This window comes from Candidatus Anaeroferrophillus wilburensis (assembly GCA_016934315.1).
In the GTDB taxonomy this organism is placed as follows: Bacteria; Desulfobacterota; Anaeroferrophillalia; order Anaeroferrophillales; family Anaeroferrophillaceae; genus Anaeroferrophillus; species Anaeroferrophillus wilburensis.
This window is the reverse complement of sequence record JAFGSY010000014.1, coordinates 1-57,671: the sequence shown is the minus strand read 5'-3', so window position 1 is coordinate 57,671 and position 57,671 is coordinate 1. Positions and strand designations below refer to the sequence as shown.

At 53.6% G+C, this 57,671-nt stretch carries 49 protein-coding genes and 1 riboswitch (1 of these 50 running past the window's edge); of the genes, 18 read left to right on the top strand and 31 right to left on the bottom strand.

The features are described from left to right. From JXO50_03775 to JXO50_03745, 7 genes are all read left to right on the top strand, one after another. Positions 1–827: the 3' portion of a DUF3365 domain-containing protein gene (locus JXO50_03775; protein ID MBN2332207.1), read on the top strand. Its footprint begins 814 nt before the window's first position; only the last 827 of its 1,641 coding nucleotides appear in the window; the start codon falls outside the window, past its left edge; it ends in the stop codon at positions 825–827. Then, positions 824–1,528: a response regulator transcription factor gene (locus JXO50_03770; protein MBN2332206.1), complete on the top strand. Its 705-nt coding sequence runs from the start codon at positions 824–826 to the stop codon at positions 1,526–1,528. The genes JXO50_03775 and JXO50_03770 overlap by 4 nt, the downstream gene beginning before the upstream one ends. Before the next feature lie 30 nt (positions 1,529–1,558). Beyond that, positions 1,559–2,245, top strand: a complete 687-nt coding sequence (locus JXO50_03765) for a Crp/Fnr family transcriptional regulator (protein ID MBN2332205.1) — start codon at positions 1,559–1,561, stop codon at positions 2,243–2,245. Positions 2,246–2,432: 187 nt separating this feature from the next. Beyond that, on the top strand, positions 2,433–3,788 hold the full coding sequence (locus JXO50_03760) for a cytochrome ubiquinol oxidase subunit I (GenBank protein MBN2332204.1): 1,356 nt from the start codon (positions 2,433–2,435) through the stop codon (positions 3,786–3,788). A gap of 58 nt (positions 3,789–3,846) precedes the next feature. Further along, entirely contained in the window at positions 3,847–4,956 is a 1,110-nt protein-coding gene (locus tag JXO50_03755) for a hypothetical protein (GenBank protein ID MBN2332203.1), read from the top strand. Positions 4,957–5,152: 196 nt separating this feature from the next. After that, positions 5,153–5,869: a peroxiredoxin gene (locus tag JXO50_03750; protein MBN2332202.1), complete on the top strand. Its 717-nt coding sequence runs from the start codon at positions 5,153–5,155 to the stop codon at positions 5,867–5,869. Positions 5,870–5,916: 47 nt separating this feature from the next. Continuing rightward, positions 5,917–6,366, top strand: a complete 450-nt coding sequence (locus JXO50_03745; GenBank protein MBN2332201.1) for a flavodoxin domain-containing protein — start codon at positions 5,917–5,919, stop codon at positions 6,364–6,366. 108 nt (positions 6,367–6,474) lie between these two features. Here JXO50_03745 and JXO50_03740 read toward each other — a convergent pair whose 3' ends face one another. The 10 genes from JXO50_03740 to JXO50_03695 form a co-directional block, all read right to left on the bottom strand. Further along, the gene (locus JXO50_03740; protein MBN2332200.1) at positions 6,475–6,903 is read right to left on the bottom strand and encodes a hypothetical protein; all 429 of its coding nucleotides are present in this window, start codon (positions 6,901–6,903) and stop codon (positions 6,475–6,477) included. 302 nt (positions 6,904–7,205) lie between these two features. Further along, positions 7,206–7,592: a hypothetical protein gene (locus tag JXO50_03735; GenBank protein MBN2332199.1), complete on the bottom strand. Its 387-nt coding sequence runs from the start codon at positions 7,590–7,592 to the stop codon at positions 7,206–7,208. Between the two features lie 132 nt (positions 7,593–7,724). Next, positions 7,725–7,925, bottom strand: coding sequence for a DUF2997 domain-containing protein (locus tag JXO50_03730; GenBank protein ID MBN2332198.1), 201 nt, complete (start codon positions 7,923–7,925; stop codon positions 7,725–7,727). Positions 7,926–7,957: 32 nt separating this feature from the next. Next, positions 7,958–8,335 (bottom strand): DUF1257 domain-containing protein, encoded by a 378-nt coding sequence (locus tag JXO50_03725; protein ID MBN2332197.1) that lies wholly within the window; start codon positions 8,333–8,335, stop codon positions 7,958–7,960. Between the two features lie 62 nt (positions 8,336–8,397). Next, entirely contained in the window at positions 8,398–9,885 is a 1,488-nt protein-coding gene (locus tag JXO50_03720) for an AAA family ATPase (GenBank protein MBN2332196.1), read from the bottom strand. A 13-nt stretch (positions 9,886–9,898) separates the two neighbouring features. Then, complete coding sequence (locus JXO50_03715; GenBank protein ID MBN2332195.1) at positions 9,899–10,111, bottom strand: hypothetical protein; 213 nt, start codon at positions 10,109–10,111, stop codon at positions 9,899–9,901. A 6-nt stretch (positions 10,112–10,117) separates the two neighbouring features. Beyond that, positions 10,118–11,635 (bottom strand): hypothetical protein, encoded by a 1,518-nt coding sequence (locus tag JXO50_03710; protein MBN2332194.1) that lies wholly within the window; start codon positions 11,633–11,635, stop codon positions 10,118–10,120. Further along, positions 11,628–13,673, bottom strand: coding sequence for a hypothetical protein (locus JXO50_03705; GenBank protein MBN2332193.1), 2,046 nt, complete (start codon positions 13,671–13,673; stop codon positions 11,628–11,630). The genes JXO50_03710 and JXO50_03705 overlap by 8 nt, the downstream gene beginning before the upstream one ends. A gap of 317 nt (positions 13,674–13,990) precedes the next feature. Next, positions 13,991–16,132: a PAS domain S-box protein gene (locus tag JXO50_03700; protein MBN2332192.1), complete on the bottom strand. Its 2,142-nt coding sequence runs from the start codon at positions 16,130–16,132 to the stop codon at positions 13,991–13,993. A gap of 103 nt (positions 16,133–16,235) precedes the next feature. Next, on the bottom strand, positions 16,236–17,987 hold the full coding sequence (locus tag JXO50_03695; protein MBN2332191.1) for a PAS domain S-box protein: 1,752 nt from the start codon (positions 17,985–17,987) through the stop codon (positions 16,236–16,238). Between the two features lie 374 nt (positions 17,988–18,361). Between JXO50_03695 and JXO50_03690 the strand changes: the two genes are divergently transcribed. Further along, on the top strand, positions 18,362–19,795 hold the full coding sequence (locus JXO50_03690) for a sigma-54-dependent Fis family transcriptional regulator (GenBank protein MBN2332190.1): 1,434 nt from the start codon (positions 18,362–18,364) through the stop codon (positions 19,793–19,795). Positions 19,796–19,884: 89 nt separating this feature from the next. Here the strand turns inward: JXO50_03690 and JXO50_03685 are convergent, their stop codons facing one another. The 9 genes from JXO50_03685 to JXO50_03645 form a co-directional block, all read right to left on the bottom strand. Further along, positions 19,885–20,964: a cytochrome c3 family protein gene (locus JXO50_03685; protein MBN2332189.1), complete on the bottom strand. Its 1,080-nt coding sequence runs from the start codon at positions 20,962–20,964 to the stop codon at positions 19,885–19,887. Positions 20,965–21,248: 284 nt separating this feature from the next. Then, positions 21,249–22,694: a hypothetical protein gene (locus tag JXO50_03680; protein ID MBN2332188.1), complete on the bottom strand. Its 1,446-nt coding sequence runs from the start codon at positions 22,692–22,694 to the stop codon at positions 21,249–21,251. Position 22,695: 1 nt separating this feature from the next. After that, positions 22,696–23,817, bottom strand: a complete 1,122-nt coding sequence (locus JXO50_03675; protein ID MBN2332187.1) for a hypothetical protein — start codon at positions 23,815–23,817, stop codon at positions 22,696–22,698. Positions 23,818–23,824: 7 nt separating this feature from the next. Continuing rightward, on the bottom strand, positions 23,825–24,754 hold the full coding sequence (locus tag JXO50_03670) for a hypothetical protein (GenBank protein ID MBN2332186.1): 930 nt from the start codon (positions 24,752–24,754) through the stop codon (positions 23,825–23,827). Further along, positions 24,736–25,923: a hypothetical protein gene (locus JXO50_03665; protein MBN2332185.1), complete on the bottom strand. Its 1,188-nt coding sequence runs from the start codon at positions 25,921–25,923 to the stop codon at positions 24,736–24,738. The genes JXO50_03670 and JXO50_03665 overlap by 19 nt, the downstream gene beginning before the upstream one ends. Further along, on the bottom strand, positions 25,920–27,800 hold the full coding sequence (locus JXO50_03660) for a hypothetical protein (protein ID MBN2332184.1): 1,881 nt from the start codon (positions 27,798–27,800) through the stop codon (positions 25,920–25,922). The genes JXO50_03665 and JXO50_03660 overlap by 4 nt, the downstream gene beginning before the upstream one ends. A 79-nt stretch (positions 27,801–27,879) precedes the next feature. Beyond that, positions 27,880–29,517: a peptidyl-prolyl cis-trans isomerase gene (locus tag JXO50_03655; GenBank protein ID MBN2332183.1), complete on the bottom strand. Its 1,638-nt coding sequence runs from the start codon at positions 29,515–29,517 to the stop codon at positions 27,880–27,882. Beyond that, entirely contained in the window at positions 29,511–30,122 is a 612-nt protein-coding gene (locus tag JXO50_03650) for a hypothetical protein (protein MBN2332182.1), read from the bottom strand. The genes JXO50_03655 and JXO50_03650 overlap by 7 nt, the downstream gene beginning before the upstream one ends. Then, positions 30,122–31,438: a hypothetical protein gene (locus JXO50_03645; protein ID MBN2332181.1), complete on the bottom strand. Its 1,317-nt coding sequence runs from the start codon at positions 31,436–31,438 to the stop codon at positions 30,122–30,124. The genes JXO50_03650 and JXO50_03645 overlap by 1 nt, the downstream gene beginning before the upstream one ends. 9 nt (positions 31,439–31,447) lie before the next feature. On the opposite strand from JXO50_03645, the gene JXO50_03640 reads away from it, so the two are divergent. Further along, a complete protein-coding gene (locus JXO50_03640) occupies positions 31,448–31,624 on the top strand; it encodes a hypothetical protein (protein MBN2332180.1) in 177 nt (58 codons plus the stop codon). Positions 31,625–31,765: 141 nt separating this feature from the next. On the opposite strand, the gene JXO50_03635 is transcribed toward JXO50_03640, so the two are convergent. From JXO50_03635 to JXO50_03610, 6 genes are all read right to left on the bottom strand, one after another. Further along, on the bottom strand, positions 31,766–32,347 hold the full coding sequence (locus JXO50_03635) for a hypothetical protein (protein MBN2332179.1): 582 nt from the start codon (positions 32,345–32,347) through the stop codon (positions 31,766–31,768). Between the two features lie 139 nt (positions 32,348–32,486). Further along, positions 32,487–32,741 carry a hypothetical protein gene (locus JXO50_03630; protein MBN2332178.1) on the bottom strand — a complete coding sequence of 85 codons (255 nt, stop codon included), beginning with the start codon at positions 32,739–32,741 and terminating at the stop codon, positions 32,487–32,489. 231 nt (positions 32,742–32,972) lie between these two features. Next, positions 32,973–35,015 carry a hypothetical protein gene (locus JXO50_03625; protein ID MBN2332177.1) on the bottom strand — a complete coding sequence of 681 codons (2,043 nt, stop codon included), beginning with the start codon at positions 35,013–35,015 and terminating at the stop codon, positions 32,973–32,975. A 22-nt stretch (positions 35,016–35,037) separates the two neighbouring features. Then, positions 35,038–35,940 (bottom strand): cytochrome C, encoded by a 903-nt coding sequence (locus tag JXO50_03620; protein MBN2332176.1) that lies wholly within the window; start codon positions 35,938–35,940, stop codon positions 35,038–35,040. A 13-nt stretch (positions 35,941–35,953) separates the two neighbouring features. Continuing rightward, positions 35,954–36,742 carry a cytochrome C gene (locus JXO50_03615; GenBank protein ID MBN2332175.1) on the bottom strand — a complete coding sequence of 263 codons (789 nt, stop codon included), beginning with the start codon at positions 36,740–36,742 and terminating at the stop codon, positions 35,954–35,956. Positions 36,743–37,088: 346 nt separating this feature from the next. Further along, the gene (locus JXO50_03610) at positions 37,089–37,985 is read right to left on the bottom strand and encodes an NHL repeat-containing protein (protein MBN2332174.1); all 897 of its coding nucleotides are present in this window, start codon (positions 37,983–37,985) and stop codon (positions 37,089–37,091) included. 439 nt (positions 37,986–38,424) lie between these two features. Next, a riboswitch (cobalamin riboswitch) is annotated at positions 38,425–38,634 on the top strand. A 165-nt stretch (positions 38,635–38,799) separates the two neighbouring features. Between JXO50_03610 and JXO50_03605 the strand changes: the two genes are divergently transcribed. Together JXO50_03605 and JXO50_03600 are read left to right on the top strand one after the other, a co-directional pair. Beyond that, a complete protein-coding gene (locus JXO50_03605; protein MBN2332173.1) occupies positions 38,800–40,866 on the top strand; it encodes a TonB-dependent receptor in 2,067 nt (688 codons plus the stop codon). 159 nt (positions 40,867–41,025) lie between these two features. Continuing rightward, positions 41,026–43,071, top strand: a complete 2,046-nt coding sequence (locus JXO50_03600; protein MBN2332172.1) for an adenosylcobinamide amidohydrolase — start codon at positions 41,026–41,028, stop codon at positions 43,069–43,071. Between the two features lie 7 nt (positions 43,072–43,078). Here the strand turns inward: JXO50_03600 and JXO50_03595 are convergent, their stop codons facing one another. The 3 genes from JXO50_03595 to JXO50_03585 form a co-directional block, all read right to left on the bottom strand. Then, a complete protein-coding gene (locus JXO50_03595) occupies positions 43,079–44,383 on the bottom strand; it encodes a TRAP transporter large permease (GenBank protein ID MBN2332171.1) in 1,305 nt (434 codons plus the stop codon). After that, positions 44,373–44,879: a TRAP transporter small permease gene (locus tag JXO50_03590; GenBank protein MBN2332170.1), complete on the bottom strand. Its 507-nt coding sequence runs from the start codon at positions 44,877–44,879 to the stop codon at positions 44,373–44,375. Before JXO50_03590 ends, JXO50_03595 begins: the two co-directional genes overlap by 11 nt. A 127-nt stretch (positions 44,880–45,006) precedes the next feature. Next, positions 45,007–46,041 (bottom strand): TRAP transporter substrate-binding protein, encoded by a 1,035-nt coding sequence (locus tag JXO50_03585; protein ID MBN2332169.1) that lies wholly within the window; start codon positions 46,039–46,041, stop codon positions 45,007–45,009. A gap of 459 nt (positions 46,042–46,500) precedes the next feature. Here JXO50_03585 and JXO50_03580 point away from each other — a divergent pair, with 459 nt between their 5' ends. The 7 genes from JXO50_03580 to JXO50_03550 all read left to right on the top strand — a co-directional run bounded on the left by JXO50_03580 (position 46,501) and on the right by JXO50_03550 (position 55,150). After that, on the top strand, positions 46,501–46,791 hold the full coding sequence (locus tag JXO50_03580) for a winged helix-turn-helix transcriptional regulator (GenBank protein ID MBN2332168.1): 291 nt from the start codon (positions 46,501–46,503) through the stop codon (positions 46,789–46,791). A gap of 66 nt (positions 46,792–46,857) precedes the next feature. Then, the gene (locus JXO50_03575; protein MBN2332167.1) at positions 46,858–49,476 is read left to right on the top strand and encodes an MMPL family transporter; all 2,619 of its coding nucleotides are present in this window, start codon (positions 46,858–46,860) and stop codon (positions 49,474–49,476) included. Between the two features lie 57 nt (positions 49,477–49,533). Continuing rightward, positions 49,534–50,331 carry an outer membrane lipoprotein-sorting protein gene (locus JXO50_03570; protein MBN2332166.1) on the top strand — a complete coding sequence of 266 codons (798 nt, stop codon included), beginning with the start codon at positions 49,534–49,536 and terminating at the stop codon, positions 50,329–50,331. A 35-nt stretch (positions 50,332–50,366) separates the two neighbouring features. Further along, on the top strand, positions 50,367–51,677 hold the full coding sequence (locus JXO50_03565) for a hypothetical protein (protein MBN2332165.1): 1,311 nt from the start codon (positions 50,367–50,369) through the stop codon (positions 51,675–51,677). 480 nt (positions 51,678–52,157) lie between these two features. Beyond that, on the top strand, positions 52,158–53,678 hold the full coding sequence (locus JXO50_03560; protein MBN2332164.1) for an alkaline phosphatase: 1,521 nt from the start codon (positions 52,158–52,160) through the stop codon (positions 53,676–53,678). A gap of 81 nt (positions 53,679–53,759) precedes the next feature. After that, positions 53,760–54,944 (top strand): YibE/F family protein, encoded by a 1,185-nt coding sequence (locus JXO50_03555; GenBank protein ID MBN2332163.1) that lies wholly within the window; start codon positions 53,760–53,762, stop codon positions 54,942–54,944. Between the two features lie 47 nt (positions 54,945–54,991). Beyond that, the gene (locus JXO50_03550) at positions 54,992–55,150 is read left to right on the top strand and encodes a diacylglycerol kinase (protein MBN2332162.1); all 159 of its coding nucleotides are present in this window, start codon (positions 54,992–54,994) and stop codon (positions 55,148–55,150) included. A 63-nt stretch (positions 55,151–55,213) separates the two neighbouring features. Here JXO50_03550 and JXO50_03545 read toward each other — a convergent pair whose 3' ends face one another. The 3 genes from JXO50_03545 to JXO50_03535 form a co-directional block, all read right to left on the bottom strand. Beyond that, a complete protein-coding gene (locus JXO50_03545) occupies positions 55,214–55,744 on the bottom strand; it encodes an N-acetyltransferase (protein MBN2332161.1) in 531 nt (176 codons plus the stop codon). A gap of 147 nt (positions 55,745–55,891) precedes the next feature. Continuing rightward, positions 55,892–56,614 (bottom strand): hypothetical protein, encoded by a 723-nt coding sequence (locus tag JXO50_03540; GenBank protein ID MBN2332160.1) that lies wholly within the window; start codon positions 56,612–56,614, stop codon positions 55,892–55,894. A 64-nt stretch (positions 56,615–56,678) separates the two neighbouring features. Further along, on the bottom strand, positions 56,679–57,566 hold the full coding sequence (locus JXO50_03535) for a cytochrome B5 (GenBank protein MBN2332159.1): 888 nt from the start codon (positions 57,564–57,566) through the stop codon (positions 56,679–56,681). Positions 57,567–57,671 lie beyond the last annotated feature (105 nt).

The window sequence follows — 57,671 nt, the reverse complement described above, 5'->3', positions numbered from 1 at the left end:
CGGAGACGGTGCGGGAGAGCCGGGCGGCGATGGAGGGGAAAATAGTCCGGGCGACGACAGCCCTGAGGCAGGCGAACCTGGAGCTGGAGAAGGCAAATCGTCGGTTGCGGATCCAGGATGAACGTAAAACCGATTTTCTGGCTACGGTTTCGCACGAGTTGCGCACCCCGCTGACCACCATCAGGGGAGGGGTGGATTATCTCTTGAAAACGGTCACTGAGCGCGAGCATGTTGCTTTTCTGCAACTGTTGGATAAAAATATCAGCAACCTGATTTTGATGGTCAATAATCTCATTGATCTGGCCCGGATAGAGCTGAAAAAAGTTGACCTTGATATTGAGCAGGTCAATATCAAGGAACTGCTGGCGGAAGTGGTGCTGCTCTTTGAGGCAACAGCCCGGGATAAAGGGGTGACCCTTTCCAGCGATGAACTGCAGGAGGTCATTGTTCCTCTTGATTATCGACGGATAAACCAGGTGTTTCTCAATCTCCTCCATAATGCCGTGAAATTCTCCCCGGTGGGCGGGACGGTTTCTCTGGTAATGACGACGGTTGCCGGTGAGCAGGTGGAGGTTGCGGTGGTCAACCAGGGAGAGGCCATTCCTGCTGCTGAGCTGCCAACTCTTTTTGCCCGCTACAAAAGCCAACCCCGGTGTGGCTCGAAAAGGAGCGCCGGGCTTGGTCTGGCGATTGCCAAGGGGCTGGTGGAAGCCCACGGCGGTCGCCTGGAGGCCCGTTCAGGGGATGGCGAAACCAGATTTACGGTTGTCCTGCCCCTGGGTGGGCGGGTGATGACCGGGAGTCGCAGCGCCAGGAGTGGTGGATGACGAAACAATCAATCATGCTGATTGATGATGACCCTGACATTGTTGCCGTGCTGCAGGGCAACCTGATTCTGGCCGGTTTTTCCGTAACAGCGGCTGGGAGTGCGCAGGAAACCTTAGTGGAGATGGATCGTCAAACACCGGATTTGGTCATCCTTGATTTGAACCTCCCTGATCTTGACGGCTTGCAGCTGTGTCGGAAAATTAAGGCTGCTGGTTACGATATGCCGATTATCATGCTGACGGCCAGGGATTCGGTGGCTGATAAAGTGGTTGGCTTTGAGTGCGGCGCTGATGATTATCTGGTGAAGCCCTTTGCTTTTTTGGAGCTGGAAGCCAGGATCAAAGCCTGTCTGCGGCGCGAAGCCAGCCGTGCACAGGATAACCATCGGGAATGTGTTCGTTGCGGAAAACTGACAATTGACCGGTCCTCCCGCCAGGCGTGGTTGGCAGGCCAGCTGATTGCCCTGACCAGAAAAGAATTTGACCTGCTCTGTTTTCTGACCAGCCATGCCGGACAGGTGGTCTCCCGAGATGATCTGCGGCATGCCTTGTGGGGGCAGAAAAAGTTGTATTCCTGGAGTCGGACCATTGATGTGCACATCCAACATCTACGACAGAAGTTGGAACAAAATCCCGAGAATCCCGAACTTATTGTGACGGTAACCGGGGTCGGTTATCGCCTTGATGATCCAGCTGCCTGATATGCTGCAGCTGGTGTTGTTGGAGACCCTATGGCTGTAAAGAAGCACATTGCCTCATCGCCGATCTTTGCCGGTCTGCCGGATCACTACCTGGATGAACTGGCCGGCATCTGTACCGTGCGTTCCTGTGCAAAAGGACAACTGCTCTTTGCCGAAGGGGATGAGGGCAATGGGTTTTACCTGGTGGAAAGCGGCCGGGTCAAGATATATAAAGCATCGTTGGATGGCAAAGAGCAGATACTTCATATCTTTGGCGCCGGTGAGCCTTTCGGTGAGGTGCCGGTGTTTGCCGGCCAGAGTTTCCCGGCCAACGCTATTGCCCTAGAAAGAAGCAGTGTGTTGTTTTTTCCCCGCCAAGCCTTTATCGGCCTTATTGAACGACACCCCCAGCTGGCCCTCAATATGCTGGCGGTGCTTTCCCGAAGGCTGCGGCAGTTTACCCAGATGATTGACGACCTGTCCCTTAAAGAAGTGCCCGGCCGACTGGCCGCCTACCTGTTATTCCTCAGTAAACGTCACAATAATGCCCAGCAGCTGGAGCTGGAAATTACTAAAAGTCAGCTGGCAGGTCTGCTGGGAACCATTCCTGAAACCCTTTCCCGGATTCTTGCCAAAATGAGCAGCCTTGGTTTGCTCCAGATCGACGGCCCCCGGATTATTATTGCAGATCGCCCGGCCCTGGAAGAGCTGGCTGCCCACGGTAAACTGTTTACCTGAGTGTTTCAGTTGGGTAAGCGGTTGATTTTGTTGGTCTTTGCATGAAATAAATCTTGACAAAAGATATTCTGATAGTTTAGTTATTGTTTGTCGCAGCATTGTCTCTCTTGCATGGGAGATGGTTGGATTTTTTCTTGCCTTATACTTTTTTCTGGTTATCTTTGTTTTAGAAAGGGGGACATGATCGATGTATCCGATTTTTGAATTTCCTGGGATCGGCGGAGGGATGATTATCGCCTTGATTGCGACTTTTCATATTCTCCCCTGTCATCTGGCGACCGGTGGGTTCTGGATGACCTACTTGTTGGAACGCAAAGCCTATAAGGAAGACCGGCCGGCGCTGCTGGAATTTATCAAGAAGTTTACCCTGCTGGTACTGGTTTTCTGCTTTGTTACCGGTTCGCTCACCGGAGTGGGCATCTGGTTTGCCAGCACGATTATCAGCCCACGGGCCATTTCCAGTCTGATTCATAATTATGTCTGGGGCTGGGCGACCGAATGGGTATTTTTTATTATCGAGATTGTTTCCATCTATGTCTATTACTACACTTTCGGTAAAATTTCCCAGAAGGCCCATCTGCGTATCGGCCTGATTTATGCCATGGCCGCCTGGATCAGCATGGTGATTATCACCGGCATTCTGGCGTTTATGATGACTCCGGGAAAATGGGTTGAAACGGGCGGTTTTTTTGATGGTTTCTTTAATCCTACCTACTGGCCGCAGCTGTTTTTCCGCACTTCGATGATGTTTGCCATTGCCGGTGCCTATGCTGCCGTCGTGGCCAGCTTTCTCAAAGACCAGGAGACCAAGAAAACGGTCATTAAAACCGCCGGTATCTGGGGGTTGGCCGGATTGGCCGGGGCGGCGCTGTTCGGTTTCTGGTATTATGCCAAGCTGCCGGCACGGACGATGGATATCATTGCTGCCTTTGCCTATGCTAAAACCATGTTTACCATTTCCCTGGCGGTTGCCGCCATTACCGGGATCTATTTCGCTGTCCTGCTGCTGGGAGTAACCGGAATTGCCAAACCGCTGGTAACCATCGGTATGACGCTGGTGATCTTTGTGGGCATTGGTGGCGGTGAAAGTGTGCGGGAAATTGGCCGGCGTCCCTACCTGATTCCCGGCTACATGTACAGCAACCAGGTGATTGCCCATGACCTGGAGGCCAAGGGTATATCCTCGGAAGTTGACCGGTTCAGCGAAACGGGGATGCTGGCTGACTATTATTTTATTCCCGATGGCTGGCGCCAGATTACCGCCGAAAACTACCTGAAAGCCGGCGAGACAATCACCAAGCTGCAGTGCGTCATCTGTCATACGATGGAAGTCGACGGGCGCAGCTCCCTGCCGAAGCTGGTTGCCGCCATGGGCACCACGGCAGCTGAAGACCTTTACTCTTTCCTCGAATCACTGGGCGACTATCCCTATATGCCGGCCTTTGCCGGTAGTGATGTGGAGCGCCGGGCAGCCAGCGCCTTTATGGCGACGCTGGTGGGTGAGGAGGTTGATCCCCGGTGGGTAGTCAGCGGAGATCAGTAGGATAAGAAGCGGCCGGTGTGTTAAGGATATTTTAAAGAAATTATCGGAGGTTGTGATAATGGATCTGCAGAGTGCATTAATAAATTTACGTGACCCCATGGGCGTACCCTTTTTCCCGTGGTTGTTTCAGGGGCTGATGGTTTTAACCTTTGCCCTGCATATCGTGGTGGTAAACTTGGTGGTCGGCGGTATTTTTATGGCGGTGTATCACCACTTTAAAGGCGGGGAATACGGCCAGCGGCTTTCAAAAGGACTGGCCCGGGCGAGCACCGTCAATCTGTCTCTGGCGATTGTTCTGGGGGTCGCGCCGCTGCTGTTCGTCCAGGTGATCTATGATCCCTTCTGGTATGTTGCCAATACCCTTTCAGCCTGGTGGGCGATGGCTTTTCTGCTGATTATTATTCTTGGTTTTCTGTCCTGCTATGTTTTTTATTTGAAACGGCAGAAAAACCCGGCTGGATTTGGCTTCTTCGGCATTGCTGCTCTGATCATGGTTGTTTTTGCCGGCGGGATCATGAGTGTTTTTGCCATGCAGCAGCTACTGCCTGAACAGTGGAAGGCTTGGTACATTGTCAATGACAGCCTGAAAACCCTGGGTACCGGGATGTACGCTTTCGAGCATGGCCGTTTTCTCCATTTTATGGTGCCGGCTTTCATCAATATCGGCATCTATATGATGCTGTACGCCTGGTATTTCCGGCCGCGCACCGATATTGATCAGGGATATCTTGATTGGGTCGGCAGGTCCGGCGCCCGGCTGGCCAAGATTGCCGCCATGGTCCAGGTTGTTATCGGTTTCTGGTGGCTGTTCAGTGTGCCGCTGCAGTTCAGCTTCTATCTTAATCCTCTATTTCTGGTAGGTGCCGCTCTGGGTACCCTGGTGCTGGTTGTCCTGATGATGGCCGAACAGAACCCTGATCGTTATGCAGTCCCCCTGGGATTGGTTTCCCTGGTGGCGGTGCTGGGAATGTCCACCGCCCGTGAAGTCCTGCGGATGAACTATCTTGGTCGTCATGACTATTCGATCTATACGTATCCGGTCAGCCTTGACCTGGGCAGTACGGCGTTGTTTCTGGTGACCTTTGTTATGGGTCTGATCGTTATCGCCTACCCGATCATTATTGCTTTCAAGCTTGGTCGGGGGACATTGTCAGTGGAGGAGGGGTAGAAATGTTGGAAAAATTTGGTTCACTGGTGATGGCCCTGATGGTTGTCTGGTTTCTGGTGGTTGCTGGCTTAGGCCTGGTTATTTCTTTTGGCAACGGAACGTTTTTTTAGCTGGCAATTTTCTCACCAGTTCTTTCAATGAACATTGATGCCAAACTGAGTTCATTGCAGTAGTTGGCGGAAGGAGGGGTTTGCCGATGGCAGAGAAGAAGAAAGGTATAGGGTGCGCCGCAGGAACCGGTACCGTTGTGGGGGAGCCGGAAGAAAAGCAAGCAACCGAAACTAATGATCAGATCAAGAAGGAGAAGGATATGACCGCAGTAAAGATTGGCCAGAAAGCCCCTGATTTCACCGCTCCGGCATTTATGAATGGCGATTTCGGTCAGGTTAAGCTGGCCGATTATCTTGGCAAATGGGTCCTCATCTGCTTTTATCCCGGCGACTATACGTTTGTCTGACCGACGGAATTGACGGCGGTCGCCGCACAGTATAAGGAATTCAAGGAACTGGATGTTGAAGTTATGTCCGTCAGTGTTGACAGCGTTTTTGTTCATAAGATGTGGCAGGAAGGCGAACTGGGTAAAATGATCGACGGCGGTGTGCCCTTTCCCATGCTTTCTGATGCAGGTGGCAATCTGGGAAGAATCTACGGTGTCTACGATGAAGGTGCCGGGGTCGATGTCAGGGGTCGCTTTCTCATCGACCCTGATGGCGTTGTCCAGGCGATGGAAGTGCTGACGCCGCCGGTCGGCCGCAGTGTGGAAGAAACCCTGAGGCAAGTGAAGGCTTTTCAGCATGTACGCAAAACCGGTGGCAGCGAAGTATGCCCCTCAGGCTGGACGCCCGGCAAGCCGGTGCTGAAGCCGGGACCGGATCTTGTGGGCAATGTTTGGAAAGTGTGGAAGCCTGAATAATGGCGCTGTCGCAACAATGACGCTATCCCAGACGGAGAGGAGAAAAAATGAAAAAGGTCCTTATCGTGTATTTCAGTCGGACGGGCAATACGGAAAAAATGGCCAACTATATTGCAGAAGGGGTTCGCATCGGTGGCTGTGAAGTCGAATTGAAAAAAGTCAGTGCGGTAAAAAGTGAGGAAGATCTACAGGGCTACGATGGCTATATGTTTGGCTGTCCCACCTATCACCGGGATATGACCCAGAATTTTAAAACCTTTCTGTTCTTGGCAGAAAAGACCGGCTTGGCCGGCAAAGCAGCGGGAGCCTTTGGTGCTTATACCCATTCCGGCGACGCACCAAAGGTTATTGCTGATACGATGGAGTATGTTTTGAAAATGAACCTTATCAATCTCGGTTCCTTTAATGCCCTGGAGGCTAAACTGCAGGCTGATGACCCTGAAATTATCAAAGCTTGTCAGGATTATGGCCGGGCGCTGGCAACCCAGCTTGGCTGATTGAGTTATGAGATGGCGGTGTTCTATTGCTGCGTCATCGCTGCAATGAGACAACCATAAAAAAGGGCGGCATCATCATGCCGCCCTTTTTTATGGTTTGTGAAAGGTTTAGCGGTAGGAAGACATGCTGATGACTTTATCGTTTTCTGGGGTGTCGCTCTGGGCTGCCTGCTGCAGCTCAGCCAGAATCTGCTCCCGGAGTTCCGGGTGGTCGGCAAGCCAGCTCTGCACCTCCTCGGCTTTTGCCTGTTCGCTTCCCAGTTGTCGTTTCTTGACAACGAAATGATCCACCGAACAGATGACAATAGTGGCCAGGATTAAAGTACCCCAGCAGATAATCAGGGGAATGGCAAAGGCATTCAAGGATGGGATGAAAACTGCCGGTATGGCCAGAACGCCCGTCAACTTGCCGATGACGAAGCAGACTGCGCCGATCTTGGTGAGGGGGGAAATGCTTTTAAGGAGATCTTTGAAATCGGTTTCGTGGTTGCTTGTTTCCTGCCTGGCGTACCCCCTTACGGGCATCATTCCTTTCATGGCGACCTCCCTTGATGGAAACACTTTCTTGCATCTAATAATTTGTTGTTTTTTTTTAAACTTGTTAAGTATTTAACAAGTTATGACCCATTGTTCATTGAGGATCGCTTAATGTGAATTAAGCTATATTCACTTTAAAAGTCAAGGTGAAAACTGTGTTATAAAATTTTTTTTTATTGAATATTAACTATGAGTTATATTGTATTATGAGTTTTTATCTGTTTTAGAAGTAAAAATGACATAAAAAAGGGAAGCCTGGTGAAGGCTTCCCTTTTTGTTATTGTCGGTGGAGCGGTGTTATTTTAAGCAGCAACCCGCTGACGGTCTGTTTTGTCGTGGTCCAGTTCTTGTGGGGTGTAGCTGTACTGGAGAGCATTCAAGGCGGCAATCGTAGGGTCGGTTTCGGCTGCCAGCTCAGCTTTGTGTTTTTTGGTATAGTGATCAACGGAACACAGAATAATCGTTGTTGACACCAGCGTTCCCCAGATGATGGTGCAGGGGATGGCGTAGGCATTCAATGCCGGAATAAACACAGCGGCGATGGCAACTACCATGAAAATTTTTCCGGTCAGCAGGCACAACGCTCCAAGCTTGGTCAAAAAACTGATGCTCTGAACGATCTCCATGGCGGAGGGCTTGCTATCACCTGCGTAGCCGGCATAAGCTGACATGTAATTCTGGTATGACATGATTTCCCCCGGGTTTCCCACCGCTTTGTGAATACTGGTGCATGGTAGAACAATCGTCCATCAACCTTTACCGCACCATATGAGAAGAATATACCGTATTATCGGCAGATGTCAAGAAAAATATAGTTGTTTTTAGCCGGAGACCTTTTCTTCCTGGGTAAGGGGATTCTGAATATAGTATTCCCGGGTAAATTCACGCTGACTGATTTCCCCCCCGAGCAGCTGTTCCATGGTCTTGGTTAAGTCAAGGCACTTTCCTCCCTCAACCCCGGAAACCTCTATCTGGACCTTGCCATGCTGGTCAATTTCAATCTGTATCTCTTCCATGATCATCTCCGTCCATAGGATGTCTATCGTTTCTCTTATCAGGATGCCTTACGCATGGTCATCTTTATGGTGCCGTCTTCGGTTTTTTCCTCAGCGATGGTAAAACCCTGCTGGGCCATGGTATCGGAAACGACATTGTAGGCATAGCGCTGATTCAGTTCGTTAATAAAGGTGTCCTGGGAAACATCGTTGATGGAATCCCAGTCGGCGACCACGTCGTAGGAAGAACCGTTGAATTTAAAGCCGATATCGTAGCCGCTTTTCGTGGGAATCAGCAGGTCGGCTTTGGCTTTTTTCCACAGCCATCCTTTGGCTTTCAAATCGCCTTCCTGATAAGCGAGATCCATGTCAGCGATGGCTTTCTTGAGAAAAAGCAGTTCGGTGATTTTTGTTTCTACCTTGGTGAAATGAGACATTGCTACCTCCTTGTGCTCTTTGGCAGTCATTCGTAGGGGGGCGGCTTCTTCCCCATTATGGTTTATTCGCTGTTGGCCTTGCGGGTCCGGGAAACCGCCCATTGACGCAGGCCCTCAATCCTTTCCTTCATAAACCGGGAAATGGGAATAATTTCCTGAATGCTGGCTTTAATGTCATCGGCGGTGAATTCCCGCTGGTTGTCATCAAAAGCGGTGAACATAGCGTCATAAATAATCTGTTCAATTTCAGCGCCGCTGTACTTATCTGTCGCACCTGCCAGCTCTTCCAAATCGAACTGACGGATAACAGGTCGAACCTTTTCAAGGTGAACCTTGAAAATTGCTTCACGTTCACTGGTGGATGGCAGGTCAACGAAAAAGATTTCATCAAAGCGGCCTTTGCGCATCAGTTCCGGCGGCAGCAAGGTAATATCATTGCCGGTGGCAATAATAAAAACCGGTTTGGTCTTTTCCTGCATCCAGGTGAGGAAGGTCCCCAAGATACGGGCGGAGGTGCCGCTGTCTCCGGCTGAGCCACTGGAGCCGGCAAAAGCCTTTTCCAATTCATCAACCCAGAGGATGCAGGGCGAGATGGTTTCTGCCAGGCGGATGGCGTTACGCAGGTTGCCCTCCGATTCCCCCAGCAGGCTGCCGAATACCTTGCCGAGATCCATGCGCAGCAGGGGAAGTTTCCACAGGCCGGCAGTCGCCTTGGCAGTCAGACTTTTACCTGTTCCCTGGATGCCGATGATCAGAATTCCTTTGGGGGCCGGCAAGCCGTAATCCTTGGCTTTACGGGTGAATACCTTACTCCGTTTGCGCAGCCACTTTTTCAAATTTTCCAGGCCGCCGATATCATTGAGGCTCTCGCGCACCGGAAAAAATTCCAGAATCTCACCTTTTTGGATAATATTCCGTTTTTCCTGGAGAACGATCTCGATAGCCCGCTCATCGATGACGTTATGGGTGATAATAATCTGGGCGAACAGGGTTTTGATGTTTTCCAGTGACAGCCCCAGGGTGGACTCAACCAGTTTTTCCCGTAATTGGGGGGTCGGCGGCCGATGCTGGGAGGTGCTGGCAATAATCGATTCAAGCTGTTTTTCAATCTCCTCGTAGGTGGGGAGCGGCAACTCCATTTGCAGCACATCTTCACGCAGTTCGAGGGGCAGCGATGCCGCCGGGGTCAGGATGATGATGACTTTCTTTGTAAACTGCAGTTCATAGTGAAGATTGCGCAGTGCTCGGACGACAATGCTTTCCCGGTAGTGGTGATGAAAGTCGCGCAAAATAAAAATGGTGCTCACCTTTGATTTGTCAATTTCCCGTAGGCAGACAAGCGGGTCAGGGCGGTCAGTCTTTTTTATTTGTGACAAATCGCCCTGAATGGCCTTGAAACCGTCGGCAAGATCCCATTGAATGATATTTTTATCCTTGAACAGCGGTGACTCAGCCATCATGTTGATAAACCGGTTCTCCTCATAAGTGACGACGTTGATCAGCGAATGGTTGCTGCGCATGATAACGTTTAAATGTTCCAGAAAATTCATCAGCTATCCCCCGTTATCCGCAAAGTGTATAGGACATATTCAGCAGCCGGTCGGCAAGCTTCTGGTTGCCGGTTCGTTTGAGGATGGTTTCTTCGGATTCCTGCTCCAGGCCCCAGGCATTAATCTCGCCGTTCGTGCCGATGCTGATGTGGACGGTGTCCACTTCACAGGCAGGAGCTGCCGGAGGGTCGGGCTGGCTTTTCTTCCGATGATGTTTTTCGCTCATGGTGCATTACTCCAAACGGATGGATTTCTTGCGTTTCCAGGTAATCATATTGCGGCGCAAATCCTTGACGGTAATCAGAAGATCCCTGTTGATGCTGACATCAAAGGTAATCTCCAGCCGTCGCTCACCGCTTTTCCCTGGGGGATCGATTTTAATGATTTCTGGTTTTGCCTCGTTGGTAAATACTTTCTGCTCTTCAGGAATGTGTTCTTCAACCTGGAGCGTGCCATGTTCGGTCATGACAATTTCCCGGTCATCAGTGGATTCGGGGATATCCATGCGGAAGATATCCAGGGATACTTCATGCTGGCCATCAAAAAAACTGTTGGCAATAACGGTCGTCACCCCTTGGTGGGTGGGATAGGGGGTGCCTTTGGGAATGATAATATCGAACTTATATCCTTCACCTTTGGCAGTGCGGCTACGAAGGGCATAATTGGCTCTGATCGTGCTGCCGGCGTCCTGGCGCTGGAGGTAGGTCAGAGCTCCCACCGGGATGGCGTTATGGGCTTTGTCAAAAAGCAGCTTATTGCCGAAGAATGACTGTAGGATGGTGCGGTAATAGGGAATCTGGATGCTTGAACCGGCGCACAGGACATACTGGACGCTTTCATAGGTTACCCCGATGCCCGAGGCAAGGTCGATGAGATCTGTGAGGATATTTTTCAGCTCCTGGCCGTATCCCTTGTCGTCCAGCAAGGTGTGGAGTTCGGTTTGGGTGTAGCGCAAGGGGCGATCGTTGAAGGTTTCTTCGTAGACCGGGTGAGTAATCAGGTGGTGGACAATCTGACCGGTCTGCCGCAGGTTTATGTGGTAGTCAGCCAGCTCCTCCTGCAGGGTTTTGTCGATGTCGATGCTGCCATAGTTCTTGTTCATCCCCCCCAGCAGAACACTTTTCAGTCGTGGTTCACTGTTGGTTTCCTCGACCTTGAGGATGTAGAGGTCAAGACTCATGGGGCCGAAAAGAAGATACATGAAGTTGGTTCCCAACTCATGGCCGAGGCCGTAGGCCAGCAGCGCACACACCCCCCCATCGACAATCTTAAAATTAACCAGGCCAGTGCGGAAGCAGAACTGTTCAATCCAATGGGCAAAAATATCGTAGGCCTTGGGAGGAACCGGAAAGACATACATGGAGATGTTTTCAGCCCCGTATAATTCGTTGATCCGGTCAATAATGCTGATCATCAGGGTTTCCGCAGCTTGGAAGATGGAGATTTCCTGGTCGCCGAGGATGCGGGGTAGATGCTGGTTTTTGGCCATGTACTGCTTCATGTAGAGAAAGGTGCTGGGCGAGAAGAACTTTTTATGGCTGCGGACCTCATGACCGTAATAGATACGATCATCGTCAAAGCAGATCATTGCCGGAATGGGATAGATTTTTTCATTGGTCCATTGGTTGTTCAGGGCAATGGGCACCGAGATGTCATCGAGTTGGATGGCCTCAACCTTCTTGCTCCCTTCATCCTGGGCGTAGGGAAGGATGAAGGCGTTGCCGAAAAAGATTGATATCAGTTTACCCATGGATTTTCTCTACCTTGAAGATTTGCAGATCACGGTAGCGTGAGGACTCGATAAAAACAACCAAATCCCGGGACATGGAAAATATCCGCTTTTTTATGGTCAAGGCCATGGTTCGCAGTTCGATGACGCCATCGCGTCCCCGAAGAACCTCAAGCAGCTGATCAAGATAAGGCAGGAGGGCGGTGTCGGTAGTGGTTCGTTCCGCCTGTAAAATCGCGTAAATTATTGACCAGATATGCTGGCTGAAAAATCCACTGTAGCGTCTGGTAAGGTTCACTACTAGCGCAAAACAACTGGCGCCGTCAACGGTAATTTCATCTAGATAGCGGCAGAAGAGCAGCAGGATATAGAGGTTTTCCGGTGGAACTTCAGTCATTTCAAAGGGAGATTCACTAACCAACCGCTGCAGTCCTTTTTCCTGACCGGCAAAAATGGTTGTCAGTTCATGCTGTTTCAGCGGCGGCTTGCGGGTCAAAATGTGGTTGGTAAGGGCGAAAAGCAACTGTTCCGCTATCGGGGGGTGCTGGTTCAGGTAGCGGCACATGGCCGGGATGAACTCATCATCGCCTTTACCGAGTTCAAGGCGTTCCTTGATGGTCAGCGGCTTATGGGACTCCCGCAGTTCGAGCAGCTGAAAGAGGGCGGGAAACTCCCTGATGGTCAGGTGACTTTGCATCCGGCAGAGCAGGTGGTAGGAAAATCCCCAGTCAGGGTGGAACAAGTGGGCCAGCAATGCTTTTCTGATCGCCGATTTGGCGGCATACTGGCCGAGAAAGAGACACATGGTTTTCTGGTGCCCGGTTTTGAGCGGTTGTTGAAACGTTTGCAGTGTTTCCAGGAGCAGCGCACCATGCCCTATTGCCTCCAGTGCCTGGAATAGCTCCGGTGCCAGGGCGCTGTCGGTAGCCTGGGCGGCAATTCTCTCGCCTTGTGATTCGGGGATGTTCGGCCAGCGGGTTCGGGCGATGATTGCCAGAATCTGCTTTTTTTCCTTGGTGGCGGCACTGCTGAACCGGCTGACCATGGCACTTAGTGCCTGAGGATGTCCGGTTTGCTCCAGGGAGGCAAGGGCATATTCCCTGATTTTTCGGTTGCGGGAGTTTGCGAGCTTTTTGAGGCACTCTATAGCCTGTTGTCCCTGGTAGGCACCCAGGAGGTTGGCTGCTTCCGTTTTTTTGCTGCTGAAGAATGACCGGCCGGCCGCCACCAGGGTGCCAAGATATTCCTCTGATCCCAGGCGACCGAGAGCGGCCAAGGCTATGGGACGCATCTCCTTATCATTCACCAGGGCGCTGATCTGAGGAATGGCACTGGTAATCTGCAACTGCACGCAGGCACCCACCGCCGCTTCAAGGTGTTGCTGCCGTCTGAAGAGCTCCAGGGCCATGTCGGTTGCTGTAGCTAAGAGATCTTGTTCCAGGGGAAGTTTGAGATGGGGCAGCAGTCTGGGGTTGCTGGTCAGGAGTGCCAGGTTGTTGTCCGTCAGTACGTGGTTCAGGTTGGTGCCGGGGTAGCGCTGCATAAGTAGATCGAACGCCAGGGCCTGTTGGACAGGCGAAGAGATGGCACAAAAAAGGCTGACCAGTTCATCGGAGGTAAAAAATCTGATGCTCAGGCTCAGGGCGCTGTCGGGAAAATCTCCGGTGCCAAAGAGCAGCAGAAAGTAGTCATAGATAGTATGTTCCCGGTTGCCCTTGAGGATTTTTGCCTGCAGGGTTTTGAACTCCTCGTGAGCCAGGGGCGGGGCTTCAAGATCAAGCTTTTTCAGCAGCCTGAAAACCTGCTCCATGCCGCCCAGGAAATAAACCGCCAGGGTGATGGTGTGCAGGTTTTGGTCGTTTTCACTCTGGAGGTTGCTGATGATCTGATGGCAGAGCTTGGCGATCGACCGGTGATAGGGGGAGGTTTGGGAAAAATTTTTAACCCGGGATTTGGTCTGGTGAAAGATATCCAGGACCTGCCACCGTAACTCCCAATTGTCAATAAGCAGATCGGTAATGATTTCAGCTGTTGGGATGGTGATTGGTTGCTCAGGCATGCTGCATATCAACAGGAGTTATGAGTCGTTGGTTCGCTGTTTGTTTGCTTTTCGGCTCAACGTTACCGCGCTTTGGGCACAGCGTCAATGAAATATACAGTGTACCATGGGCAATCTATCAAAAGAAAGCCGGGTCTTGACTTTTCAGGGCAGCCAGCAGTCGCTTTATCCTGATGTTGACACTATAGTGGCAATGGTGATTGCTTGGCAAGAATAATGTTGCTTCTGTTGACGCGCTGGTGTTTGCCGGCAAACGGCGCCTGGTTGCTGTCCTTTTGCTGCCGGTGGTCAGGGTGAGCAGTCTTGAAGGGGGAGGGTCAGCTGATCTGCAGTTTTTTTCCCGGAAGGGTGATTACTGCCTTGGTGCCGACCCCTACAGTGCTGCTGAGGGTAATGGATCCGCCATGTTTTTCAATGATTTTCTGGCAGATTGACAGCCCCAGGCCGGTGCCCTTAATTTTGGTGGTGAAAAAGGGCTTGAAAACCTTTGCCAGTACTTCCGGGGTCATTCCCGCGCCGTTGTCCTGGAGCGTAATGATGGTCTCCCGATCGTGGCGTTCCAGCAGGCAGTTGATCTCTCCGGGGCCATCAAAGGATTCGGCAGCATTGTGGAGCAGGTTGACCAGTACCTGACTGAATAACACCGGATCAACCCAGGAGGGAGAGGCTTCCGGCCCTTTGAAATAGATGGTCGCGTTTTTTAAATCTTTATTGATGCGTGCCTCCCTGATGATAGTGTCAATGAGTTCCACTAGGTCGCATCGGGTTATTTCCGGATTCCAGTCTTTGGCAAATTCCAGCATCTGGTCAACGCTGCTTTCCATCCGACTGGCCATTTGGAGAATTTCGTTGAGGACGTGCAGGTCAGGGGAATCGGCTGGCGCGTTTTCCACCAGCACCTGGACGGCGCCGCTGATACCGGCCAGGGGGTTGCGAATTTCATGGGCAATGGACGCACCCATTTCACCAATGGCGGCCAGATGTCTGGTGCGCAGCAGATTGTCGTGCAACTCTTTGAGTTCCGATATATCACGGATAAAACAGGCATATTTATGTTTCTGATCGATGTCCATGGTGCAGGCCAGTACGTGAATCGGTAGTTCGGAACCATCCTTGCGCATGGCGGTTATTTCCATCCCCTGTCTGCCGAGTGAGGTCTCGGAACCGGCAATGAATACATTGACTTCCTGCTTTACGGCATCCTGGTAACGGGCTGGAATCAGAAAAAGAAGGTGTCTGCCAAGCAGTTCCGTGGTCCCATAGCCGGAAATCAGCTCCATGGCCCGGTTTGCCGACTCAATAATGCCCTTATGGTTAACCGTCACAATGCCGTCCGGAGCGGTTGACAGGAGGGTGTTCAGGTGGGTTTCCTTGGCTGCCAATGCCTGTTCAGCCTGTTTTCGCCGCTCCAGATCATTTTGCAGCCGGATAATCATCCGATTGAATTCCATCCCCAGCATGCCGATCTCATCGTGGGTGAGCAGCTTTTCATCAACCTGCTGCAACGTACCGCTGCGGCTGATGTACTGCAAGGTGGTTTCCAATGCAGTCAGGGGTTTGCTGATAATGGAATGGAGCAGAAAGGCCAGGAAGAGGATGGTTGCCAAAGCGGCAATGCTGGTTCCCAGGGCGTTTGCTTTCAGGACCTGAAGACCCTTGTTGAAAATGTCCCGTTGGGTGGCAACCTGGAGGATCATGGCCGGACTGCCGAAAATGTCAGGGAAGAAGGTGTAGCCGAACGTCACTTTATCATTCTCCTGAAAAAGAACCGGTTGCCGGGGAGTCAGCTGGTCTTTGATCAGGCAGACGTTCGGGGGCAGAGTGTCGCAGTTGAATGACCAGACGTTGAGGTCAACCTGGGTTTGTTCTCTCATCATCTGGATACAGTTGTCGCAGAGAAAGCGGCCCATGATCAGGGTTCCCCGGATGGGGCCGTCTCCCATGCTGGGCAGGATGGGGCGGGAAGAAAGGGTCAGCGCCCCCCCAGAGGTCATCAGGTAGCCGTTGAGGACGCTTTCCGGCTGCCGGTGCCCCAGGAGCGGGTGATCGGCAGGCCACTGATCTTCCGGGAAGTCCGGCAGAGTGATGAATTCTTCGATCTCCTTGTCATAAATCTTGCCCCAGATGACCTTGCCGGATCGGTCAATGATGTAGAGCAACGCCAGGCGATTGTGGGTGAATGTGGTCAGTACCAGGTTGGAATCGATGTATTCCTGGTTGCCGTCAGCAACAAAATCATAGGTGTCATCCCATTCAGACCAGTCGTAACACAGCAGGCTGAGATGTTCCAGGTCCCGCTCCACCGCCTTGACGGCCCGGTTGAGGTTTTTTTCGCTCTCCCTTTGTTCCAGGGTCTTAAATCCGGGAAGAATGCATTGATACTGAATGGCAACGTTGACGGCGACAAACAATACGCCAAGAAGGGCAAGGAGGATGAAAATTTTACTCTTGATCGACATCTGGTTTGTATCCTGGTTTGTAGGGGGCAAGGACGGTTTTTCCTGTCCTTACATATGCTTATTGTCGGTCAGGAATCGTAAATCCTGAGAGAAATATTCGGTTTTATCCCTTGATGGGCAGGGAAACAGTAAAGATGGTGCCGCCGTCGGGGTGGTTGTTAACCAGAATTATGCCATGGTGCTGCTCAATAATCCGCTGCGCAATGGCCAGTCCCAATCCGTTTCCCGTGGCTTTGGTGGTGTAGAAAGGATCAAATATATGCTCACTTTCCGTCGGGTTGAGCCCGCATCCAGTATCGGCAATGATGATGTTGATGGTGTTGGCCGGTGGGCTAATGGAAAAATCGCCCAGCGAGCACGGACACTGTTCACGGTGGCCACAGGTCATAATCATCAGCCTTCGAGGTTGATCCTGGTCCACCATTGCTTCGCAGGCATTCATGATAATGTTGATCAGGGCCTGCTGCAGCAGATAGAGATCACCGGTAATGGCGGGGTTGGCCGGATCAAAGTCAGTCACCAGTTCGATGTCATCCCTGGCCAGCTGATTTTCCACCAGCGGCAAAATTCCAGCAATGATCTCATTGGCCTGCAAATGTTCCAGCGCGGCAATCTGTGGTTCGGCAAACTGCATCAAACTGTTGATTACCGTATCGATGCGGCCGATCTGGGACAATAACTGGGAAAACAACCGCCCCTGCTTGCCTTCCCAGTTGACGTTATCGGCAAGATTCTGCAGGACGCCAGCCATGGCGGCCAGGGGGTTTTTGATTTCATGGGCGATGCCGGAAGCGATAACCCCGAGTGATGCCAGGCGATCGATGCGGGCCAGGCCTTTTTCCATTGTTTTTTTCACCGTTACGTCCCGGAATGAGCAGGTCAGGCCGGTGATTGCTCCATCGGCATCGAGGATGGCTGAAAAGCATGCCTCGACCGGGAAGGTGGAGCCATCCTGGGTGATGAACTCAAATTCGGTCATCATCCCGGTGTGCGGATCAACACATTTTCCGCCCTGTTTAAAAATTTGTCTGACCTCTTCCTCGCTGGTTTTGATAATTTGGTGCAGTTTGCGCCGGAGGAGTTTTTTTAGGGGGTAGCCGAGCAGAAAAGTGGCTTTCTGGTTGGCGTTGGTAACCTGCAGGTGGTTGTCGACAGTCAGCATGCCGTTGCGGAAATTATTGAACACGCTTTTAAAAAAATCAGTCTTCTGCTGCAGAACATTGTACTTTTTTTCCAGCATTGCCAGGCGAAGGGCTTTCTGCTGTCCGCGGCGTCTCTCGCTGATGGTTCTGGCGGCACACAGGATATGGCAGGCAGCCTGCAGTAGAATGCCCTCTTCAAGAGGGATGCTTTCGCCAGCGTAGCCGGGAAAGACGACAAAGCCGAGACAACGGCCCGGATCACTGCAGATGGGCAGAATCAACAGTGAATCCGGCTCGAGGCCGAAAAATCGGTCGAGTAGCGGGTCGTCACTGAATGTTTCGCGGTTGGCTGCGTTTTCACCGGCGGCGAGCCGCTTTCTGATAAACCAGTGCGGTCTGGCAGTATCAAAGACTTTTTTCAGCAGGCCATCCGGTTTGCCGATAAAAGGCTGGTTATAGTTGAAGGGCCCCTCATGGGAGCTGTCCATAAATTTATGGAAAACTTTTACTTCCTGGTCACACAGGGAAAAGATGGAGAAGTGTTCATCTCCCACCAGTTCCGTCAGCCTCTCGTAGAGGTGGTAGATGACCGCATCTTCGCTGCCGGCCAGCGGCATCCGGGTGGCATGGTTATAGAGTGCGGACAGCTCATCCAGGGTCTGAAGGGGAGGTTTTGCCGGCATGGGGTTGCTGTTTCCGTAAAGTCCTAACATTGGCAGTCCTGAGATTTTTCTGTCTTTTTGTTTAGCGGCAGTTTCTGGCGCCTTGAGATAACAGCAAACTTCATGCCGGGTGGAAAAGGCTCCATGATGCCATAAAAAGGTGGTTTAGCTGCCTGCCAGATTGGGGCAATACACCAAAAGGGGGTTTTCCCGCTATAAAAGTGTGATATAACTCAATGAGGCTAGGGCTGCCAGAAAGGTTAGTGCCGGTAGGTCGAGACGTTCAGGTTGTTGTGGATTTTCTCCATGATCTGCCATGGGTTGCATGCTTTTTGCATAAGGACCACCTGGGTACGTCAGCCGGGAGGATATGGCGCACCAGGATGATGGGTTTAATGCCGATTGCCCTAAGACGGGAGAAGGATATGCCGAAAAAGAGAAGAATTCTCATTGTTGATGATGAACATCTGATCCGCTGGTCGTTGTCGCAGCCTCTGCTGAAGGCCGGCTATATCGTTGAGACGGCGGCAACCGGCAAGGAGGCCTTGGTAAAGAAAGATGAATTCAATCCTCACATGATCCTCCTGGATATCAAGCTTCCCGATATGAGCGGCATGGACCTGCTCAAGCAGTTCAAGGAAGAGGATGAGGATCTGATTGTTATCATGATTACCGCCTATGCCCATGTTAATTCAGCTGTTCAGGCATTCCAGTACGGGGCGGAGGACTACATTGGCAAGCCGTTCAACCTGGAAGCGGTGCGGCATGTTGTCCGGCAGGCGTTTGAGAAAAAACTGCTGCAGGACGAGGTGAACTATTTTCGCCGTTCCATCGATAAGATGACCGACCAGGAGGCGCTGATCGGCAACAGCCCGGTGATGATTGAAACCTTCAAAATCATTAATCGCTGCGCCCAAACCAATGATATGACCGTTTTGATCATGGGGGAGAGCGGCACCGGCAAGGAGCTGGTGGCCAAAGCCATTCATGCCCATAGCGGCCGCTCGGAGATGCCTTTCGTCGAGGTAAACTGTGCTGCCATTCCTGATTCTTTGCTGGAGAATGAACTGTTTGGCCATGAAAAGGGGGCTTATACCGATGCGGGTAAACGTCAGAAGGGGGTTTTTGAAATGGCTGAGGGGGGGACGGTCTTCCTTGATGAAATTGGCGATATGCCGTTGCCCATGCAGGCAAAGATTCTGAAAGTTATTGAAAACAAGCGGTACCGGCGCCTGGGGGGCGGGCGGGATATCGAGGTTGACGCCCGGATTATTGCGGCCACCAACCAGGATCTGGAGGCCATGGCCGCTGATGGCAGGTTCAGGGCTGATCTGTTTTACCGTCTCAATGTGATGTCCATCAATCTGCACCCCTTGCGCCAGCGGAAATCCGATATCCCCCACCTGATTAAGCATTTCATGGGGATATTCAACCAGGCGTACGGCCGGAGTATTGAATCTGTCGATCCCCGGGCGACGGAGATGCTGATGAACTACGAATGGCCGGGCAACGTCCGGGAGCTGCGCAACACCATCGAGCGGGCGATTATCATTGAAGATGAAAAAATCCTCCGGCCGGAGCATCTCTATATTCCCCAGCCGCGAACGCCCCAGCCGGCACCGGTGCCGGACTACCCGCAGAGGCCGACGCTTGCACCCAATGTGCCCCCACAGTCCGAGGGTGACGATGCGCTGCAGATTTCTCTGCCTGCCAATGGCGTTTCGTTGGAGGAGATTGAAAAGAGAATCATTGATCTGGCCCTGAAAAAACACGCCGGCAATCAAACCAAGGCGGCCCGCTTCCTCAAGGTTACCAGGGATACCCTCCGCTACCGGATGAAAAAATTTGATTTGCTGTAGGAACACAGCGCGAAAAGGATAACCAAGGGGGCCGGCATCTGCCGGCCCCCTTGGTCGTGGAAAGAATAGTTAGTGGGCTATTGCAAACGTTAGTCTTTGGTCGTATGGCAGATGAAGCAGCCTACATTACCATCTCCTCCTCCTGCATCAATGGCAGAATAATCCCAGCGCAGCAGATCAGGATAGGCTGAACCGTGGGCGCGATGGCAGGAGAGGCAGGTGACGATGGCATCATATTCTCCCGATTCATCAAGAACAACTGCTTCAACTTCGCCATCGGTTGTTACGTCACTGGCAACCGGGGCAATGATACTGTATGAGTTGTCAGCATTATAGCTGGCATATTCCGTTCCGGTGGCCTCACTCAAGTCAAAATCAGTGGGGTGGCGGGTCCAGGGTGAACCGCCGGATGCCCCTGCTTCATGGAAGTCCCCGTGGCATTGGCAGCATAAGTAGCTGATTGTTGCTGAATCGGGCGAGACATCATCGGTGCGGTGAATACCATGATACTGGTTGTGATCAGCGTCGTCGGCCGTATTTTCCCAGTCACTGTCCTCAATGCCCATTACACCATAAAGGAAACGGTAGCTGTTGCCGACCGTGTCTGCGGTGGTCAGGGTGCCACTGGCATTGCCATGGTGGGCGCCGGAAATGGCATCGTACGGGTCACTGTTAGTGGCATTGCCATGGCAGCCGTAGGTGCCGGCGCACTGCAGCCGAGTAGTTGTGCCGCCCGTATATCTGACAAATGCATCCGGATCAGGGTAGTTGAGGCTGTCATAGCCCGGCGGAACGGCTGCAAGAGTGGCATCATCGTCGACAGACGAGCCCAGAACATTGTGGACGTAGGCATCACCAGTTGCGTGATAGGCAAAATTTCCTCCTGCCAGGTCGTCTGACTCAAGAAGGTTGGTTCCTAAAACATAAGGCGTTGCATCGCCACTTTGGTAATCATCGCCACCATGGCATCCGAGGCACGGATTAGTGCTGCTGTAGGTGGCGCTTATCAGCCTGTCATGGGGACCACCAACAGCTACAGCAGCTCCCCCCTGGCTGTCGTGCATGGTATGGCAATCGGCACACTGTCCGCCTACCGACCAGGCACTTGAGGGGCCGATCACCAGTGCCATTAAAAAGATCACGGTGGTTGCTACGAGTTTTTTAGTCATTGTTCTCTCCTACGTAGAATATGGTTTTCCCTGGCTTCCAGGTTTATTGTCAGCATTGTTTTCTGATAGTGCATACAATGCTTGGTTACGCAAGAAATATGCCAAGATAATTAATCAGTTCTCTATGTGAAACTCCCATAAAATAAACTGGTTAGCTTGCATTGTTGCCGTTGTTCTGGTAACCAATGTGCCCGAAGATTACCAAAAGCGGCATTGTTTCAGGTTGTTATGTGTTATATGCCCCACCTCCCTCCTTTCTGGTTTGTAAGGTTATCCAAGTCAGATCATGGTTCCCATAAGGTTATTTCCCGGGGTTTATCCCCCAGAGGTACCGTAGCCAGCAGGGTGCCGGTGTGCAGATCCCTGATGGTCAGTTTTTTCTGGTCACGGTTGGCGATATAGAGCTTCTGCCAGTTAGGTGAAATGGCCAAATCGACCGGGGTGGCACCCGCCGGCAGGCGCCGAAAATCGCTGTTTTGCCGTGGCAGAATCAGGGAGATTGAGGCGTCACCGACGTTGCAGACATAGAGCCTGCCGGCGTTGGCGGCCATCTCTCCAGGCGACCGTCCTACCTGAATCTGGGTAATCAGGGTGCCGGCGGGCCACTGGTAGACGCCGACAGTGCTGCTGGTGTCATCGGTGACATAGAGCCGGTCCTCAACGGTAAGCAGCTGCCGTGGGGTGCGGTTCAGGGCCAGAATCCGCCTGATTCCCAGGGTTTCAGGATCCAAAAGATAGACGGCCTGTTCGTCAGGAACGGCCACCACTAGATCGTGGCGGTCAGCTCCTGACCGATAGAGCAGGCGGCTTGGGCCCAGGATGCTGGCGTTCTGGGTTTCGACAAAGCCGCTTTCGAGATTGAGTTTGGTGATCCGGTTGGCCGGTGGGTCGCTGACATAGGCAAAACGGCCGTCGGGCGAGAGTACCAGAAACCGGGGGGCAACGGCGGCCGGCAGGGGCAGACCATCCACCAGCCGGCTGGTGGAGGCGTCAATAACGTAGAGCCGCCGGTTGTCGATGCCAAGAATATAGCAGCGCTGTCGCCGGTCATTGTAAGCCGATTCACCGAGTTCCCCTGGCAGCCGCAATGTCCCGACCACCTGGTTGCGGTCCGGACTGATCTGGTAAACGGTATTCAGCCGGTCACAGATGACCGTCACCAGATCGGTGCTGAGGGGCAGAGCCTGCCAGCGGCCGGCAAAGGAATGCCAGAAAGGGTCAGGGGGTGTCAGGGAAATCTGGTGCCAGTCGAGGAACAGGCAGCAATGACTGCCGGCTGACCAGTGGAGGGAACCGGCCAGGGGTAGTTCCAGTTCCCTTGGCATGGTCTCCGCGAACCACGGTTGGCCGTTGACGGTAATTGTGCTGAAAGTTAACCGCAGGTGGGTGTAGTCTGCCGGCGGCAGGTCGGCCAGGGCGAGCAGCTGCTGCCCCTGGCCCATGGTGTTGTCGATGGTTGCCGGTTCCATGGTCAGAGGCAGCCAGAGGCGACCGTCACTGATCTCAATGGCCGCAAGCTCTCCGGCTATCCTGGCAGCCGGCTTGCCCACGGCGGCCAGGTAGAGGGAGATGAGCATCTGGTCGGGAGCGACGGTAAACCCTTCGTCTGCTGCCGGCACCGGCGGCCGGTAGCCGTTGCAGCCGCAACAGAGGATCAAGAGGATCAGCAGGATCAGGAGCCTTTCCGGCGTACTGCGCTGGTACTGCGGATATGCGGGGTGATTGGTCATCCTAATCCTTCGATGTGTGACACAGGGAGCAGAAACCGCCGGTCGGTGAACCGGCATAATCCCAGCGCATGCTTTTATAAAATTGGGAGCCATGGGCCCGGTGGCAGGAAATGCAGGTGACGATGGCTGTGTTGTTTGCCTCATGGGCACTGACCACAGATAAAGGTGTTGTCGTGACGCTGCTGGCCACTGGAGCGATGACGCTGTAGGCGCTGACCGCCGAGCCGGTTCCGCTGTTAAAATAGCGATATTCCCCACCGGCGGCACCGGCAATCCCCATATCGTAGTTGGTGGGGTGCCGCAGCCAGGGAGAGGTAATGCCGGTGCTGATGTCGTCATGAAAACTGCCGTGGCATTCACTACAGAAATAGCTGATGGTTGAGGTGTCGGGGGCGGTGCTGTTGTTGGGATCATGAACCCCTTTGTACTGGTTATGACTGCTGGTATCCGGGAGAAATTCCCAGTCGGGATCCTCATAGCCGGCGATTCCCACCAGCATCCGGTAATCGGTGGCATCATTGTCAGGAGTAATGGCTCCCGACTTGGTGCTGTGGTGACCGCCGCGGATGGCCGCAGTCTGATTATCCTGGTTATGGCTGCCGTGGCAGCCATAGGTGCCGGCGCAGGTGACCTGCTGGCTACCAAGCCAGGCGCCTCCTCCTGGGGTGGTGCTGTCACCGGCGGCCCGGCCGTTGGTAAACCCAGGCGGCAGTTGGTCGAAGCCGATGCCGGCGATGCCGCTGACGTTATGGCCGCAGGTATCATCGCCGGTTACCCAGTAGAAACTGCCGCCGGCCAAAGTGGTGCCCTCGGTGCCGGTGGTGCCGTAGTCCGGCGCCGTGGCGGCGGTGACGCATGGGGTGTTGCCGCCGCTACTGTTCGTGCCGGTGTGGCAGCCGACGCAGTCATTGGCGAGCAGGCCGGCGTAGGGACCGGAGCTTCCCCAGGCGGCCAGGAGGTCGCCTCCCTGGCTGTAGTGCATTGTATGGCAGTCGGAGCATGGACCGGCAACCGCCGCCCACAGGCGGTTGTCCTGGCACAGGCTCCAGACCATGATGCATAGCAGCCCGCCCAGACAGAGCAGGTCTTGAAAGGGACAGCGTATCTGCTTTCTGCTTAGCATACCCAGATCATCTTCCAAAAATTTCTATCCGGCCGTTGCCTTCATCGGCGACCACCAGATTGCCCTGCCAGTCAAAAAGCAGCTGGGCGCCATAGGCCAGCTGGCCGGGCAGCTCGCCTTTGCTCATGAAACGGTAGCGCAGCCGGCCGCTTCGGTCACAGACGACAATGGTACCGGCATGCCGGTCAAGGAGGTAGAGGGCACCGGCCTGATCAACCTCCAGGGCAATCGCAAACTGCAGGCTGGTCGGCAGGCTGATGGTCTGCTCCCTGGTGCCGTCCAAGGCAAAAACGCTTGCGGTTTTGGCGGTGCCGTCAAGGGCCCACAGACGATCTCCTTTGAGCTTCAGATCCATAAACCCCCTGCCGCCGGCCGGCAGGGCGAAGACCGCGTCCAGGGACAGATCAGGCTGGTATTTCAAAATTTCGCCGCTGAACAGATCAAGACAATAGATATTGTTCTGCTGGTCGATAGCCAGCCGGTCCGGGATGACCATCGCCTGCCCGGGGCGTGTGAGGGTGTAACGCTCCATCTGCCTGTTTTTCAGGGAGAGATGGAGGAGGCTGTTGAGTCCCCGGTCACTGATCCAGAGGTTGTCGCTGCTGTCCCTGACCATGGCGACCGGATGAACGAAAGCGCCGTCAGCATTGAAGCGGGAAAGCTCTGTCCCGCCGTTGTCAAATGCCGTAATCATGGCATTGGCACCATCAATGAGGTAGTAGCGCTGCCGTTCCCGGTCGATGGCCAGATTCAGTGGCCGGGGTGTCTGTCCCGATTCTCGAGATGGTTGCAGCAGCTGCAAGGGCTGCCAGGGGCCGCTACCGGCAGCCAGCGGGGTGCCGCAGCAGGCCGCGACCAGCAGTAATACCAGGCTGATTATAGTCAGCTTACATTTTCTCGTTAGAGCTATGTGGTTTGTTAGTATTTCTGGTGACATTGGATACACAGGCTCCGTTTGCCGTCCCGGCGCAGATTAAAGGTATACATGGTGCCGTTGCAGGGATCGTGGCAGGTAACACAATCCATGGGTTTGTGATTGCGGGGGTCAAGTGCGTTTTCACCCAGGGGGTGGGTAAACTGTTTATGGCGCTGGTGACAGCTGGCGCAGACCTCCCGGGGTTCGTCTTTCAGCATATCCGGCCGGCTGGAACCGTGAAGTGTATGGCAGTTGGTACAGACATGCCTGCCCGGATGCAGATGCAGTGCCGCAGCCCGCCGGATAAATTTATCCTCGTGGCAGGCACGGCAGTTTTTGCCTGTGCTGCTGGTGAGCAGGGCCGGTTGGTCAGCCACATGGGGATTGTGGCAACCAAGACAGAGATGATGGTCGCCAGCGCCCCGCAAGTGGGTATGGGGCTGCAGGAAGGTTGTCAGGACCTCTTGATGACAGGAAAGACAGAGTTCATCCCCAGCCGGACGCCCATGACATTGGCCGCACTGCCGCTGGGCAAATGGCTGGTGTGCCGTGGAACGCAGGAGAGCGGCATTGGTGCTGCCGTGGGGGTTGTGGCAACCGAGGCACTTGAGTTCCTTCAGCTCCCGGCCCAGATGTTGCTGCTGCAATTTTTTGCTGCTTTGGTGACAGCTCAGGCAGATCCCGGGTTCACCCTGTTTCAGCAGCTGCTCATGATCGGCACTGTGGGGGTCGTGGCAGGCGTAGCAATTGCCGGCGGCAAAAGGCTGATGGCGATGTTCATAGGCTGCCTGGTTCAGGGTATGACATTGTTCACACTCGGTCCCCGGCTTGCTTTTCAGCAGGTTGTCATTGTCGGCCTGGTGGGGGGCATGGCAGGCACCGCATTCCCCTTTGGCCACCGGTGCATGTTGGTGGCCCTTTCTTTCCATGTGCTGCTGAAATCGCTGGTGGCAGCTGAAACACAGTTCTTTCTCCGGGCGGGCCAGCAGGCCGGGATATTTTGCCACATGTGGCTGGTGGCAGGCACCGCATTCCCCTTTGGCCACCGGGTGGTGTTGAAAACGACCCTGGAAGGTTTCTTGTGGGTGACAGTCATAGCAGGGGCCGGCTCCCGGGCCAGCGACAGGCCAGGCTGCAGATGGCCCGGTCAGGAGAAGGCATAACAGCAGCAAGAGGCTTCGTAATCTCATGGCAGATCCTTGGTATGACATGCACGGCAGTCACCGGTGGTAAATGGCTGATGGCCGAAAGGCAGCAACAGTCCGGGTGCCGGTGATCCATGGGGATCATGACAGCCAAGGCAGTGCTGCCTGCCGGCGGCAATCCCGTGGTGATTTTTGCTGAATGTTTCCGCATCAATGTGGTGGCAGTCGGCGCACAGCACTGCCGGGTCCTCTTTCAGCAGTTGGGGTCGTCCGGCCTGGTGATGCTCATGACAGAGGCCGCACTGACCCTCGGCGGCTGGCTGATGGGCGACGCCCTTCTCCCAGAAAGTATCAATCTGATGACACGTGAGGCAAAGCTTTGGCCGTTCCTGCAGCAGGTAGGCCGGCTGATCAAGCCCATGGCCGCTGTGGCAGGCGATGCAGTTCAGCATGGCCACCGGTTGGTGGACGGTTGCTCCCTGGCTGGTATCCGGCGTCTGTTCCTGGTGGCACCCCAGGCAGAGTGCCTGACCGTCGCCGACCAGCAGGGCCGGTTTATCTGCAGCATGAGTCAGGTGGCAGTGATCACACCGGCCCTCCTTGAAGGGCTGATGTTGACTTGCTGCCCTGTTCATGGTCTGCTGGTGGCAGTTGCCGCATAGAGCGTTTTTGCCAGCTGCCAACAGCTGCCGGTTGCCGCTTCCATGGGGTTGATGGCAGGCGCTGCAGTTGCCGGCGGCAAAGGGACGGTGGAGATTTTGCTTCAGCAGTTCGTCAAGTATGCCGGGGTGGCAGCTGAGACAAAGATCCCTTTCCTGCTGAACCAGCAGGGATGGATTAAGGCTTTCGTGGGGTTGATGGCACATCAGGCAGTTGCCGGTTTCCATGGGCGCATGGGGAACCGCCGGCGTTTTTCTGCCTTGGTCATGGCAGGATTGGCAGAGGGTTGTAACATCGCCGGCCAGCAGTTTATCCTGGCCCTCCCCCGGGACATGTCCCAGGTGACAGGCAAGACAATCGCCGGCGATCAGCGGCTGGTGGACGCTGCCCTTTCCCTGGGGCAGATTTCTTTTGCCCCCGGCTACCATGGCGAACTGGTGGCAGGAGAAACACAGCTCGCCAGCGGGCCGGGAAAGCATTCCCTGATGGTCGCTGGCGTGGGGACGGTGGCAGGCAAGGCAGTTTCCTTCGGCCACTGGTTGGTGTCCCCGGGGATTGCTTTGGGCAGTGCGCTGACTGTCATGACATTGCCGGCAAAGCTGGTTTCCCTGTTCTATGGTGGCAAAGGGGGCCGGACTGTCAGCGCTTTCGTGGCAGTCGCCGCAGCTTTTCCGGGCCACTGGTTGGTGCAGGGCCGGGCGCAGCAGGTGAACGTTGTTTGCTGAGTGAATATCATGGCAGGCAAGACAGCCGGTGGTTACCGGATAGCCGCCGTGACGGGCGATAAAGTTCTGGTCTTCCAGACTGTGGCATTGTCGACAAAGGTCGTTTTGTTCCTGCGGCAGCAGGGCGGCAGTATTGCTGCTGTGGGCCTGGTGGCAGGTGTTGCAGCAGTCGTCGAGGGGCTGGTGGCGGAAAGGCCGGTTGAACTGCTGCCGGTCATGGCAGCTGTAGCACAGCTGTTCTTCCGGCAGGCGGAGCAGGGCGGCCTCCCCGGCGTTGTGGGGTTCGTGGCAGGCCTGGCAACGACCTTCAGCCACTGGCTGATGGCTGTGGTTCTGCTGCCTGAGAGTCGCTGCCAGCTGCTGGTGGCAGCGAAAACACAAGTCCGGCTGCGGGGCCAGCAGGTAGACGCCGCCCACCAGGCCGTGGGGGCGGTGACAGCTGTTGCAGTTTTTCTCCCTGACCGGCTGGTGCATGATTCCCTGGGCGAATGAGGCCGCCATCTCTCCATGGCAGTCAACACAGGTTTTGCGCACCATTTTTTTTCTCTCTGGTCCGGTGCAGGAGATGACCATAGTGAGGCTCAGTAATCCCGTGAGTAGGAATAACGGCCATCTGCTAATCAACATGTTCCTCCATCAGCTGCTTTCGCAGTTTCTTCCAGGTTTTTTCCTTGACGGTAATGGTTGACCGTTGCCGCAATTGTTCAGCCAGATGTTTTTTCTCGCTTTTGAACCGTTCTTCCTGCAGCCGTGTGCGAATTTCCTCAGCGACCTCCACCAGGGGCAGAGGCTCCGGGGCATGGCGCTGGAGCAGCTTAACGTAGATCTTTTCCTGTCCGGCTGTACTGTGTGTGGCTGTCTGGCCCGACTGCAGGCCGGCAACCAGCTCTCTGATCTCTGCCGGCAGCTTGGTTTCCGGTATGGTCCGGCTCCTGGTTGCTTCTGGGAAATAGGGGGTCATGACGGTAAAAAAATCCTTACCGCTGCCCAGCTGTCGGTCCAGCAGCTCACAGAGCGAGGGGTTGGCAGTCTGCACCCAGGCGACTTCCACCAGGGGAGGCTGGAGATACTGGTGCCGGTTCCTGGCATAGGCGTCTGCAACCATTACCTCAGCAACGGTTGCCCGGGGATGGATCACTTCCTGCTCCAATTCCTTGATCAGCCGGTGCCGGCAGTAAAAGGCAAAGGTTTGCTTGAATGGGGGGTGTTCTTCATAGTGGTGCTCCAGGGCTTCCAGACTCACCAGGGTCTGGGCGAGGATATTGTTGACCACCTGCTGTTTCAGACTCTCCAGGTTAACGGTGTTGGTCCCCGTTCTCCCTTGCCGCATCCGCTGCTCTTTGGTGAGCAATGCCGCCACTTGATCGCCGGTGATTGTCAGATTGCCGATTTTAATGACTACATCAGCCGGTTGTCCACTGCCTGGTTCAAGGGCTGCCAGTTTTTCCTGATCGATGACCGGCTGGTATTTATGCCGCAGCCTGGCCAGCAGATCGGTGTTGAGCTGCTGCTGCTGGTCCTTGATCAGTTGCGTGCGGATGGTTTCTTTGAGCCGGGCAAAATCATCATCACTGCCGGCAGTGATGTTTTCGACCCTGGCCAGCAGGCAGCCCGCCGCCTGGGGCAGCAGAAACAGCTGCTGCCGGTTGCCGCTGTCGGCGAACAATACTTTGAAAGACTCGTCAACGGCCAGGGGTCGCACATGGGACTGTTTCCTGATGGGTACCCCCGAAAATCCAGCGGCGGTGATCGCCTCGCTGATCGTCATGTCGGTAGTGCCCAGCTCTTTCACCTTGGCTGCTGCAGTCGCGTCCGGCAGGCTGGCCAGGGTAAGGCTGATGATCGGCTGGTATCGCTGGTCATACTCTTGCCGTAGACGATCGTTGCCGGGCGGGACGATCCTGCCGTCGACCTCCTCCTGCTTCAGCAGCATCAGGGAACGGGATTTGAGGAAGATATTGATTTTGTGGAGGTAGCGTGGCTTTTCAAAAAGCCGCATCTGGCGGGCTTCTTCAGCCATCAGCAGCCAATCGATAAAGTCATCCGGATCGGCGGCCGCTGTCATTCCCGGTTCCCGCCACTCGCGCCACCAGTCAAGGTAATCCTGGGTGGTATACGTGGTGCCGTTGATAATTGCCAAAGTGTCCGGACTGCCGAAGGAAAAGGCCATGCTTTCGGCCGGGGAAAAGAAACCGGCAAGACAGAGTGAGGCCAACAGCAGGAACAGCAGGCTGCACCAACGTCTTTTCAACATCCCGGGACTCCTTTGTGTTGCCAGTCGGCAATGATTTCCCGGGACAGGCGGGAGAGCAGCCCGGTCATGGTATCAACAATGCCGAAATGCAACGCCTTGCGGTAGTCGGAGCCTTCCCGGCGCAGAAAGCTGGCCACCAGCGGCTGTTTTGCCTTGACATCAATAATCTCAACATGGAGATTAAGATAGGGGTTCCTGCCTTTGCTGGCATTGCCATCCATACCCGCGTCTGTGATCCGGCCGACAATGATGGCATCAACCCCAAGCTGGTTGGCGCATTTTTCATAGATCAAACTGTCAAGGATTGCTCCGGGAATCATCCGATTGCGCATAAAGAAGGTTCTCACATCCCCTTCTGTTTCCACCTCGAAAAGCTCTGCTCTCACCAGTTCATGGTGAAAGATCCGGTAGGCCAGCAGCGCCCGCTCGGTATCCTGCTGATCATCAATAAAGGGGAAAAGGGCAACCCGGCAGAGGGGCCGGTGTTCAGCAACGGGGCCGCTGATCTTGGTCAGCGGCGCTTTGCCGGCACAGCCGCAACTGGCAACGAGGAGCGCCGCCAGCAGGATGGTGGCAAGGACTTTGCCTGATTGTTCAAGGGTCATCAGAAATCCTCCTGCCAGATATGGGAGGATCTGGTTTCCTGGACCATGGTCATGCTGCTGTCCGGCATTTTGACGCGGACGTCACGGAGTGCAAAACGATTACCGGCCTGGTCCCGGGCTTCCACCTGGCAGAGCAGGAAGTCGCTGCCGGCGGCGGGGGGCAGGACATATTCAGCCGGCAGGAAGCTGCCGGTCTGGTTGAGGACTTCATTGCCGCCGGGGGTGGTGAGCCGCATCTGCCAGGTGATCTGCTGGTTTGGCAGGTGGTCATCAGCTGCCAAGATGATGATCGTTCTGTCCTGGCGCCTGGTGGTTTTAATGGTTAACGGTCGACAGGCTGTCTGCAGGGAGATGCGTTTGCTGGCTTCCGCCTTCTGGTCGGCGGCATCCCATATCTGGAGGACCACATCATAGAGACCGTCCTCCAGCCGCTGGCTGCCTGTCCGGCAACCGTTCCAGACCAGCTTGGGGACCGCACCGGACTGCATTTCGCGGACCAGCACCGTGCCGTCCGGTTTCTTTACCTCGATGCACCAGCGCGACAGGGGCAGCATCTTGGTGACATGGGGAATGATCAGCAGTTTGTCATTAAAGACGGTTACCGCTCCCATCGGCTGGCCGCGTTTGAGCTCCAGCTCCAACCGGGGGGGCAGGTTTGCCACCTCATAGGACGCCAGATTTTTCATTACGAAGGTCGAAGGTTCATCTGCCCAAGAGAGGGCTACGGAAATCGGATGACAGCCATTATCGCTCGAGGTCTGCCAGCTGCCGGCATAGCGGCCGCTTTTCTGCTGAGGTTCCAAGGTGATGGTCTGCTGGCCGTCCTGCAGGACAACCTGATCAGGGGGGGCGGCAAGGAAACGCAGGTCAAGGGAGCATTCAATGGCTGCGCCGCCGGCGGCATAGGGCGGAGTCAGCCGTAGATCGGTAATCAGAAAGGGATGATGCCCCCCTGCCGTGCGAGTTGTAGCCGGCTGCTGCCGATGGCAGAAATCGGTTGCCAGGTCAGTGATCAGCAAAGTTTGAAGTTCCTCGAGGGATTGTGCTTCGCCGATACCCATGAACCTGGTTTGGCCGGTCAGGCTGGAGGCTTGTTCAGCCGTCCAGACGGATTGGCCGGTGCCGGTGTCCATGGCCTGGAGCAGCAGGCCGAAAGAGGCGTTCTCGCCGGCAGTCCTTTCAGTTATCGAACCGACCAGCACCAGATCGCAACCCAGGCTATGTCCCAGGGAGCGGGCCTCAAGTGAATCAAGGCAGCCGGAATAGCGGATCCGATTGGCGGCGAGAAACTGCTGTACGGCAGATGCCTCCACCATGTGTATTCCTTGGGCCTCCAAGCTGGCCCGCAGTTCAACGGTGATCTCCTGGTTGATGCTGTTGCTTCCCAGGCTGAGATCGGCAAGGGGCAGGAGCGCCACGCCGGCGGTGCTGCCGGCAGGGCAACATACGATCGTCGCCGCAAGGAGGAAAAGCGGCAAACCTATCCGGAGAACCGTTGCTAAACGGCAGACTGGATGGCAAAAGAAAGAAACGACGGCATTGTTCCTGATCATGTCTGTGACAGGTGATCTCCTGGCGTTACCCTTTTGTCCGTGGGCTGGTTGCAGACTTAGCGGCAAAAAAAGACGTTTTACGCTAAGTGGTTAATACATGGTTTGTAAAAGCTTTTGGGCAAGGGCGAAGCTTACCCGGTTGAAATCATCGCTGGCAAAACCGAAAATTCGCGAGCCGGTGGTGTAGCCGCTTTCACTGCCGCTGGCCTGCCAGATGATGTTGCCGCTCTGGACTTCGATGAGTTGCAGGGTCATGGCGACGACCGGATAGGAGTAGGAGCCGTTTCGTTTTTCTTCATACATATCGACGGCGCCCACCAGGTAGGCGCTGACCCCCAGTTCCCGGCCCAGCCGCTTGGCCATGCTGCTGGTCAGTATGGTGGTCTGCTTTCCCACTTCCTCGTCCAGGAAGCGCTGCACATCGCCGCCGGCAACAACGGCAAACAGGCCGCTGCTGAGGATTTCGGTAGTGACGATATCCCGCAGGCGATTTTCCACCAGTTGGGTTTTTGTGTGGTTTTCGAAAGGCAGGACAGCAATCCGTTGCACCAGGCTGATCTCGGTGTTCGTATCCTTAAAGGAGCGGATGTCCTGGGCGCAGCCGGCCATAAACAAGCTGCAGAGGGCGAGAAAAAGGAAGAACTTCAGCTGTCGGAGAAAGAAAGAGATCATGGGCACCTGTCAGAATCAAAGGGTGACTCGAGGCGCCCTTGAATGAAACCTTTCTGCCTGCCTGCTTACGGGTGTGCAAAAGCTACACCAGTTGTTCAGTAGCCAGGCAAGCTGCGTTTATTCAACAAAGCCCCGAATATTAACTGTCTACACCATCATCATTGCTATAGTCGCATAAAAGGGTCCAGCACTCATCGCGAAACCAGAAATCTACATCGCTGTCTTGGTCGCAGGGGTTGCCGAATTCTTCAATATGGCACAGTTCAGCAATCCAGGAACAAAGCCGGTTCCGGTCAAAGTCATTACGGGAACCAAAAGCGTTGTATTCTGGCAGCTTAGACAGTTCGACCAACAGGGTTTTTTTCATCTGGCTGACGGACTCAATTGACTTCATGGCTTTCTATCTCCTCTGGGCTGAAATGGGGGACTGACACAAACCGTCCCTGACACAGGTCCATATGAGGAGCAAATTACATGCCAAACGCCTCTAACTACTTGAAATGCCATCCCTGTTGCCGCCCGCATCCTTTTACTGTTTTTATCGGCAAGTCTCGTGAAAAGTTTAATTTATACAGTAGGGCCATATCGCACAAAAATATTTGTAAAAGCGCACTAAGAGTGAAAATCAGTAGCGCAGATTGCATTGCAGGTTCCAGTTGATAATGTTGTTATGTCCGGTGGATGTCCGATAGCCGGCGTTCATCCTGAAATCCAGCCGGGAACAGGGAATAAACGAGAGGGAACCGTTGAAGGCATGACTGCTGTCGCCAGCTGATTCAGACAAGGAATAGGAGACGTTGGTCAGGATGGTGGATGAGCAGACCCAGGCCAGGTTCGTACTCCAAGTTGTTTGGTTGTTGGTCTCTTGATGGTCCACTCTGGTTGTCAATGAGAGGATGTCCGATGGTCTGAAGTTGGCGTGCATGCCATACGACGATGAAGAATCCCCATCGTAATAGTAGCCGTCCAGATAGATTCTGTCGGTCAGCCGGGCCGTGGTGTTGAAGCGCCAGCGGAAAGCGGATACATCGTCATCGTTGACCCAGGAGGTTTGGAGCCCGGCGGTGACATCCGGATAGAGCTGGGCGGTGAGATAGCCATCCAGATTGTTGGACGACGAGGTGTGCGTGCCGCCCTCGTATTGTTCTGTGCGGCGAAAGCCGAGGGAGAGATCCAGGGTGTCAAGCGGCGATGATTTAACTACCGCTGAATAGGAGCGGTCATATTCATTATCCTCCCCTTCGTCCTGCTGGTGGTTTTCATCAAATCCCAGGGTCAACCACCAGTAGCGGCTGGCGTCGTAGTCGCTTCTCAGGGAGAAGTTGGTTTCGCTCTGATCTCGACCGGGATCGTAGGAGGAATCCTCATGGCGCAGACTGCCATGGAGGGTCCATTGTGCGGTTGGCTTCAGTGCCAATGACAAATGGGAGTCACTTTTCAGGTATTGGGCGTCAGTGGTCAGCTTGTTGGCGGCGGCAATTTCTTCGCCGGCTTCCAACTCGGTAATAGTGACGGCTTCAATCAGGTTGTTGCTGGTCCTTAGAACAACCTTGAAATAATCACTGAGACTGACGGGCAGATCGATGATTGCAACGCTGTGGGTAGTCTGGCTGTCCAGTTCATAGGTGATCGTCGGCAGCCCGGGAACTGTTTGCCATTCTTCGCCATCTTCGCTGGCGAACAGCTGCCATTCCAGTCCCTGGAGAATGATCTGGGAGAGCTCACGGTCAAAATGGATTCTTATCTGAGTTACCGGCCGGTCATTTGCCCGGCCACCAATGTTGTGATAGTCCAGCGAAGATTCGATGGCGATGCCGGCAGAGGCCAGCAGGTTGTTGTCGATCAGGGCTGGCAGCGGGGCGAGAGTCCCTTCGTCAGGAGTGCTGTCAAGGCCGTACAGCCCTTCCATGTCCATTGCTTCGATAAAAAAGGTACTGCCCGAACCCGCTTCCCTGGCAGTTTCGGTATAGTGGGCGGTAATTCGCTGAGTGACGCCAACGGACATTTTGTTTTCCCAGAAATTCCAGTTTTCCCGCAGCTCGACGGTGCCGTAATGGTAGTCGGTAACCGTCGAGGTATTGCCCGCTCGGTTGATATCCTCGGACCGGCGGACATTGTAGGAGCAAGTGACGAATCGCCAGGCATAATTGAACAAGGCCCCTGCCTGGGACGACTTGCTGTTGCTTGTGTGGGGGCTCAGGTCATCTTTGCGGTACGATTCATTGTAGAACAAGTGCAGCCGTGGCCATTCCGGTGCCCACTTGCTGAACCAGTTGGCATTCCAGCTTTTGCTTTCATAGGAAGGCTGACGGTCATAATCGAGCCAGCTGCAGGTTGCTCCCAGATTCAAAGAGAAAAGGTCATTGAGAATATCCAGGTTGACCGTTGGACTGATCCTGGTGTTGTCTGAGGCGCTGTCATCTGATTGATTGATGTTGTAACGTAATGTGCTGTCCAGATTCATGGCTGCCGTCAGTTCCTTGTCCAGAAAGAGGCTGTATGACTGATCTGAAGACCAGGAGGTCTGTTCGCCGTTATCGATTTCAGCATAGTTCCACCTGGCGCTTCCCGATAGGGGCTCAGCACGGGTGAAGCCTGGATGGCCCAGGCCCGCGAGGGCCAGAGCCATCCAGACTGCAAAAACGAGCGTTACGCGTCTGGTGAGCACAATATCCAGTGTCGTGACCTTGTTAATGTCCCGGCAGTGTCAGGGCATGGGGCTCGCCGTGGCATTCACTGCAGTTGTTTTTGAAGCGGCCCAGCATTGCCTCGGAATGGGGTGTGCCATGACATTTGCTGCACTCGGGAATCACCCCGTGGGTTTGAGCATGGCAGAATACGCACTGCAGTTTTGCGTGTTTGCTGGGGCTGTTTTTAAGGGTGGTGGTGATCTTTTCATGGCAGCCGGCGCAGACGCGATTGCCGGTGTCCTCGGCGTAATGGATTTCCCGGGGGGCATGAACCGGGTGGCAGCCCGTACAGCCGGCATTGTCGCTATAGGCTGTGTGGGGTGTTTCATGGCATTCCACGCAGTTGGGTTTATAACCATGCCGGGTGTGGTGGCACTCACTGCAGGCAACGTCGGTGTGGGCACTTTTGTAGGTATCGACATCAGCTTTCTGCTTGCCATGGCAGTTGCCGCAGTCTTTTTCCAGCACATCAAGGTTTTCCAGGCTGGCGATCGGCGCATGGGGGTCGGCATGACAGACCAGGCAGTCGGGAAAATTGGGGCCATGGGCTTCCCCATGGCAATCCTGGCAGTGGGGAACGACATCCTGCCAAGCAATGCTTGGTCGCCATAAGTGGAAGGTTTGGTGGCACTCGCGGCAGTTAAGCTGATGCTTGCCACCGCGATCCTTGATATTCTGAAAAACACTGAAGTGACACTGGGCGCACTGCAGCGTGGTCAGCGGGACGACCTCCTGCTGATAGACGCCCGGGGCTTCCAGTTCTGCCGGATAGTTTTGGTTCGCCGCCTGTTTTTTTGCCGCCGCCTCGACCTCATGGGTTTCCTGGACAGTGGCACAGCCCAGAAAGACGAGCAAAAGACAGATGAGTGTCCATAGATTTTTTTGGTTTACTGACTTTTTCATCCCTTCCCCCTGTTTATTTGCTGGTCAATGCATGGGCATCAATATGACAAGTCAGGCAGTCAGGAAATTTTTTGTGCATGCCGGCGCCATGGGGTTCACCGTGGCAGGTGACACACTCTGGAACAGTCTTGTGCTGGCTTTTGTGACAGTAGACGCACAGGAGTTCATGATGTTTGGTTTGATTGCTGGCCAGCGTGGCCAGTTCGTTTTCATGGCAGCTGCCGCAGAAGGGAGAAGGAATTTCCTGGTCGTATTTTACCACGGTCGGCATATGCGGTTTGTGGCATCTCAGGCAGTCTTGGTAGGCCATTTCGCTGCTGTGAGGTTCATGACACTGGAGGCAATCCTGAAACATGGCATGCTGGGGATGGCATTCGGTGCAGTTGAGCTCAGCGTGTTTGCTCGGATAACTGGCCATTTCCTGGCCTTCATTGTCGTGGCAGGTGAGGCAGACGGGCTTGACTTCAGCACCGGCATCGTCCAAGTCCATCTTGAGGGGGCGGTGTGGGTAGTGGCAGGTGATGCAGTTGGCCACCTGGTAGTGGGCTTTTTCTCCCGGTGCGTGGCACTGGGCGCACTGGGGAATGGCATTCTCTCCCTTTGGCGGGTGTTCAACGTGGCAGTCGAGGCAGCTGACCGCCGTCTGGTGCAGGCCGCCGCTGGTGGCAATATCTTCTACAGCCTTGGTATGACACTTGATGCAGTCCGTTGCCAGCAGGTCGCTTGACGCAGCAAGCGAGGGCGTGGCGAGGATTGCCACCAGGAGCATTGCGAAAACTATACTGATCCATTTTTTGCCCATTTTCTGTTCTCTCCTTTTCCGATAGATACTGTAATTGCTGTTGATCAGGGGCTGGTGCTAAGTGTTAGTGCCCAACCAGGACCCTGGCTGCTTTTTATCCGTCATCCAATTGCTAAGCATCAAAAGAAAGCGGCATATAATACAGCAATGATTGTGCCGGTCTGCATCTAAGACGTATTGTCTGATTTGCAAGGGGTTTACGCTGTCAAGCTTGAGTGCGCCCCTTGTTGCCCGGGGGGTGTTTACCCCCACCATGAGTGATATGGCGCAGTTCTCTGCGTCATAAGGCGGTCGCGGTCATTGGTTATGTATGCTGCAAATCAAGCCTGTTTTAAAAAATCGTGATTCACTTTTCAACGATGCTGAAAACCTGTAGCCGCTGGTTGAAGGTATCGGCTACCCACAGCCTGCCCTGGCCGTCGACGCAGAGATCGGACGGGTGCGCCAGCCAGCCCCTGCTGTATCCCTTGCCGCCGAATTCAAAAAGGTAGTCTCCTTTGTCGCTATAGACACTGATGCTGTGGCGCATGTAATCAACGATGTAGACCAGGTTTCGCTGCTGGTCGAGGGCAATGCCCCGCGGGCGTGAGAGCTTGCCGGATGAGCCGCCCTTTTCACCGAAGTCATAGAGAAATCTGCCGGAGAGGGAAAAAACAAAAATTTTGCCCATTTCTTCACTGAGGAGATAAATTCTGTTTCCGGGGGCATCAATGGCAAAGGTTTCGATGGGGGCTTTTTCCCGGATGCCCAAGTGCATGGTAAGTGGTACCATGGCCTGCTGCCAACGGCCTTCAAGGTCGGCAATCAGGACCCCATCACCGCCATTTCCCGTCACATAGATGTGGTTATCGATGATTTCGGCCCGGAAGGGTTGAAAGGCGTCAGCGTTTTTGAAGCCGGAAAAAAAGATCTTTCCAGACGGCAGCAAAGCCCGGTCAAGGATCTGCAGATGGCCTCCGGTATCATCGCTAATGCAAAGGTAGAGTTGATTGTTGGCAGTGCTGCAGCTCTTGGCGTGGGTAAATCCACGTCCACTGCCAATGGAGGCAACCGGAAAAAAATCGGAGGTGTAGATGATGATCTTGCTGCCGCCCTCGCAGAGGGCATAGATTTCATCCTCATGCCGGTCATAATAAAGTCTGCTGGGATAGGATAAGGAGCTGCCGCGGTCATCGGTGGTAATAACCTGCAGGCAGCGTGCCTCATAAGAAGGGGTATGCTCCCCTCCCGCAGCGGTGGTCACGAAAGGGCTGAGACACAAGAGCAGCGCATAAGTCTGAAGGAGTATAGTTGGCAAACAGTGACGGAGACTTGCGTGGCTCATGGTGGCAACATCCCAACCTTACCCGTGGCCTATGGCTTTTTGTCAAAACAGAAGAAGTGCTTCTGGCATATCAAGTTGTTTTCCGGTAGCACATATTGGTGCGGAAGAAAAGCCTATTGTAGAATTGAAGTATTTGAATATATTAACTTTTAATAAGCGTAACAGTGTTTTATTGAAGCCAATGCGGGCTTTTTATATCTTTTTTCTCCTAGGCTGCGGTGGCTGCTGGTGGATCAGCAGATGACGGCAAGTAGTCCTTGACATTTATTATCTGATGCCCTATGTAACTTCCCAGTCCGGACGGAAGCTGGTTGTTTCGGATGGGCTGCCTTGCAGGCAGCCAGCTCATGGACAAGACAAAAAAATATGGTTGCAGAGCGGCCGGAATATCCCTTCCTGTGGATAGGACGGCCATAAAAGGGAATGCCGTGCAATTCGGCAACGGGCCCGCCGCTGTAACCGGCAACGAACACCGCAATTATGTCACTGCACGCCAACCGTGTGGGAAGGCGCGGTCAGTAGGTTTGAGCCGGGAGTCAGAAGACCTGCTTTGTAATCTGGTTCGGAGTGAGATCCCGTGGAGCGGATCTTATGGCAAGTATTCCGAATCTGCTTCGAGATGAAACTGGGAAATCCCGAAGGCTGCTTTAGCGGCTTTCGGGATTTTTTTTGGCCTGCATCAGTCAGGTGCAGAAATAACGCATTGTAAATGGTAAGGTAAAAGGAGGAAGAGATGTTGGGAAACTGGTTGGATCGGAGAAGAGGAATCGTTGTTCTGGCAAGCATAGTTCTGGTTTTCATGGCCGTGATGCCTGGTTACGGGGTTGAGCCGCCGCAGAAAATGGATGAGATCGTGGTTACCGCCAGCCGGGTGGAGGAACCACTCAGGGATGTGGCCGGCAAAGTAGAGATTATCGATGCCGAGGATATTCTCCACTCATCGGCGGCCTATGTTGATGAACTGTTGGTGGAGCAGGGAATTGGTCATATCCATAAATATCCTGGCAATCTTTCTCGGGTTGAGGTTCGAGGATTTCTCTCTCCCATGTCGAGCGAAGGATTCAGCAGTAATATCCTTTTTCTTGTTGATGGCCGGCGGGCCGGAACGGTCAATATGGCCAAAATTCCGGTGACCAATGTGGAAAGGATTGAGATCATCAAAGGTTCGGCTTCGGCAGTCTATGGCTCGGAGGCCATGGGGGGGGTAATTAACATCATTACCCGTAAAGGCAAAGGTTCCCCAAGCGGATCAGTAGGAGGGACACTAGGCAGTGACCGCCTGGTGCGCGGGACCGCTGAACTGCAGGGAGAATATAAAGGGTTTGACTTTTTTGTCAGCGGCGCCCGCGAAAGTCGGGACGATTATAAAACCGCTGATGACGGTGATTATGCCAATACCGCCTATGACAGCCAGGAATTGAACGTAACCCTGGGATATACATTTCTGGATCATCATCGCCTGGGGATGAGCTACAGCAAGGTTGACAATTGGGATATCGGCAATCCCGGCCCTTTTGAGCGGATCGCTGCTGACCAGTACTCGGAAAAAAACCTGGAGTCGATTGACGTTTCTTATGATGGTGCTGCCCCTGACAAGGGGTTGGCCTGGAAGCTGCGCTATTATGATGTGGCTTCCGATGACTATTTCACCTATCCATCCTGGGATTACGGCTACTATAGAACTGAACGGGAGATTGACAGCGATGGCCTGCAGCTTCAGGGCAGCTGGCAGGGCCGCTATCAGCGGCTGACCCTGGGAGCAGATTGGGACGAACAGGAAGTTGTCAATCGGCAGATACCTTCTGGGACCCCCTATAATGTCAATGGTGAATATGAAGACCTGGGGATTTATGTGGAGGATAAAATTTTTCTCTGGCAGGAGAAAATTCTTATTTCTCTCGGCTTGCGCTATGACAATTATGATCTGCAAACCGCTGGCACCCAGGGATATGATACCCTGACGACCAAAAGTGAAACCCTTGATGTCTGGTGCCCTCGCTTTGGCATTGTCTATCGGCTTACTAATGATCTGCGTATGCGGGCAGCCGCCGGCAAAGGCTATCATATCCCCTCCGCATCACAAATGGCCTCTGATTTTTATTCCACCGGCTGGTATCAGGACGGCGATGGCAACTGGCAGACCTATTCAGTTCATTATCTGGGTGACAGCGGTCTCGATCCGGAAAAAAACTGGAATTATGAAGCAGGTATTGATTTTGCCAAAAAAGGTCTGTACCTGAGCGCCAACGTTTTTTATATTGACTATGACGATAAAATTATTGACGACGCCTACGTCGATCCTGATACTGGTGAAAGCATCAGTACCTATAAAAACACCACCGGGGCGCTGATCAGGGGAATCGAAGGGGAGGCCTCCTGGGATTTGGGTGCCTGGTTTGATTGGCAATGGCAGGTGGAGCCCTTTGCCGCCTTTGTGTATCTGGATGAATATAAAGATCTGGAAAGCCGCGAAAATCTTCGTTATGTCAGTGAAAAAAGCGGCCGGTTGGGCCTGCGGCTGGCGGATAACCATGGCTTTCGCAGCCAATTGCAGCTCGTTTACCATGGCCCCCATTTTATGCAGGATTGGAATGTTTACCCGGTGGCAGTGGTGGAGAAGGGCGGTTTTACGGTGGCCAGTTTCACCGTGGGCAAGCATTTCAGTCTTCCTTCCTCCTATGTCAAAGGGCTTGAACTGACGGCCGCGATCGATAATCTTTTTGACAGGAATTATTCTTTTATTAACGGTTATCCCATGGCTGGCAGGAGTTATAAGGCCGGGGTGCGTTTTAATTTTTAACGTTCGGTAATGGTATAGTGGCAAGCTTCATGAAGGGTGTGAGGTCGCTGGGGAAAGCTGAAATATTCCTGCTCCCTGCACCCTTCATGGCATAGCTGCCACGATGGTGATGGCATTGTTGAAAATTAGCCGAGTTACCGTTTGCTGGAGGATGGTTGGATGACGACCGATCTGTGTTGCAAAACTGCCTGGTGGCGTCTCGTTGTGGTATTATTCCTGCTGGTCTTGCTGTCCACTGCGGCGGGGGCAGGAGAGTTTCCCCTGACGGTCACCGATGATGCCGGTTGCCGAGTTACCATTCCGGCAGCCCCCCGGCGGATTGTCTCCCTGGTCCCCGGGGTGACCGAGATTCTTGTTGCTTTGGGGGCCGAGGAGCGGTTGGTGGGGATCACCCTCCATGACCGTATGCCGGCATCAGCAGCGGCTGCTCCCCGGATTGTCGGCGGGTATGCGTCCCCGTCGCTTTCTCTGGTCAAAGAGCTGCAGCCGGAGTTGGTTTTTACCTCCTCCCTGCATCGTGTTTTAAAAGAAAAGCTTTCTGGAGCAGGGTGCCGGGTGGTGGAGATGCACACCGATTCCATCGCCGATGCCTATGATGATATGCGTCTGATCGGCCGCCTTGTGGATGCTGATGATGCGGCGGCGGCGCTGGTGGACCAGCTCAAGCAGGAATTGGCACTGGTGCACCGGAAGCTGACACGTGTCCCTGCCGGCGAGCGGCGGCGGGTTATGCGGCTGATGGGCCGGGAGGTGGCGATGTCCCCCGGCGATGATTCCTTTCAAAATGAACTGATTGCCGCCGCCGGCGGCATTCCGCCGACCTGGGGCCGGAATGGAGCGGTGGTCATGATTGGCCAGCAGGAGTTTCAGCGGTTTAATCCTCAATTTCTCTACGGTTGTGATGGCGATCGCCTGTTGGTGGAAAAACTGCGCCAGGAAGAAGGTTGGAACCAAGTCGCAGCGGTAGTTTCCGGGGATATCCGTTTTTTCCCTTGCGACCTTACCTGCCGTGCTTCCGTTAACATGGGGGCATTTGTTGCCTGGCTGGCATCCTCCATCTACCCGGAACTTTTCAGCGATCCTGACAAGCAGGTCCTGTCAGAGGCGGTTATCGGCAGCAGGTCGCTTGAACTGGATCTGGCTTACGTTTCCCGGGCACAGGTGCTGGAGTCCACCCTGGCTGATTCTACCCACCGGACGCTGGTTGTTGATCTGGCTGAACCGATGACCGTTTTGTCCACCCTGGAGGGAATGAGTGACGGGGTCAGGACGGTGGGCAATCACTTTGTGCCGCCGCCGGCCTGGGAGCTGCTGCATCAGTTGGGGGCGGAAACCTTTGAGCGCCGGGCGGTCACGTTGCTTGGTCGTGATCCTGATCACACCAGCCTGCTGATTACCGGTGCTGATATGCGCAATCTGGCTGTTCAACGGGAAACGTTTCGGGAGCTGACGGTCTATGCCCTGGTGACCGCCGGGGTTCGATCCAATGCCATGCGCCAGGGTGCTGAAGAGGGGTATTATTACGAGCCCGGCACCATCAATATCGTGTTGCTTACCAACCGCCGTTTGAGTCCCCGGGCCATGACCCGGGCGATGATCAGCGCCACGGAAGGGAAAACGGCAGCTCTTCAGGATCTTGATATTCGCAGCAGTAAAGACCCCGGCCGGCTGCAGGCCACCGGTACCGGGACTGATAATATTATCGTGGTTGAGGGCCGTGGATCGGTGCTTCATAAAACCGGCGGCCACAGTAAAATGGGGGAACTGATTGCCAGGGCGGTCTATCAGGGGGTCATGGAAGCTGTCAGCCGGCAAAACAAGATGCAGGCAGGACGGTCAGTTTTTCATCGGCTGCAGGAGCGGGGGCTTTCGGTGAATGATTTTCTCAGAGCGTGCCGCTTCAAGGTAGGTGTGGAAACAAAAGGGCTGGCAAGCGCACTGGAAGAACTGCTGCTTGAACCGCGATACAGGGCGTTCGTGGAGACTGCCATGGCGGTCAGTGATGCCTGGGAGCGGGGGCAGGTCGCCGATCTGGGATCATTTCGTGACTGGTGCCGGCAGCTGGCCGGCGAAATCGCCGGACGGCCAGTAACAGCCGTGCCGGCGTATTATGTCGGGGAGACTATTCCTGAACCGCTGCAGCTGGCCCTGGAGTCGCTGCTGGCTGGCTGCCTGGATAGCACCAGCGCACCAGGCGATGTCTGAACGGTCATCATCTTACTCCCCCGGCTAAAAACAACACCAGCGGAGGAAACATCTCCAGCAGTAGAATGCAGATGATGTAGGTGGGAAGAAAATAGGATACTCCCTTGAAAACGGTGGCCAGGGAAAGATCTTCAGACATGCCGGCAACAATATAGGCGTTTACTCCCACGGGTGGCGTAATTGCCCCCATGGTGGTGACAATGGTCAGCATAACGCCGAACCAGATGGGGTCATAGTTGAGTTTCAGCGCCAGCGGATAGAAAATGGGAATGGTGATCAGCAAAAGTCCCAGGGCATCCATGATTGCGCCGCCGACAATAAAAACGATGATCATCAGCCAGAGAATGACGAAGCTGGGTACCGGCAGTGATATGGCCCATTCAGCGATGGCATAGGGCAGCCTGGTAATGGCCAGAAATCTGCCGAAAATAACCGCGCCGGCAATGATAATCACAATGAAGCAGGATATCCTGAGGGTATCCTCAACTGCCTGGACAAAGCCTTTTCTGGTCAAGGTGCCGCGGATGATGCTGATCAGCAGGGCAAAAAAAGAACCGACGGCCCCGGCCTCGCTGGGAGTGAAAAAGCCAACGAACAAGCCTCCCATGACCAGGGTAAAGAGTATAACTATCTCAAGCGATCCCTTCAAGGAAACCAGTTTTTCCCGCAGCGTGGTTTTTGGTCCGGCCGGACCCCATTCCTGGTGTTTTTGACAGAGGACATAAATGCTCATGATCATGAGAATTGCCAGTATAATGCCCGGGATGATGCTGCCGAAAAAAAGCTTGGCAATGGACTGCCCGGTGTAGATGCCGAAAACAACCAGCACAATGCTGGGAGGGATAACGACACCCAGCGTTGAACCGGCGGCAATGGAGCCGGAAATCAAAACCGGGTGGTAATTATAGCGTTTCATTTCCGGCAGGGCAACCGAAGTCATCGTGGCAGCGGTGGCGGTGTTGGAGCCGCTGATCGCGGCAAAACCGGCACAGGCCATCACGGTGGCCATGGCCAGCCCTCCCCGGGTAGCGCCCAGCCATTGATAGGCGGTATGGTAGAGTTTGGTGTTGACATCCGAATGGAAACAGATGAGCCCCATGAAAATGAACAGGGGAATAATAGTCAGTCCATAGGAAGATAGCGTTGTCCACAGCTCGGTGCCGAGCATGCCTAACGCCGCCTGGGGGGAGGTAATGTAGCCAACGCCGAAAAAGCCGATCAAGGCCATCGCAAAACCAACAGGTATCTGCAGAAGGAACATGGTGGCCAGCATGATGACAATGCCCAGGATACCGATAACTTCAGGGCTCATTTTTTTTCCTTCTATCCATCATCAGGGTGTTGATAACCTGGAAGAGGTCGAGAAAAAGCGTCAATGAGAGAAAAAGGAAGCCAAGGGCAACAATAAAAATAAAGGGGTAATAGGCGATGCGCAACGTTTCCGAGGTTTCGCCGCTCTGCAGGATAGTCTTTCCCCAGACACCTACCTGCCAGGCCGCCACCAGAAAGAAGGGGGCGGTGATCATATAACTGAGGGCGGCGGTAAGTTTCCGCCAGGTTTTACTGTACTTATGGGTAATGATATCCACGGCAACATGATTTTTTTGGATCTGGGTGAAGCCCAGAGATAAAGCAATGGTTACCGCTCCCAGAAAGCCGATGATTTCAAAAGAGCCCCTGATGGGCCGCCAGAGCACTCGAGAGATGACATTGCCAAAACCAAGTGCCATCATCATGACCAGAGTCGCGCCGCTTATCCAGACGTAAAGGTGGTTAATGCGTTCAGCAAGCTTTCTTAACGTGAGCATGGATCGGGTCCAATTTAGAGACGGCAGTGATGTTTGATGGATGCTGTTAGGGCTGAATACCCGGAAGGGAAAAAGGAGCAGAATCTCTCACAGAGAGATTCTGCTCCTTTTAAAGTAGCGTCGGGAATTATTTGCCGTATTCTTTTTCGTATTTATCCTTCAAGGTGAAGAGATCATCGAGAAACTCTTTGCCGGGCAGGCCAGCTGCCGCAGCTTCTTTGAGGTAATCGTCGGTCATGAACTTGACGCTGTCTTTTATCTGTGCTGATTCCTCGTCTGAGAATCTATAGACACTCACCCCTTTTTCCTGCTTTGACCAGGCAATGGCTTCCTCGACGTGCTGATCCTCATACTGGCCGGTCCAGATCGCCTGTTCCCTGCCCAGATCGTCAAAAACTTTTTTAACGTCGGCAGGCAGGGAGTCCCATTTGCTTTTATTCATAACTACCGCAAAGGAGGTTGTCGGGCCGTTGGTAATCGTCACATGTTTGCAGAGTTCGGCAAACTTGAAGTCCTTCATCACTTCCAGCGATGAAAAGAGTCCTTTGACGACCCCTTTCTGCAGTGATTCCGGTACGCTCGACATGGGCATGGCGACGGGAATGGCGCCCATGGCGTTGAGGTATTTTGCCGAAATTCCCGTACCCCTGATTTCCAGCTTCTGAAGGTCATTGGTCTTCTGTACCGCAACTTTTGACATGATGTTTGCCGGGGCACAGGTAAACATGGTCAGCACCTTTACCTTGGCAAAGGACTGGGGCTGATATTTCTGATACAGATCCCACAGGGTGGCGCTGGCAACCGTGGCACTGGTGAATTCATTGGGGAGGTCGATTCCCGCCATCAGCGGGAAACGGCCGGGGATGTAGGGCGGGCAGAAGCAGCCGATATCAGCCAGACCGGAAATGACGCCGTCCAGCATGTTTTTGGCTCCCAGCAGAGTTCCGCCGGGAAAGGTGGTTACTTTTACTTGGCCGTTGGTCCTTTTTTCCACTTCTTTGGCCCAGCGTTCCATCTGTACGCAGGGAAACGTTGGCGCTGGTGGAAAATTGGCATAGTTCAGCTTGATTGTTTCGGCTCCGACTGGTGGTGCGGTCAAGGGAAGTCCCGCCGTCAGCATTATTCCCAGCACCAGTAGGGCGGCAAAGAATTGTTTTACCATCAGCTCCTCCTTTCAGGTTGTTGTTCCTGAGGTGATCCGTAAAAGATGTTGTTGAACATGAAACAAAAAACATGAAAACCGCCTGTTGACGCTAAAACCTCTGCAATGGTCGTGTACGACTGATACGGAAGCTAGAACAGAACTGCATTGTTTCTGTCACAGGAATAGCAAAAAAGAAGTGATAGAACAATGAAAAAAGAGTGAAGAGCCGATTATAGAGTGTACAGGTGTCAGGTTTTAGAGGCTTGTCCTGTCTGCAAAAAGCTCCCGGCGGCGATTTTCGGCTGGCCGAGACCAGGGCGGTTGCCCCATAAAAGCTGGTTGTGTGGTTGTCATGGTGTCCTGGCAATCCTGGGTTGGCACAATGCCTCCGGGGCGAACCGGAGAGAATTTTCCCCTTGACAGCGCTTAGGTAATTAAGTATTTAGTTAAATGCTTTAATATTTGCAAGGTGCAAGCATGAATGAAGAACAGATTTTTCGGATGTCGGGCCTTTTTAAGGCAATTTCGCACCCGGTGCGGCTGAAGATCCTTTGTCTCCTGCAAAACCGGGAGCTCAGCGTCGGCGCCCTGCTGGCGGAGATGGCATGCAGTGGCGCCAATGTCTCCCAGCATCTCAATGTCTTGCGCCACCAGGGAGTTCTTGGTTTCCGCAAGGAGGCGAATGTTGTTTATAACCGGATTGTTGACCCGCGGGTGGTGGAGATGATGGCTGCTCTGGAAAAAATTTTCTGTTCTGATAACGACTAGGGGCATTTTTCACTGCCTGTTTGTGGGTGTTAACCAACCCTTTTGATTTTTGCCAAGGAGAAAACCATGAAGTTAGGCCAAAGGATGATTGCCGCTTCGCTGAAACACCCGAAGCTGGTTGTCTGGCTGATGGTGCTGGTGACAATTGCTTTGGGAGCCCTGATGGTTCGGGTTCAGGTGGATACGGATCCGGAAAATATGCTGGCTGATAATGAGGCCGTCCGGGTTTTTCACCACCAGGTGAAAAAGGAGTTCAGCCTCTATGATATTGTTGTTCTTGGCGTGGTGAATGAAGTCCATCCTGACGGGGTCTTCAATCAGCAGACCCTGGCCCGGGTGCACGAGCTGACGGAATTCATCAGGACGCTGACCTGGGATGATCCCCAAAATCCCGGCCACCGCATCGGGGTGGTCAAAAGCGATCTCATTGCCCCGGGCAACGTAGACAGCATCGAGCAGGGCGGCCTGGGCCAGGTGCGTTTTGCCTGGTTGATGTCCCAACCGCCCCAAAGCCGGGAGGAGGCGCTGCATATCCGGGATCTGGCCCGGGCCAACCCGCTGCTGAACGGTACCCTGGTTTCCGAGGACGGCAAGGCCCTGTGCCTCTACATCCCCATTACCAGTAAAGATCTGGCTTACCGGGTGCAGAAGGAGCTGCAGGCAGAGATTGCCGGCTTTGCCGGCGACGAGCAGTATCACATCACCGGTCTGCCGGTGGCTGAAGATACCTTCGGGGTGGAGATGTTCATCCAGATGGCGATTTCGGCTCCGGTGGCCATGCTGCTCATCTTCCTCTTGCTGCTCTTCTTCTTCCGCAAGCTGAAATTGATTCTGGCGCCGATGATTATTGCCATGGTATCGGTCATCTGCACCATGGGGTTGCTCATCGGCACCGGGCATACCCTGCATATCATGAGCTCGATGATTCCCATCTTTCTGATGCCCATTGCGGTGGTGGACAGCATTCACATCCTGTCGGAATTTTTTGATGAATATCAGAAGGTCAAAGACCGGCGAAAAACCATTGTTTTTGTTGTCAGCCAGCTGTTCATGCCGATGCTCTACACCTCCCTGACTTCGGCAGCCGGATTTCTCTCCCTGGCTCTGACCCCCATTCCGCCGGTGCGCGTTTTTGGTCTGTTTGTCGCCTTCGGCATCATGCTGGCCTGGGTGCTGACCATTGTTTTTGTCCCGGCGTACGTCATGCTGATGAGCGAGGAAAGCCTGAAAAACTTTGGTGCTCCCAGCTCCCCCGACGCGGTGCCCCATGACAACCTGATTGCCCGTCATCTCCGCTGGCTCAGCGGCAAAACCTACCACCAGGCGAAAACCATTCTTGTTCTAAGCTTGATTGCCCTGGCTGTGGCAGGATACGGGATTACCAAAATCCAGATTAATGACAACCCGGTAAAATGGTTTACTAAAAAACATCCCATCCGGGTTGCCGACCGGGTGTTGAACCAGCACTTCGGCGGCACCTATGAAGCGTACCTGGTACTTGAGGGTGGAAGCCAACAGGAAACGGTCGCCGGGATGAGTGAAACGTTGGCTAAAACGCTGGCAGAGCGTCTGCAAACGGTTGGCAATGGCGCGGCAGTGCTGGCTACAGCCAGGGAGCAACTGGCTGTTCTGGCCGCCCAGGCCGCCAACCCTGATGCCCTGATCACATCCCTGGTAGATGCCGGTGAACGGCAGCTGGACCAGGCTGATGACGATTCCTATGATGCCTGGCTGATCGTGCTGGACGTGGTGGAAAACCAGCAGCAGCGCCATGAAATCTTCAAGCGTCCCGAGGTGCTGCGCTATGTGGCAGCGCTGCAGGAGCGTCTGGCCGCCAGCGGCACGGTGGGCAAAAGCAATTCGGTGGTTGATGTGGTGAAAAAGGTGCACCAGGAGCTGTATGCCGGCCAGTCAGAGCAGTTTCGCGTTCCTGACAGTTCGGCGGCGGTGGCCCAATGCCTGATTTCCTTTCAGAACAGCCACAAGCCGGCTGATTTATGGCATCTCATCACCCCTGATTTTGCCAAGGCCAACCTGTGGGTGCAGCTGCGCTCGGGGGATAACCAGGAAATGGAAAAGGTGGTGGCCATGGTGGAGGAGTTTTTCGCCGCCAACCCGCCGCCGGTCGAGCTGCAGCACCGGTGGGCCGGCCTCACCTATCTGAACGTGGTCTGGCAGGACAAGATGGTTTCCGGGATGCTCAATTCCCTGCTGGGCAGCTTTGTCGTCGTCCTGGTGATGATGGTCTTCCTTTTCCGGTCGCTGATCTGGGGACTGGTGGCCATGGTGCCGCTGACCTTGACCATCGCCCTGATCTATGGAATTATAGGATTGGTGGGCAAGGATTATGATATGCCGGTGGCAGTATTGTCGTCCCTGACCCTGGGAATGGCGGTGGATTTCGCCATCCATTTTCTCGAACGATCGCGGATGGCCTATAAAAAGACCGGCAGCTGGCAGGCGGCTTCCCGGGCCATGTTTGAAGAACCGGCCCGGGCCATCAGCCGGAATGTCATTGTCATTGCCATCGGCTTCACCCCCCTGCTGCTGGCGCCGCTGATGCCCTATAAAACCGTGGGCCTGTTCCTGGCCAGCATCATGGCGATTTCCGGCTTGGCGACGATGATCATTATTCCGTCGTTACTGACCCTGCTGCAGAACGTGATGTTTCGTAAACTGAGCTGATTGTGCTCCCGGTTTGGTTGTGAATGCCGGGTGCGAAGCGCTTAAGGAGGTGTGATCATGAAAAGAGGAATCTTCAGTATTGTGCTCATCTGGCTGCTGGTCGCCAGTTTGGGGGTCACGGCGCCGGCAAACGAAGAACTGTCAGTGACCGACATTGTTGAACGGGCCAACCTGGCCGCCTACTATGCCGGGGCCGACGGCCGGGCGACGGTGCAGATGACGATCACCGATGCCCAGGGCCGCGAACGGCAGCGGGAATTTGCTATTCTTCGCTATGACGTCAAGGATGGCGGCGAACAGAAATTCTACGTCTATTTCAACAAGCCTGCCGATGTCCGTAAAATGGTCTACCTGGTGCATAAATATCTTGATCGCGATGATGACCGCTGGCTCTATCTGCCGGCCCTTGACCTGGTAAAGCGGATTGCCGCTTCGGACAAGCGTACCAGTTTTGTCGGTTCCCACTTTCTCTACGAGGATGTTTCCGGCCGCAGCATCACCGAAGATACCCATGAACTGTTGGAGACTACGGAACAGCATTACGTCCTCAAGAATATCCCGAAAGACCCGGAAACGGTGGAGTTTTCCTCCTACGTGGTCTGGATTGATCGGCAGACCTTCATGCCCATGAAGGCGGAATATCGCGACAAGGAAGCCCAGCCCTACCGGGTGGTGGAGGCTTTGGAAGTGCGTGACATCCAGGGATATCCGACCGTTGTCAAGTCGCGGGTGCGGGATCTGACCGGCGGCGGTCAGACCGTGAGTGAGTTCAGCGAAATTAAATACGATGTGGGACTCAAAGAACAAATCTTTACCGAACGCTATCTGCGGCGGCCGCCCCGGGAAGTGCGATGATCGCCAGCCATCAGCGATCAGCGCCCGGCTTTGGGCTGCAAAGGAAATGGCCTGCTCCGCTTTCGGTTCACGTCCTGCTGGTGCTGCTTGTCATGCTCAGCTTCATGCCGTTGAGTTCTGCGGCCGAGAGCGGGGGGATGATCGCTTTCAAGGATGCTCTTGCGGATTTCGGCATTGACAGCGCCGGTTTTTTCGAGCTGCGCGGCGGCGGGCGGCTGGCGGATGATGACTATGAGCAGCAGACCTCGCTGGCCGAGGCCCGCCTGCAGCTGGAACTGGGGTCCGATCTTGGCTGGGGGATCATCAAGGCCAAGGGCGATCTGCTGGCTGATACGGTGACCGATGATTACCAGGGTGAGTTGCGGGAGCTGTCGCTGCTCCTGTTTCCCCTGGAGTTCATGGATGTGAAGCTTGGCCGCCAGGTGCTCACCTGGGGCACCGGCGACCTGCTCTTTATCAATGATTTTTTCCCCAAGGATTGGAAATCTTTTTTCATCGGCCGTGATGCCGAGTATCTGAAAGCGCCTTCGGATGCCGTCAAGGTCAGCATGTTTTTTGATCTGGTGAATGTCGACCTGGTCTACGTACCGCTGTTCAACGGTTCAGATTATATTGACGGCGAGCGGCTTTCCTACTGGAATCCGGTGCTCGGCCGCACTGCCGGGCGGGATTATGTCTTCCCTGACGAGGACCGCGACTCATTTTTTGCTGAAGATGAGTGGGCTTTCCGCCTCCATCGAACCATCAGGGGGGTGGAACTGGCCCTTTACGGCTACCAGGGCTACTGGAAAACCCCGGAGGGCTTGAACCCGGTCTCCGGTCGGCTGATCTACCCCATGTTGCGGATCTACGGGGCCAGTATGCGCGGTGCGTTGCTGGGCGGCCTGGGTAACCTGGAGGCAGGCTATTATGATTCGCGGGATGATCGGCAGGGGGATGACCCGCTGATCAGGAACAGCGAGTGGCGTTTTCTGGCCGGCTATGAACGGGAGCTGGGCCGCGATTTCACCGGCGGTATCCAGTACTATCTGGAAGCTATGGCTGACTATAAGAACTACCGTCGAAGCCTGCCGGCCGGGGCGAAAAAGGCCGATGAGCTGCGGTCGGTCATCACCCTGCGGCTGACCCGCCTGCTGCTCAACCAGAACCTTATTCTCTCTTGTTTCACCTACTATTCTCCCACCGATAATGATGCCTATCTGCGGCCCACTATCAGCTATAAAATCAACGACTACTGGCTGGTGGAAGGAGGGGCGAATCTTTTCTTCGGTGCCGACGAACACACCTTTTTCGGCCAGTTTCAGGACAATACCAATGCCTATCTGGGGCTGCGGGTCAGTTTCTAAGCCTGCTTTTAAACAGGATTGGTATCCGACAGCAGGTCTTCAACGCTTTATTGACGTTTTATTCATACCTCCCATCTCATGAATAAAGTTTTTTTCTCGATAAAGATGTTCAACCTCAAAGGCTAAACTCCCGTCAAAATCAAAAGTTTCATCCCCTCCCACTATCTCCAACCTTTTGGACTACATATTTTTTGTTGTACAGCGCGGATGGCTCATCTGATCCTGTAGTCGACTGAATGGAAAAATTACGAGTTTTTAATCAGATCATAATCGAAAGTTAAATTTTGCCCTGTAGATTGCTGGCAACAGGAAGGTACATGAGCTCGAAATGTCTGTGTGACAAAAACGTGTGGGGTATTGATGCTCTCCAATGCAACGCGGATTCGGTCGAAGAAACCTTCCGGTTACCTGGGATAGTCTGGGAAAAAGAGACAACCGTTTCACTGAAAAGGAGGATGGGAAATGAAGCTCAACTGTAAAATGAAAAAAAATCTGATAACCTCAATAGTGGTCAGCGCCTTTCTTTTTTCGGCGTCAATGGCCGGTGCCGCTCAACTGAAATATGTTTTTTTCTTCCTCGGCGACGGCATGGCAAATTCGCATATTCAGGCAACCGAAGCCTACCTGACCACGGTCAACGGCGGTTCCGCCACCTTGGCCACCGACCTGCTCCAGCCCGAAAACCGGCTGAATATTAGCAAGATGCCGGTGGTAGGCATGCAGACCACCTACGACGCCCACGCCCTGATGACCGACTCGGCCTCTTCGGCCACAGCCTTTGCCTGCGGTCTCAAGACCATGAGCGGGGTCATCGGCATGGATGAAACCAAGGCCACCAGCTACAAGAGCATTGCACAGCTTGCTCATGAGAGTGGCAAGAAGGTCGGCATCATCAGCAGCGTATCCCTGGACCATGCAACCCCGGCGGCTTACTACGCCAGCGTGGCGAGTCGCGGTTCCTATGGCGATATCGATATCCAGCTTGCTGAATCCGGTTACGAATTTTTCGGCGGCGGCGGTCTGAAAGTGGCAAATGCTGATGACCTTCGTTCCTACGGCTATGAGGTACTCAACGACCGTGATTCAATCATGGCCCTCAAGGATAATCCCCAAGACAAGGTTATCTGCATCAACCCCTGGCTGCAGGACTCCGCGGCCATGCCCTACGACATCGACCGCCCCGACACCAATCTGTCGCTTGCCGAGATGACTGAGGTTGCTATTGCTAATCTCTATGCCAAGCAACAGTATAAGCAAAACCACAGGAGAAGTTGTAACTCCTATCAAAACAACGGGTTCTTCCTCATGGTGGAAGGTGGCAAGATCGACTGGGCCAGTCACGCCAATGACGCAAGGGCCACCATCGGTGACATGCTCGATTTCGACAATGCTGTCGGCGTTGCTCTGGAGTTTTACAATCAGCACCCTTATGAGACCCTGATCGTTGTCACCGGCGATCACGAGACCGGCGGCATGACCATCGGACACGCGACCACGGCCTATAAGGCTCACTATGACCGGCTGCTGGGCCAGGTTAACAGCTTTCAGTACTTTGGGGTTAATCAGTGGGCGGACCATAAGGCGTCATGGGCGGCAAGCACCTGCCCGAACGTGGCCGATCCAGACAACCTGCAAAATAATGCTGAAATGCTGCAGCTGATGTATGATGTTTTCGGCCTGGACTGGGACGAGCTCAACGATTATCAGAAGGAAAAACTCGAAGACGCCTATGACAAATCCCTCTGCGGTGCCAACGACAACACCGCTGCCGAAAATCAATTTCTTTACGGCAGTTACAATCCGATTATCGTAACCATAACCCATATCCTCAACGAGCAAGCAAGCATCGGGTGGACATCTTATTCCCACACCGGTGTGCCGGTACCGATTTTTGCCCAGGGTGTGCGGGACAAGCTGTTTGCCGGCTTTTATGACAATACTGACATCGCCAAAAAACTGGCCAACGCCATGGGGCTTCCGGCATTGCCGATCGTGAAGTAAAAATCCGGAGTATTCCTATGATAAAACAGCGCCATTATCCTATGGCGCTGTTTTCCTTTTTTGCTTAACAGAGGAGGTTCCATGTCTGCCTTACGGCGCGAATGGCTCTTTTCACTGATTATTGCCGGTATTTGTATTGGATTATCCTTTATGGATCTGGCCAAAATTTCCCAGTCGCCGAGCGGACTTCACGCCCGCGGTCTGATCACAGCCGTGGACAACAGCGAAGTGCGGCAGAACCTCATCGTCAAAACCGAAGAACAGTTTTTCACCGTGCGCTTGTTGAACGGCCCCTATAAAGGGCAGGAAATTGCCATTGTCAACATGTTGACCGGAAAAATGGAGTTCGATGAATTCTACAAGACCGGGGAGGTCGTGCTGGTGGAGTACGATGTGGTGGAGGACAAACTGGCCCATGGCATGGCGCGTGGCCACTATCGGCTGCGGCTGCAGATGGTTCTTATCGGCCTCTTCGCTTTGCTGCTCCTTGGCGTTGCCGGGGTCACGGGCTTGAAAGCTGTCCTCTCGTTCATTTTCGCGGCCATGGTGCTGTGGAAGCTTTTTTTCCCGTTGCTGCTGCGAGGCTTTCCACCCTTACCTACCGGTCTTGTCATTGTGGCGCTGCTCACCGCAGTCATCACCTTCTCAGTTGGTGGTCTTAATCGGCGGGGGATTGCCACCTTTACGGGCTCCATGCTGGGCGTTCTGCTCACCTGTGGCCTGGCTGTCTGGTTCGCAAGGGGGTTTGCCCTGCACGGGGCCATTCGTCCCTTTGCCGAAACCCTGTTGTATTCAGGCTATTATTCTCTCCGTCTTACCGACATCTTTATTGCCAGCATTTTCATCGCTTCTTCCGGAGCGGTCATGGACCTGGCCATGGATATTGCCGCCAGCATGGACGAAATTAAACGCAACCATATGGAGATCAGGTTGTTTGCCCATGTATGTTCCGGCCTGCGAATTGGTCGGGCGGTTATCGGCACCATGACGACCACCCTTCTCCTGGCCTACTCAGGCAGCCACATTACCATGTTTCTGCTGTTTATGGCCAAGGGTCTCCCGGCGGCCAACATCCTTAACGCCCCGTTTGTGGCCGCCGAAATACTAAACATTCTGGTGGGCAGCTTCGGACTTGTAACCGTAGCACCTTTCACGGCTTTGGTTGCCGGGTTGCTCTATCAGGGAAAACTATCCTTAAGCGCTGAAGAGGGTAGTAAGGGAGACCAGCGAGATAAGGTTTCAGAGCTGCGGTATTCTTCGCAATGAAAGGGAGAACGTGGCAAGATATCTTGTTCGTCTGATAACTTAGCAAAGTGAGGGGATGGCGTCACCGGCTGATCGAATACCTGGTTGATATGCTGGCCAGGGGACATTATCATTCCGATGTGGAACAGGTGAAAGATGTGGTCAGCGCGGCCGTATTCATGACGTTGCTTTATTTTTCTTTCAAAACAATGGATAGATTTTTGTAGCACTCAATCGCCGTGAATCGGTCGCAAGCGGATGGCAAGTCGCGGCGATTGTCAGCAGATCGATCACCATAATGTGGGGTCACACAAAGAGGTACTGCAGCTTATTGTTACAGGTGCTTTTTCTAGATTACATTCGTTGAGAACGACGGCTTGCCAGCCAAATGGATACTGAAGGTTGTAAGGTGCTGTGTAGTTGCGTGCAGTATCAGCGTTAAAGCCGAACCTTCCGTAATACTTTGGGTCACCATAAACAAAGACGACATTTACTCCCATGCCTGACAACTGCTGCATGCCGTATTCGATTAGCGTCGACCCGATGTGGCGTTTCTGGTAATCGGGATGCACTGCCAGCGGCGCCAAAATATAAGCCTGACAATTCTCATTGTTATCAATCCCGACAGGACTGAACGCTACGTGACCCACTACTGAGTTGTCCGTTTCGGCAATCAGGGAAATCGTTTGTGGCGTCGTATTTTCGGAAAGTAGATCAATGGCAAGCTTCGCGACAATCTCACTCTCGCCTTTGGGGAAGGCGGACGAATAAACCGTTCTGATATCGTCACGATCCTGATTCGTCGCTATTCGGATGTTCATCATTTCTCTGCTAATGGTGCGGATCAGATATGCGGTTCAGCCGTGTCGGCCTGGATATGCTTGTGAGGCAGCTTAAAAAATGAAGCCATTCTTTTCTTCTTGGAGTAATGTCAGCCGCATTGCCGCCAATACTCCCATACCCTCTGATTATCTGTTCGACGTGCCAACTCCTGTATACATTGCATAATGCAAATCCGTAGTATTTTTGTAGCCTCGACACATGGCCTTGGAAATGACATTGAGAAATGGATCAGTCATGCCGTTGAGAAATGCATAGTTTATATTGTCTTCAAAGTGATGCCGCATGTGGTGTCGGATGGGCAGGAGAATTCTCGCCTTGCCCAGGAACCGTACGATCTTGGGCTGAGGTGAGTGACAGAAGTAATGCGACACCTCGGCAATCGATGACAGGATTGAAAAATACAGCGCCCCATACGCGGCAACGCCGCTTATTACGCCCTGCCAGACGCCTGCAACCGCAAGTGAGAGAAAGAAAGCCAGCCATATCTTGGAGCCGGATTCATGGTAATACACGACAACGGCTGGTTTCTGCTTATATCGAGGGGTCTTGTGATGCAGATGGAAACTCGCAACCAGGGGACCAGCCAGCGATTCATAGTCACTGTTGTTATCCATGTACATGTGCACCAGACCATTGATGAAATCAGCAAGCACATAGGCTGCCGCAAAGGTCAGTACATGTTTGAGTGGCCCTATCGATTGCTGAAACGCAAGCACGGCAAGCACAGCCTGAAGGGTCGTATTCACAAAAGAGACGACATGGCCAGTCAACTGGTAGCCATAAATTTTTTCATACTTATCCATGGCAACGTTGAACTGTTGCTGTTCCCTGGAGAGGTGGGCAGTCATGTTGTATCCTTCTCAACATTTGTTTGGTGCTGTCCTTTGCCCAGCGTTAGCAGATTTTTATCCATTACCATCTCCATAGGGCCAAAATAAGTGAGATTGTAAATACTAGTCCAAGGTTCATATACGCCATAAAAAAGAAGACTTTTTGGTGCAAATCTCCTTTAGGTTTTGCTGCAACTTTTAAAATTGTGCCTACCTCTGGCATTGAGAGTATTTTGTCTTCACCATGAGGGGCTTGGGAAAGAATTTTGGTTAAGTCAACACCTGCCTGATGCCTCTTCATGTGATTTCCATTTCTCCACAGTTTACTTTGAGACACATCGTATATTTTCCCCATATACGCAAAATATGCTGGGCGACCTTCTTCTCCGTCAAAACTTTCCAGTTCTTCAAATGTGAGATTGCTTGATGATGGAGCGAGTGCAGTTTTTTTCTTCTTTAATTTCGGCCCTAAGAAAAATACAACATAAAGAGCTGATGAAACCATTATGGAGAAAATAATGATTTTAATGAGAAGCAGAATGCCAAAATATGATTCGAGTATTTGGCTCATAGATGGAACTTTGAAATATGTTAATATGGTTCCTGTTGCCGCCATAATTGCCATTGACACCAGGCCAACTTTAACCTCACCGCTTGGGAGACCTTTTGACGCGTATGCAGGTTTCAAAACTAAATGAACATAGAGAATGGTCCCAAACCACATAAAGGCTGTAACTATATGAATATATAAAGATATGAGCCGAATAATTCTTGATAATGCGCTTTGTTTATCCCTGGTGTGTAATGTTTCGGGAGAAATAGAAAGCTGATAACCTTTGCCGTACTCAGTGAGTACTCCACCACCCAGAGGATCAAGGTGGCACACTTCACATTCTATCCCCGTCTTTTCTGCATAGGCTTCAGTTGCACTTGAAGGGGAGGCAATGAAGAGTGTGAAACAGCACACCAAGCCTACTAGGAATAAATTTGTAAAAGTCAAGGACCTTCCTTACAGTTGAGCCTCTTGGGCAAAAGGTGATTTACGCTGCCGAATCGGTCAGTTCAAATTTTTTGT

Excerpts from the sequence above, each read along its gene's own strand:
- JXO50_03770 (MBN2332206.1), top strand. The coding sequence starts at position 824 with ATGACGAAACAATCAATCATGCTGATTGATGATGACCCTGACATTGTT.
- JXO50_03765 (MBN2332205.1), top strand. The coding sequence starts at position 1,559 with ATGGCTGTAAAGAAGCACATTGCCTCATCGCCGATCTTTGCCGGTCTG.
- JXO50_03760 (MBN2332204.1), top strand. The coding sequence starts at position 2,433 with ATGTATCCGATTTTTGAATTTCCTGGGATCGGCGGAGGGATGATTATC.
- JXO50_03755 (MBN2332203.1), top strand. The coding sequence starts at position 3,847 with ATGGATCTGCAGAGTGCATTAATAAATTTACGTGACCCCATGGGCGTA.
- JXO50_03745 (MBN2332201.1), top strand. The coding sequence starts at position 5,917 with ATGAAAAAGGTCCTTATCGTGTATTTCAGTCGGACGGGCAATACGGAA.
- JXO50_03740 (MBN2332200.1), bottom strand. The coding sequence starts at position 6,903 with ATGAAAGGAATGATGCCCGTAAGGGGGTACGCCAGGCAGGAAACAAGC.
- JXO50_03735 (MBN2332199.1), bottom strand. The coding sequence starts at position 7,592 with ATGTCATACCAGAATTACATGTCAGCTTATGCCGGCTACGCAGGTGAT.
- JXO50_03730 (MBN2332198.1), bottom strand. The coding sequence starts at position 7,925 with ATGATCATGGAAGAGATACAGATTGAAATTGACCAGCATGGCAAGGTC.
- JXO50_03725 (MBN2332197.1), bottom strand. The coding sequence starts at position 8,335 with ATGTCTCATTTCACCAAGGTAGAAACAAAAATCACCGAACTGCTTTTT.
- JXO50_03720 (MBN2332196.1), bottom strand. The coding sequence starts at position 9,885 with ATGAATTTTCTGGAACATTTAAACGTTATCATGCGCAGCAACCATTCG.
- JXO50_03715 (MBN2332195.1), bottom strand. The coding sequence starts at position 10,111 with ATGAGCGAAAAACATCATCGGAAGAAAAGCCAGCCCGACCCTCCGGCA.
- JXO50_03710 (MBN2332194.1), bottom strand. The coding sequence starts at position 11,635 with ATGGGTAAACTGATATCAATCTTTTTCGGCAACGCCTTCATCCTTCCC.
- JXO50_03705 (MBN2332193.1), bottom strand. The coding sequence starts at position 13,673 with ATGCCTGAGCAACCAATCACCATCCCAACAGCTGAAATCATTACCGAT.
- JXO50_03700 (MBN2332192.1), bottom strand. The coding sequence starts at position 16,132 with ATGTCGATCAAGAGTAAAATTTTCATCCTCCTTGCCCTTCTTGGCGTA.
- JXO50_03695 (MBN2332191.1), bottom strand. The coding sequence starts at position 17,987 with ATGTTAGGACTTTACGGAAACAGCAACCCCATGCCGGCAAAACCTCCC.
- JXO50_03690 (MBN2332190.1), top strand. The coding sequence starts at position 18,362 with ATGCCGAAAAAGAGAAGAATTCTCATTGTTGATGATGAACATCTGATC.
- JXO50_03685 (MBN2332189.1), bottom strand. The coding sequence starts at position 20,964 with ATGACTAAAAAACTCGTAGCAACCACCGTGATCTTTTTAATGGCACTG.
- JXO50_03680 (MBN2332188.1), bottom strand. The coding sequence starts at position 22,694 with ATGACCAATCACCCCGCATATCCGCAGTACCAGCGCAGTACGCCGGAA.
- JXO50_03675 (MBN2332187.1), bottom strand. The coding sequence starts at position 23,817 with ATGCTAAGCAGAAAGCAGATACGCTGTCCCTTTCAAGACCTGCTCTGT.
- JXO50_03670 (MBN2332186.1), bottom strand. The coding sequence starts at position 24,754 with ATGTCACCAGAAATACTAACAAACCACATAGCTCTAACGAGAAAATGT.
- JXO50_03665 (MBN2332185.1), bottom strand. The coding sequence starts at position 25,923 with ATGAGATTACGAAGCCTCTTGCTGCTGTTATGCCTTCTCCTGACCGGG.
- JXO50_03660 (MBN2332184.1), bottom strand. The coding sequence starts at position 27,800 with ATGGTGCGCAAAACCTGTGTTGACTGCCATGGAGAGATGGCGGCCTCA.
- JXO50_03655 (MBN2332183.1), bottom strand. The coding sequence starts at position 29,517 with ATGTTGAAAAGACGTTGGTGCAGCCTGCTGTTCCTGCTGTTGGCCTCA.
- JXO50_03650 (MBN2332182.1), bottom strand. The coding sequence starts at position 30,122 with ATGACCCTTGAACAATCAGGCAAAGTCCTTGCCACCATCCTGCTGGCG.
- JXO50_03645 (MBN2332181.1), bottom strand. The coding sequence starts at position 31,438 with ATGGTGGAGGCATCTGCCGTACAGCAGTTTCTCGCCGCCAATCGGATC.
- JXO50_03635 (MBN2332179.1), bottom strand. The coding sequence starts at position 32,347 with ATGATCTCTTTCTTTCTCCGACAGCTGAAGTTCTTCCTTTTTCTCGCC.
- JXO50_03630 (MBN2332178.1), bottom strand. The coding sequence starts at position 32,741 with ATGAAGTCAATTGAGTCCGTCAGCCAGATGAAAAAAACCCTGTTGGTC.
- JXO50_03620 (MBN2332176.1), bottom strand. The coding sequence starts at position 35,940 with ATGAAAAAGTCAGTAAACCAAAAAAATCTATGGACACTCATCTGTCTT.
- JXO50_03615 (MBN2332175.1), bottom strand. The coding sequence starts at position 36,742 with ATGGGCAAAAAATGGATCAGTATAGTTTTCGCAATGCTCCTGGTGGCA.
- JXO50_03605 (MBN2332173.1), top strand. The coding sequence starts at position 38,800 with ATGTTGGGAAACTGGTTGGATCGGAGAAGAGGAATCGTTGTTCTGGCA.
- JXO50_03600 (MBN2332172.1), top strand. The coding sequence starts at position 41,026 with ATGACGACCGATCTGTGTTGCAAAACTGCCTGGTGGCGTCTCGTTGTG.
- JXO50_03595 (MBN2332171.1), bottom strand. The coding sequence starts at position 44,383 with ATGAGCCCTGAAGTTATCGGTATCCTGGGCATTGTCATCATGCTGGCC.
- JXO50_03590 (MBN2332170.1), bottom strand. The coding sequence starts at position 44,879 with ATGCTCACGTTAAGAAAGCTTGCTGAACGCATTAACCACCTTTACGTC.
- JXO50_03585 (MBN2332169.1), bottom strand. The coding sequence starts at position 46,041 with ATGGTAAAACAATTCTTTGCCGCCCTACTGGTGCTGGGAATAATGCTG.
- JXO50_03580 (MBN2332168.1), top strand. The coding sequence starts at position 46,501 with ATGAATGAAGAACAGATTTTTCGGATGTCGGGCCTTTTTAAGGCAATT.
- JXO50_03575 (MBN2332167.1), top strand. The coding sequence starts at position 46,858 with ATGAAGTTAGGCCAAAGGATGATTGCCGCTTCGCTGAAACACCCGAAG.
- JXO50_03570 (MBN2332166.1), top strand. The coding sequence starts at position 49,534 with ATGAAAAGAGGAATCTTCAGTATTGTGCTCATCTGGCTGCTGGTCGCC.
- JXO50_03560 (MBN2332164.1), top strand. The coding sequence starts at position 52,158 with ATGAAAAAAAATCTGATAACCTCAATAGTGGTCAGCGCCTTTCTTTTT.
- JXO50_03555 (MBN2332163.1), top strand. The coding sequence starts at position 53,760 with ATGTCTGCCTTACGGCGCGAATGGCTCTTTTCACTGATTATTGCCGGT.
- JXO50_03545 (MBN2332161.1), bottom strand. The coding sequence starts at position 55,744 with ATGAACATCCGAATAGCGACGAATCAGGATCGTGACGATATCAGAACG.
- JXO50_03540 (MBN2332160.1), bottom strand. The coding sequence starts at position 56,614 with ATGACTGCCCACCTCTCCAGGGAACAGCAACAGTTCAACGTTGCCATG.